Annotated in this window: 51 protein-coding genes (1 of these 51 running past the window's edge); 28 read left to right on the top strand and 23 right to left on the bottom strand. The window is 72.9% G+C overall.

Features of this window, described 5'->3' with window-relative positions; translation table 11 throughout:
* From ACWDVW_RS17745 to ACWDVW_RS17720, 6 genes are all read right to left on the bottom strand, one after another.
* Positions 1-1,494, bottom strand: partial view of an acyl-CoA carboxylase subunit beta gene (locus ACWDVW_RS17745; RefSeq protein ID WP_449949888.1) — the 5' portion only. The gene continues 108 nt to the left of window position 1, outside the view; only the first 1,494 of its 1,602 coding nucleotides appear in the window; it begins with the start codon at positions 1,492-1,494; its stop codon lies off the left edge, out of view.
* Entirely contained in the window at positions 1,491-2,693 is a 1,203-nt protein-coding gene (locus tag ACWDVW_RS17740) for an acyl-CoA dehydrogenase family protein (protein ID WP_449949886.1), read from the bottom strand. The genes ACWDVW_RS17745 and ACWDVW_RS17740 overlap by 4 nt, the downstream gene beginning before the upstream one ends.
* Positions 2,690-4,501 carry an acyclic terpene utilization AtuA family protein gene (locus tag ACWDVW_RS17735; protein ID WP_449949883.1) on the bottom strand — a complete coding sequence of 604 codons (1,812 nt, stop codon included), beginning with the start codon at positions 4,499-4,501 and terminating at the stop codon, positions 2,690-2,692. Before ACWDVW_RS17735 ends, ACWDVW_RS17740 begins: the two co-directional genes overlap by 4 nt.
* The gene (locus ACWDVW_RS17730) at positions 4,498-5,307 is read right to left on the bottom strand and encodes a TIGR03084 family metal-binding protein (RefSeq protein ID WP_449949880.1); all 810 of its coding nucleotides are present in this window, start codon (positions 5,305-5,307) and stop codon (positions 4,498-4,500) included. The genes ACWDVW_RS17735 and ACWDVW_RS17730 overlap by 4 nt, the downstream gene beginning before the upstream one ends.
* 17 nt (positions 5,308-5,324) lie before the next feature.
* Positions 5,325-5,960 (bottom strand): TetR/AcrR family transcriptional regulator, encoded by a 636-nt coding sequence (locus tag ACWDVW_RS17725; protein WP_449949877.1) that lies wholly within the window; start codon positions 5,958-5,960, stop codon positions 5,325-5,327.
* A 203-nt stretch (positions 5,961-6,163) separates the two neighbouring features.
* Entirely contained in the window at positions 6,164-6,841 is a 678-nt protein-coding gene (locus ACWDVW_RS17720; protein ID WP_013736306.1) for a Crp/Fnr family transcriptional regulator, read from the bottom strand.
* A 217-nt stretch (positions 6,842-7,058) separates the two neighbouring features.
* Between ACWDVW_RS17720 and ACWDVW_RS17715 the strand changes: the two genes are divergently transcribed.
* From ACWDVW_RS17715 to ACWDVW_RS17690, 6 genes are all read left to right on the top strand, one after another.
* A complete protein-coding gene (locus ACWDVW_RS17715) occupies positions 7,059-7,721 on the top strand; it encodes an adenosylcobinamide amidohydrolase (RefSeq protein ID WP_449949874.1) in 663 nt (220 codons plus the stop codon).
* Between the two features lie 57 nt (positions 7,722-7,778).
* Entirely contained in the window at positions 7,779-8,987 is a 1,209-nt protein-coding gene (locus ACWDVW_RS17710) for a CapA family protein (RefSeq protein WP_449949871.1), read from the top strand.
* 60 nt (positions 8,988-9,047) lie between these two features.
* A complete protein-coding gene (gene nth / locus ACWDVW_RS17705; RefSeq protein WP_449949868.1) occupies positions 9,048-9,827 on the top strand; it encodes an endonuclease III in 780 nt (259 codons plus the stop codon).
* Between the two features lie 17 nt (positions 9,828-9,844).
* Entirely contained in the window at positions 9,845-10,432 is a 588-nt protein-coding gene (locus ACWDVW_RS17700; RefSeq protein WP_449950012.1) for a TlpA family protein disulfide reductase, read from the top strand.
* A 104-nt stretch (positions 10,433-10,536) separates the two neighbouring features.
* Positions 10,537-11,169: an NUDIX hydrolase gene (locus ACWDVW_RS17695; protein ID WP_449950009.1), complete on the top strand. Its 633-nt coding sequence runs from the start codon at positions 10,537-10,539 to the stop codon at positions 11,167-11,169.
* Positions 11,170-11,232: 63 nt separating this feature from the next.
* Entirely contained in the window at positions 11,233-12,411 is a 1,179-nt protein-coding gene (locus tag ACWDVW_RS17690) for a MarP family serine protease (protein WP_449949865.1), read from the top strand.
* Between the two features lie 3 nt (positions 12,412-12,414).
* Here the strand turns inward: ACWDVW_RS17690 and ACWDVW_RS17685 are convergent, their stop codons facing one another.
* The 3 genes from ACWDVW_RS17685 to eccCa form a co-directional block, all read right to left on the bottom strand.
* Positions 12,415-13,140 (bottom strand): phosphatase PAP2 family protein, encoded by a 726-nt coding sequence (locus tag ACWDVW_RS17685; protein WP_449949862.1) that lies wholly within the window; start codon positions 13,138-13,140, stop codon positions 12,415-12,417.
* Positions 13,141-13,207: 67 nt separating this feature from the next.
* Positions 13,208-14,524, bottom strand: coding sequence for a type VII secretion-associated serine protease mycosin (gene mycP, locus ACWDVW_RS17680; protein WP_449949860.1), 1,317 nt, complete (start codon positions 14,522-14,524; stop codon positions 13,208-13,210).
* Between the two features lie 74 nt (positions 14,525-14,598).
* Positions 14,599-18,546, bottom strand: a complete 3,948-nt coding sequence (gene eccCa / locus ACWDVW_RS17675) for a type VII secretion protein EccCa (protein WP_449949857.1) — start codon at positions 18,544-18,546, stop codon at positions 14,599-14,601.
* A gap of 101 nt (positions 18,547-18,647) precedes the next feature.
* On the opposite strand from eccCa, the gene eccD reads away from it, so the two are divergent.
* Entirely contained in the window at positions 18,648-20,045 is a 1,398-nt protein-coding gene (eccD, locus tag ACWDVW_RS17670) for a type VII secretion integral membrane protein EccD (protein WP_449949854.1), read from the top strand.
* A gap of 30 nt (positions 20,046-20,075) precedes the next feature.
* On the opposite strand, the gene ACWDVW_RS17665 is transcribed toward eccD, so the two are convergent.
* Positions 20,076-20,582, bottom strand: a complete 507-nt coding sequence (locus ACWDVW_RS17665) for an inorganic diphosphatase (RefSeq protein ID WP_449949851.1) — start codon at positions 20,580-20,582, stop codon at positions 20,076-20,078.
* Between the two features lie 568 nt (positions 20,583-21,150).
* On the opposite strand from ACWDVW_RS17665, the gene dacB reads away from it, so the two are divergent.
* From dacB to ACWDVW_RS17645, 4 genes are all read left to right on the top strand, one after another.
* Positions 21,151-22,641 carry a D-alanyl-D-alanine carboxypeptidase/D-alanyl-D-alanine endopeptidase gene (gene dacB / locus ACWDVW_RS17660; RefSeq protein WP_449950006.1) on the top strand — a complete coding sequence of 497 codons (1,491 nt, stop codon included), beginning with the start codon at positions 21,151-21,153 and terminating at the stop codon, positions 22,639-22,641.
* A gap of 66 nt (positions 22,642-22,707) precedes the next feature.
* A complete protein-coding gene (locus ACWDVW_RS17655; protein WP_449949848.1) occupies positions 22,708-23,775 on the top strand; it encodes a zinc-dependent metalloprotease in 1,068 nt (355 codons plus the stop codon).
* A gap of 2 nt (positions 23,776-23,777) precedes the next feature.
* Positions 23,778-24,806 carry a tRNA lysidine(34) synthetase TilS gene (tilS, locus tag ACWDVW_RS17650; RefSeq protein ID WP_449949846.1) on the top strand — a complete coding sequence of 343 codons (1,029 nt, stop codon included), beginning with the start codon at positions 23,778-23,780 and terminating at the stop codon, positions 24,804-24,806.
* Positions 24,803-26,437, top strand: a complete 1,635-nt coding sequence (locus ACWDVW_RS17645; protein WP_449949843.1) for a gamma-glutamyltransferase family protein — start codon at positions 24,803-24,805, stop codon at positions 26,435-26,437. Before tilS ends, ACWDVW_RS17645 begins: the two co-directional genes overlap by 4 nt.
* A gap of 60 nt (positions 26,438-26,497) precedes the next feature.
* On the opposite strand, the gene ACWDVW_RS17640 is transcribed toward ACWDVW_RS17645, so the two are convergent.
* Complete coding sequence (locus ACWDVW_RS17640; protein WP_449949841.1) at positions 26,498-27,457, bottom strand: GlxA family transcriptional regulator; 960 nt, start codon at positions 27,455-27,457, stop codon at positions 26,498-26,500.
* A 148-nt stretch (positions 27,458-27,605) separates the two neighbouring features.
* Between ACWDVW_RS17640 and ACWDVW_RS17635 the strand changes: the two genes are divergently transcribed.
* The 5 genes from ACWDVW_RS17635 to ACWDVW_RS17615 all read left to right on the top strand — a co-directional run bounded on the left by ACWDVW_RS17635 (position 27,606) and on the right by ACWDVW_RS17615 (position 32,499).
* A complete protein-coding gene (locus tag ACWDVW_RS17635) occupies positions 27,606-27,743 on the top strand; it encodes a hypothetical protein (RefSeq protein ID WP_396742196.1) in 138 nt (45 codons plus the stop codon).
* A 98-nt stretch (positions 27,744-27,841) separates the two neighbouring features.
* A complete protein-coding gene (gene hpt / locus ACWDVW_RS17630; RefSeq protein ID WP_013736289.1) occupies positions 27,842-28,417 on the top strand; it encodes a hypoxanthine phosphoribosyltransferase in 576 nt (191 codons plus the stop codon).
* A 339-nt stretch (positions 28,418-28,756) separates the two neighbouring features.
* Complete coding sequence (gene ftsH / locus ACWDVW_RS17625) at positions 28,757-30,775, top strand: ATP-dependent zinc metalloprotease FtsH (protein ID WP_350698614.1); 2,019 nt, start codon at positions 28,757-28,759, stop codon at positions 30,773-30,775.
* A 92-nt stretch (positions 30,776-30,867) separates the two neighbouring features.
* On the top strand, positions 30,868-31,485 hold the full coding sequence (gene folE / locus ACWDVW_RS17620) for a GTP cyclohydrolase I FolE (protein ID WP_449950004.1): 618 nt from the start codon (positions 30,868-30,870) through the stop codon (positions 31,483-31,485).
* Between the two features lie 129 nt (positions 31,486-31,614).
* On the top strand, positions 31,615-32,499 hold the full coding sequence (locus ACWDVW_RS17615) for an IS5 family transposase (protein WP_449950001.1): 885 nt from the start codon (positions 31,615-31,617) through the stop codon (positions 32,497-32,499).
* Between the two features lie 23 nt (positions 32,500-32,522).
* Here ACWDVW_RS17615 and ACWDVW_RS17610 read toward each other — a convergent pair whose 3' ends face one another.
* Together ACWDVW_RS17610 and ACWDVW_RS17605 are read right to left on the bottom strand one after the other, a co-directional pair.
* On the bottom strand, positions 32,523-33,245 hold the full coding sequence (locus ACWDVW_RS17610) for a hypothetical protein (protein WP_449949833.1): 723 nt from the start codon (positions 33,243-33,245) through the stop codon (positions 32,523-32,525).
* Positions 33,242-35,806, bottom strand: a complete 2,565-nt coding sequence (locus ACWDVW_RS17605; RefSeq protein WP_449949829.1) for an FtsK/SpoIIIE domain-containing protein — start codon at positions 35,804-35,806, stop codon at positions 33,242-33,244. The genes ACWDVW_RS17610 and ACWDVW_RS17605 overlap by 4 nt, the downstream gene beginning before the upstream one ends.
* 197 nt (positions 35,807-36,003) lie before the next feature.
* Here ACWDVW_RS17605 and ACWDVW_RS17600 point away from each other — a divergent pair, with 197 nt between their 5' ends.
* Complete coding sequence (locus tag ACWDVW_RS17600) at positions 36,004-36,564, top strand: hypothetical protein (RefSeq protein WP_449949999.1); 561 nt, start codon at positions 36,004-36,006, stop codon at positions 36,562-36,564.
* Between the two features lie 4 nt (positions 36,565-36,568).
* Here the strand turns inward: ACWDVW_RS17600 and ACWDVW_RS17595 are convergent, their stop codons facing one another.
* From ACWDVW_RS17595 to ACWDVW_RS17565, 7 genes are all read right to left on the bottom strand, one after another.
* Positions 36,569-37,162: a hypothetical protein gene (locus ACWDVW_RS17595; protein ID WP_449949827.1), complete on the bottom strand. Its 594-nt coding sequence runs from the start codon at positions 37,160-37,162 to the stop codon at positions 36,569-36,571.
* Positions 37,163-37,175: 13 nt separating this feature from the next.
* Entirely contained in the window at positions 37,176-38,345 is a 1,170-nt protein-coding gene (locus ACWDVW_RS17590) for a M23 family metallopeptidase (RefSeq protein ID WP_449949824.1), read from the bottom strand.
* 236 nt (positions 38,346-38,581) lie between these two features.
* Positions 38,582-39,139 carry a hypothetical protein gene (locus tag ACWDVW_RS17585; RefSeq protein ID WP_449949821.1) on the bottom strand — a complete coding sequence of 186 codons (558 nt, stop codon included), beginning with the start codon at positions 39,137-39,139 and terminating at the stop codon, positions 38,582-38,584.
* On the bottom strand, positions 39,136-41,091 hold the full coding sequence (locus tag ACWDVW_RS17580) for an MFS transporter (protein ID WP_449949818.1): 1,956 nt from the start codon (positions 41,089-41,091) through the stop codon (positions 39,136-39,138). Before ACWDVW_RS17580 ends, ACWDVW_RS17585 begins: the two co-directional genes overlap by 4 nt.
* A 1-nt stretch (position 41,092) precedes the next feature.
* Positions 41,093-44,461 (bottom strand): ATP-binding protein, encoded by a 3,369-nt coding sequence (locus ACWDVW_RS17575; protein WP_449949815.1) that lies wholly within the window; start codon positions 44,459-44,461, stop codon positions 41,093-41,095.
* Positions 44,462-44,570: 109 nt separating this feature from the next.
* Positions 44,571-44,933, bottom strand: coding sequence for a hypothetical protein (locus ACWDVW_RS17570; RefSeq protein WP_093409867.1), 363 nt, complete (start codon positions 44,931-44,933; stop codon positions 44,571-44,573).
* Between the two features lie 13 nt (positions 44,934-44,946).
* The gene (locus ACWDVW_RS17565) at positions 44,947-45,264 is read right to left on the bottom strand and encodes a hypothetical protein (protein ID WP_131054228.1); all 318 of its coding nucleotides are present in this window, start codon (positions 45,262-45,264) and stop codon (positions 44,947-44,949) included.
* Between the two features lie 345 nt (positions 45,265-45,609).
* On the opposite strand from ACWDVW_RS17565, the gene folP reads away from it, so the two are divergent.
* From folP to ACWDVW_RS17530, 7 genes are all read left to right on the top strand, one after another.
* Entirely contained in the window at positions 45,610-46,503 is an 894-nt protein-coding gene (gene folP / locus ACWDVW_RS17560) for a dihydropteroate synthase (protein ID WP_449949811.1), read from the top strand.
* The gene (gene folB, locus ACWDVW_RS17555) at positions 46,500-46,865 is read left to right on the top strand and encodes a dihydroneopterin aldolase (protein WP_449949808.1); all 366 of its coding nucleotides are present in this window, start codon (positions 46,500-46,502) and stop codon (positions 46,863-46,865) included. Before folP ends, folB begins: the two co-directional genes overlap by 4 nt.
* Positions 46,862-47,389 carry a 2-amino-4-hydroxy-6-hydroxymethyldihydropteridine diphosphokinase gene (folK, locus tag ACWDVW_RS17550; RefSeq protein WP_449949805.1) on the top strand — a complete coding sequence of 176 codons (528 nt, stop codon included), beginning with the start codon at positions 46,862-46,864 and terminating at the stop codon, positions 47,387-47,389. The genes folB and folK overlap by 4 nt, the downstream gene beginning before the upstream one ends.
* Before the next feature lie 136 nt (positions 47,390-47,525).
* On the top strand, positions 47,526-48,011 hold the full coding sequence (locus ACWDVW_RS17545) for a DUF3180 domain-containing protein (RefSeq protein WP_449949996.1): 486 nt from the start codon (positions 47,526-47,528) through the stop codon (positions 48,009-48,011).
* Positions 48,012-48,122: 111 nt separating this feature from the next.
* Positions 48,123-49,334, top strand: coding sequence for an ABC transporter permease (locus ACWDVW_RS17540; protein WP_449949802.1), 1,212 nt, complete (start codon positions 48,123-48,125; stop codon positions 49,332-49,334).
* 63 nt (positions 49,335-49,397) lie between these two features.
* Entirely contained in the window at positions 49,398-49,703 is a 306-nt protein-coding gene (locus ACWDVW_RS17535; RefSeq protein ID WP_117227372.1) for a hypothetical protein, read from the top strand.
* A gap of 94 nt (positions 49,704-49,797) precedes the next feature.
* Entirely contained in the window at positions 49,798-50,289 is a 492-nt protein-coding gene (locus ACWDVW_RS17530) for a hypothetical protein (RefSeq protein WP_131054221.1), read from the top strand.
* 70 nt (positions 50,290-50,359) lie between these two features.
* On the opposite strand, the gene ACWDVW_RS17525 is transcribed toward ACWDVW_RS17530, so the two are convergent.
* Entirely contained in the window at positions 50,360-51,355 is a 996-nt protein-coding gene (locus tag ACWDVW_RS17525) for an ABC transporter ATP-binding protein (RefSeq protein WP_449949788.1), read from the bottom strand.
* A 2-nt stretch (positions 51,356-51,357) separates the two neighbouring features.
* On the opposite strand from ACWDVW_RS17525, the gene ACWDVW_RS17520 reads away from it, so the two are divergent.
* From ACWDVW_RS17520 to ACWDVW_RS17505, 4 genes are all read left to right on the top strand, one after another.
* Complete coding sequence (locus ACWDVW_RS17520; RefSeq protein ID WP_350698588.1) at positions 51,358-52,044, top strand: ABC transporter permease; 687 nt, start codon at positions 51,358-51,360, stop codon at positions 52,042-52,044.
* A gap of 43 nt (positions 52,045-52,087) precedes the next feature.
* Positions 52,088-52,810, top strand: coding sequence for an ABC transporter permease (locus ACWDVW_RS17515; protein WP_449949784.1), 723 nt, complete (start codon positions 52,088-52,090; stop codon positions 52,808-52,810).
* A gap of 201 nt (positions 52,811-53,011) precedes the next feature.
* Positions 53,012-54,010 (top strand): glycine betaine ABC transporter substrate-binding protein, encoded by a 999-nt coding sequence (locus ACWDVW_RS17510; RefSeq protein ID WP_449949781.1) that lies wholly within the window; start codon positions 53,012-53,014, stop codon positions 54,008-54,010.
* Positions 54,011-54,163: 153 nt separating this feature from the next.
* A complete protein-coding gene (locus ACWDVW_RS17505) occupies positions 54,164-55,840 on the top strand; it encodes a hypothetical protein (protein ID WP_449949778.1) in 1,677 nt (558 codons plus the stop codon).
* A 12-nt stretch (positions 55,841-55,852) separates the two neighbouring features.
* On the opposite strand, the gene ACWDVW_RS17500 is transcribed toward ACWDVW_RS17505, so the two are convergent.
* Both ACWDVW_RS17500 and ACWDVW_RS17495 read right to left on the bottom strand, forming a co-directional pair.
* A complete protein-coding gene (locus tag ACWDVW_RS17500; RefSeq protein ID WP_350698581.1) occupies positions 55,853-57,034 on the bottom strand; it encodes an NADH-quinone oxidoreductase subunit D in 1,182 nt (393 codons plus the stop codon).
* A gap of 13 nt (positions 57,035-57,047) precedes the next feature.
* On the bottom strand, positions 57,048-57,671 hold a 624-nt coding region (locus tag ACWDVW_RS17495), incomplete at its 5' end, for an SAM-dependent methyltransferase (RefSeq protein ID WP_449949775.1).

Below are 57,671 nucleotides of genomic sequence, written 5' to 3'. Positions count from 1 at the left end.
GTCGTCGTAGAGCCGTCCGGAGAGGAACAGCGCGCCGGACTGGGACTCGATCTGCTGCTCGACCATCATCCGCATGGCGGCGTCGGAGTCCTCGTCGAACTCGCGGCCCCGGGCGGCGGCGGCCTGCCGGGCCACGATGGACAGCACCCCGGCCAACTGGGCCGGACCCATCACCGCAGAGCGCGCGTTCGGCCAGGTGAACAGGAACCTCGGCTCGTACGCCCGGCCGCACATGCCGTAGTTCCCGGCCCCGTACGAGGCGCCCAGGTTGACCGTCAGGTGCGGCACCGTCGAGTTCGACACCGCGTTGATCATCAGAGCGCCGTGCTTGATGATGCCGCGCTGCTCGTACTCGGTGCCGACCATGTAGCCGGTGGTGTTCTGCAGGAAGATCAGCGGGGTGTCGGCGGCGTTGGCGAGCTGGATGAACTGCGTCGCCTTCTGCGCCTCCTCGCTGAACAGCACCCCCCGGGCGTTCGCCAGTACGCCGACCGGATAGCCGTGCAGTTCACCCCACCCGGTGACCAGGGCGGTGCCGTACGCCGGCTTGAACTCGTCGAACTCGCTGCCGTCGAGCAGTCGGGCGAGCACCTCGCGCGGATCGAACGGCACCTTGAGATCGGCGCTGACGATGCCGAGCAACTCCTCCGGGTCGTGCCGGGGCGGGCGCGGGTGCGGCGTACGCGGACCCGGCCCCTGTTTGCGCCAGTTCAACCGGCGGACGCACTGTCGGGCCAGCCGGATGCCGTCCCGCTCGTCGGCGGCGAGGAAGTCGGCCAGGCCGCTGCGGGTGGCGTGCATCGCCGCACCGCCCAGCGACTCGTCGTCGGCGTCCTCGCCGGTGGCCATCTTCACCAGCGGCGGCCCGGCCAGGTAGACCTGCGAGCGCTCCCGGATCATGATGGTGAAGTCCGACATCCCGGGCACGTACGCGCCACCGGCGGTGGCGTTGCCGAAGACCACGCTGACCGTGGGGATCTTCTCGGCCGAGAGCCGGGTCAGGTCACGGAACACCCGGCCGCCCGGAATGAAGATCTCCGCCTGGGTGGGCAGGTCCGCGCCGGCCGACTCGACCAGGTTCACCATCGGCAGCCGGTTGGCCAGCGCGATCTCCCCGGCCCGCCGGGTCTTCGCCAGCGACCACGGGTTCACCGCGCCCCCGCGTACCGTCGGGTCGTTCGCCACGATCAGGCACTCGACGCCCTCGACCACCCCGATCCCGGTCACCACGCTGGCCCCGACCGGGAAGTCCGTGCCGTACGCGGCCACCGGGGACAGTTCCAGGAACGGGCTGTCCCGGTCCAGCAGCAGCTCGATGCGCTCGCGCGGCAGCAGCTTGCCGCGCGCGTGGTGCCGGGTCACGTACTTCTCGCCACCGCCGGCCCGTGCCTGGTCGAGTGCGGCGTCCAGCTCGGCGATCCGGTCCCGCAACGCCTCCCGGTTGGCCCGGTGGGTCGGCGAGGTGAGGTCGACCGTGCTCTGCAACGTGGTCATAGGCCGATGCCCTTCGCGACGATCTCGTTCATGATCTCGGTGGTGCCGCCGCCGATGCCGAGGATCCGGGCGTCCCGGTAGTGCCGCTCCACCTCGGCGTCGCGCAGGTAGCCGAAGCCGCCGTGCAGTTGCAGGGCCTGGTCGACCACCCAGTCGCTCGCCGCCACGGCCACGTTCTTGGCCATCGCCACCTCGGTCACCACCGGCTCCCCGGCGACGACCCGAGCGGCCACCTGGTGCACGTACGCCCGGGCGGCCTCGGCGCGGGTGTGCATCTCGGCCAGCCGGTGCCGGACCACCTGCCGCCCGACCAGCGGACGACCGAACGTGGACCGGTCCCGGCACCAGCGCACGGACAGCTCGACGCAGCGCTGCGCGATCGCGTACGCCTGGGTGGCCAGGGAGAGCCGCTCGGCGGCGAAGTGCTGCATGATCGCGAGAAAGGCGGTGCCCTCCTCGCCGATCCGGTTCGCCACCGGGACACGGACGTCGACGAAGGAGAGTTCGGCGGTGTCCGAGCAGTGCCAGCCGAGCTTCTCCAGCCGTCGCCCGACGGTGAACCCGGGCGTGCCCTTCTCGATCACCAGCAGGCTCAACTCGCCGCCGCCCGGAGGGCCGGTCCGCACCGCCGTGGTCACGAAGTCCGCCCGGACGCCACTGGTGATGTACGTCTTCGCACCGTTGACCACGTAGTGCTCGCCGTCGCGACGGGCATGGGTGCGGATCCCGGCGACGTCGGAGCCGGTCTCCGGCTCGGTGACGGCGAGCGCGCCGATCGTCGTACCGGCGAGCGTCGGCCGGACGTACCGGTCGACCAGGTCGTCGTCGGTCGGCGGGCGCTGCACCGGCGGGCCGGCCGCGCCCGGGAGCGTGCCGCCCAACCGGCCACCGGCCGCGGCGACCATGTGCGGCAGCGCGATGCCGTGCGTGAACAGGGCCGCGACCAGCCCCGACGATCCGCCGGAGCGGATCATCTCCTCGGTGACGACGATCGAGTCGAGCAGGTCGCCGCCGCTGCCGCCGACCGACTCGGGGAAACCGACGCCGAGCAGCCCGGTCCGCGCGGCGGTGACGTGCAGCGCGCGGGGCACCTCACCGGCCCTCTCCCAGTCGGCCAGGTGCGGCAGCACCTCCTGGGTCACGAAGGCCCGGGTCAGCTCGCGCAACTGACGCCGCTCCGGCGTGTCCACGATGGTCACGCCTGCGGCCCCCCGGCCGCCGCCGGTCCGGCGGGCAGCTCCGCGCCGGCTGATTGCGGTTCGGCGGGCAGCTCCGCGCCGGCCGTTGACGGCCCGGTGGGCAGCTCCGCCGGCAGGTCTACCACCCGGGCGCGGAGCAGCTCGCCGAGCGCCTTGGCCTGCGGGTCGAACCGGGTCGATCCGGCCACCCCGGGCCCGAGCAGTCCCTCGATCACGAAGTTGACCGCGCGCAGGTTCGGCAGCTCGTGTCGACGCACGGTCAGCGGGGCCGTCTCCGGCAGCAGCTCGGCCAACCGGGCCACGGTCAGCCAACCGCGCAGCCACGCCCAGGTCGCGTCGGTACGCGCCCAGACGCCGAGGTTCGCGTCGCCGCCCTTGTCGCCCGAGCGCGCCCCGACCAGCTCCCCGAGCGGCCCCCGCCGCGTCCCCGCGCCGGCCGCCGGAGGTAAGGAGGGGTCCCCTGCTATCGCCTGGTGTATAGGAAGGGACCCCTCCTTACACCGCACCGGGGGTGGGGGGATGGTGCGGCGGGTGCCGTCGGGCAGTACGGCGACGTGGGTGACCGCGTCCTGCGGAACGGTGTCGGTGGTGAAGACGCCGTACGGGGTGGCGTCGCCGGGCAGCGTGGTCAGCGTGCAGCCGGGGTACGAGGCCAGCGCCAACTCCACCGCCGCCGCCGAGAAGGCCCGTCCGGCCCGCGTCCGGTCACCGTCCCGCAGGTGTACGTGCAGCAGCGCGCTCGCCACCTCGGTGTCGGTCGCGTCCGGGTGGTCGGTACGGGCCAACTGGAACTCCAGCCCGTCGGTGCCGACCGCCGCCTCCAGTTGTGCCCGGACCAGGGCCGCCTTCGCCTCGATGTCCAGCCCGCAGAGCACGAACGTCATCGAGTTGCGGAAACCGCCGAGGTTGTTGACGCCCACCTTGAGCGTCTCCGGCGGTGGCGTGCCCCGGACACCGCAGACGCGTACCCGGTCCGGCCCGTCCGGGCTCAGCTCGACCGTGTCCAGCCGGGTCACCACGTCCGGCCCGAGGTACGCGGGCGCACCGACCTCGTACAACAGTTGCGCGGTGACCGTCTCGACGGTGACCGCGCCGCCGGTGCCGGGGTGCTTGGTGAGCACCGACGAGCCGTCGCGACGCAGCTCGGCGACGGGGAAGCCGGGCCGGTGGCCGCCGTCGGGCAGCTCGGTGAAGAAGCTGTAGTTGCCGCCGGTGACCTGTGCCCCGCACTCGATCAGGTGCCCGGCCACGGTGGCGCCGGCCAGCGCGTCCAGGTCGTCGTGCGTCCAGCCGAAGTGGGCCACGGCCGGGCCGACCACCAGGGACGCGTCGGTGACGCGGCCGGTCACCACCACGTCCGCCCCGGCGTCGAGGCAGGCGGCGATACCGAACGCCCCGAGGTACGCGTTCGCGGTGAGCGCGTCCGGGCGGGCCAGGGCGTCGCCTTCGACGTACCCGACCCGCACGGGCAGTCCGAGCCGGTCGGCGAGGGTGCGGATCGCGGCGGCCAGCCCCGCCGGGTGGAGGCCGCCGGCGTTGGTGACCAGCGCGACCCGACGGTCCAAGGCGGTGCCGAGGCAGCCTTCGAGCTGTCGCAGGAACGTCCTCGCGTACCCCAGGTCGGGGTCGCGCATCCGGTCCCGGCCGAGGATCAGCATGGTCAACTCGGCCAGGTAGTCGCCGGTCAGCACGTCCAGTTCGCCGCCGTCGAGCATCTCCTGCCAGGCGGAGAAGCGGTCGCCGTAGAAGCCGGACGCGTTGCCGACCCGCAGCACGGCGGCGCGGGGCCGCTGGTCGGCCGCGCTCACGCGGCGGCTCCGGCCCGGTCGTCGCCCGGTGACCGGGGCGCGGGGGCGGGACCGGGTGGTCCGGCGAACGCCTGTGCCACGTCCAGCCACGCGTCGGCCACCGGCCCGTCGGCGACCAGGGCGGTGTCGGCGCGGTGCCGCCGCCGGGTCACCAACAGACAGAAGTCGTGCGCCGGGCCGGTGACCCGGTCGGTCGCGTCGGGCGGACCGAAGGCCCAGGTGTCCCCGGCCGGTGCCCGCAGCTCGACCCGGACCGGCACCGTCGGCACCGCCCGGCCGTGCGCGGCGAAGCTGTGCCCGACGGTACGGGAGCCCAGGTGTGCGATGTGCCGCAGCCGGGCGGTGGCGGGCCGGGACACGCCCAGCGCGTCGGCCACGTCCTCGCCGTGCGCCCAGGTCTCCATGATCCGTGCGGTGGCCATCGAGGCGGGCGACATGCGGGTGCCGTACCAGGGCAGTCTCTGTCCGGCCGGAGCGGCGGCGAGCGACGCCGCGAGCGTACTGCGGCCGACCCGCCAGCGGCTCAGCAGCACCTCCGGCGGGGCGAGGAACGCCTCCGCGCCCGCGTCGACCAGACGGGCCGGATCCGGGGCGGCGGCGACCGAGGCGTGGAACGCGTCCGGGTCGGTCGCTGCCAGGTGGGACACGTGGTCGGTCCAGGCCAGGTGGGCGATCTGGTGGGCGACCGTCCAGCCCGCCGCCGGGGTGGGCCGCTCCCACTCCGCCTCGGGCAGGGGCGCGACGAGCGCGTCGAGCTGCGCTGACTCGGCGGCCAGGTCGGTGAGCAGGACGGCCAGGTCGACCACGGTGCCTCCGGTGGGGATCAGTCCCGCTCGCCTTCCGGTCGGGCGTCGGCGGGGGTGAGCAGGGTGGTGAACTGGCGTTTCCAGGCGTGCAGCAGGGCGGCCCGGCGGGCCGAGTCGTCACTGAGCAGGTTGGCCACGCCGAGTCCTCGGAGCAGGTCGAGGGTGGCCTGCACCGCCTCGCGTACGCCCGGCCGTCGCTCGTCCACGCCGAGCAGCTCGACGGTCAGCCGGTGCATCTCCCGCCCGACCCGGGTCTCCAGCGGCAGCAACGCGGCCCGCAGTTCGGCGTCGGTGCGGGCGGCCACCCAGAGTTCGAGGGCGGCCACGAAGAGCGGCCCGGTGAAGGCGGCGGCGAGCAGGTCGACCACCCGGTCCAGTCGGCGGGGGCCGGCCGGCAGTGCCTCCGCCTCGGCCCGCAGCTCCGCCGCCCGGCGTTCGGTCAGGTGGGTCACGGCGGCGGTGACCAGGGCGGTCCGGGTCGGGTAGTGGTGTAGCTGGGCGCCTCGGGAGACTCCGGCCCGGGCCGCCACCACCGTGGTCGTGGTGCCGGACCAGCCGTGCTCGACCAGGCACTCGACGGTCGCCTCCAACAGCCGGGCCTGGGTGGCGCGGCTGCGCTGCTGTTGAGGGACGCGGGTCGATGCGGGAGGCACGGACACAGCCTGCCGCCCGAAAAACAAACAGTCAAGACTGACTTTTTTACGACCGCGCAGTGCGCCGCCCGACACGGTCACCGGCGACGGTGGCGAACCCGGACACGACACCGCCCGGCCGCGACCCAGCCTGGACACGGCTGCCCGGACACGACACCGCCCGGCCGCGAGTGGGCGACCGGGCGGTGGAGGACAGAGGGTGGTCAGACCCGCGCGCGGCGGGCCAGGCGCTCCGGGTCGAGGATGATGATGCTCTTGCCGTCCAGCCGGAGCCAGCCCCGCGAGGCGAAGTCGGCCAGCGCCTTGTTGACCGTCTCGCGGGAGGCGCCGACGAGCTGGGCGATCTCCTCCTGGGTCAGGTCGTGCGTCACGCGCAGCACGCCGCCGTCCCGGGTGCCGAAGCGGCCGGCCATCTGGAGCAGGTTCTTGGCGACCCGGCCGGGGACGTCGGTAAAGATCAGGTCGGCCAGGGCGTCGTTGGTCCGGCGCAGTCGGCGGGCGAGCACGCGCAGCAGCTGCTCGGCGATCTCCGGCCGGTTGTTCAGCCACGGCCGCAGCGCCTGCTTGCGCAGCCGGGCCAGGCGGCTGTCGGTCACCGCGGTGGCGGTCGCCGTACGCGGACCCGGGTCGAACAGCGACAGCTCGCCCACCATGTCCGACGGGCCCATCACCGCGATCAGGTTCTGCCGGCCGTCCGCGGCCCGTCGCCCGACCTTGATCTTGCCGGACAGCAGGATGTAGAGACTGTCGCCGGGCTCGCCCTCGTTGAACACGACCTCGCCCTTGCGGACCTCGATCGTCTCCATCTCCTTGGCGAGCGCCTCGGCAGCCTCCGGGTCGACTCCCTGGAAGATCCCGCTGCGGGCCAGTACCTCGTCCATCGCGCACCTCCGGTTGCGCGTGCCGTCTGTCGGCCGGGTCGCCGTCCGCTGATCCCTCGCGCGCCGCCCAGTCTAGGCGCACGTGAGCAGGAATCAGAGGTGCACCCCTGGAATCTTGATCGTTGGGCGTAACCTTCCCGTGTCGGTCGCCCGGTACCATCGCTCGCCCGCGCGGGCCGCCGACGACCGGCGAGGCCGTCGGCCGTAGGGTCACGGCGTGCTGAGTGAGCCCCAGGTGACCACCCGCCACGAGGACGGAAGGGACATTCCGCTACTCGTGTGGCGCGCCGTGCGGCCGTTGCGGGCGGTCGGCACCGGCCCGCTCGGTGGCGGGCTCGGCGTACGGCGATGGGTGCTGAACGCGACCGTGCCGATGTCGTACGACCGGGACGACCCCGCCGACCACCTGGCCGGCATGGCCCGGCGGCTCGGCCTCGACGGACCCGGGGTGGGCCTGCTGACCGGCGTCGACGTGACCGAGGTGGTCGCCCGGACCGACACCGGTGTGCAGGTCTGGGCCACTGTCGGCCTGGGTACCCCGGTGCCCGCGGCGGCACCCGACGTGGCGGCCCCGGCCCAGCGGGTCGGCACGGTCAACATCGTGGTGTACGTGCCGGCCCGGCTCGGCGACGCGGCCCTGGTCAACGCGGTGGCCACCGCGACGGAGGCGAAGGTGCAGGCGATCTCGGACCTCGGCCTGCCCGGCACCGGCACCCCGACGGACGCGGTCACGGTGCTCTGCCCGCCGGACGGGCCGGTCAGCGCCTACGGCGGCCCGCGTTCGGCCTGGGGCGCCCCGCTGGCCCGCGCGGTGCACGCGGCGGTCGCGGCGGTCGGCACCGACACCGTCGTCCCATGGTCGGATCGGCTCCGGGGCTGAATCCTCCACCCGATCGGCCCTCGTCGCGGTGTTTCCCGCCCGGTAGGGTCGCCCCCGATGTATGCTCGCGCCCCCCTCGCGTCGCGTTCGCCTCGCCGTGTCTCCACGGCGTCGCGTCCGCGCCCCCACGCCGCTCTCGCGTCGCGTTCGCGTCGCCGTTTCCCGGCCGCGCTCGGTGCGCTGCTCGCCGTGCTGCTGCTCGCCGGTTGCGCCGATCTCGGTCAGGAGCCGGTCTGGCAGCCCGGCGCGGGCGGTGGTGGGACCGCCGGGCCGGTCGAGTCGACCCCGCCCGAGGTCAAGACCATCTCCCTCTCCGCCACCGGTGACATCGTGATGGGCAACGCGCCCAACCGGCTGCCGCCCAACGGCGGCAAGGGCTTCTTCGACTCGGTCAAGAAGGCGATCGCCGCCGACGTGGCGATGGGCAACCTGGAAGAGCCGTTGACGGTGGACACCGGCACCGGCAAGTGCGGGGCGAACTCGACCCGCTGCTTCCAGTTCCGCGCGCCGCCGGAGTACGCCGCACACCTCGCCGACGCCGGGTTCGACCTGCTCAACCAGGCCAACAACCACGGCTACGACTTCGGGCCCAAGGGGTACGAGAACACCCAGAAGGCGCTGGAGGAGCACGACCTGGCGCACACCGGGGCGCCCGACCAGATCACCGTGGTCGAGGTCGACGGCGTCAAGGTCGCGGTGGCCGGCTTCTCGTCGTACCGCTGGTCGAACAGCCTGGTCGACATCCCGTCGGCGAAGAAGGTGATCGAGAAGGCCGCCACCATGGCCGACATCGTGGTGGTGCAGGTGCACATGGGGGGCGAGGGCTCGGAGATGACCCGCACCCGTCCGGGCACCGAGATGTTCCTCGGCGAGAACCGGGGCGACCCGATCAAGTTCTCCCGCGCGATGATCGACTCCGGCGCCGACCTGATCGTCGGCCACGGTCCGCACGTGCTGCGGGGCATGGAGTTCTACAAGGGCCGACTGATCGCGTACAGCCTGGGCAACTTCGCCGGTGGCGGCGGCATGCTGAGCAACAACGGCCGCCTCGGCTGGGGCGGCGTGCTCAAGGTGACCCTGGAGCCGGACGGCACCTGGTCCGGCGGGTCGTTCGTCTCGACGTACATGAACGGGATCGGCAAGCCGACCATGGACCCGGACGACCGGGGCCTCGGCCTGCTCCGCGACCTCACCAAGCTCGACTTCCCGGAGACCGGCGCGCAGTTCACCAAGGCAGGCAAGATCAGCCCGCCGGACGAGGGCTGATCGCCGGCCCGGCCGTGTGGGCCGACCGGAGCGTCGGCGCGGCGACGTAGGCTGGCCGTCGTGACCAGAAGCGCCCCCGAGACCGACCTCGGTCGTACGCGTCGGGCACGGCGGATCGGCCGCGTGCTGACCGAGACGCATCCCGACGCCCACTGTGAGCTGAACCACGGCAACGCGCTGGAGTTGGCCGTCGCCACCATCCTCTCGGCTCAGTGCACCGACAAGAAGGTCAACGAGGTCACGCCGAAGCTCTTCGCCCGCTACCCGAGCGCCGCCGACTACGCCGGGGCGAACCGGGACGAGATGGAGGAGCTGATCCGGCCGACCGGCTTCTATCGCAACAAGACCAGCTCGCTGATCCACCTCGGCCAGGCCCTCGTCGAGCGGCACGACGGTCGGGTGCCGGGCCGGCTGGCCGACCTGGTGGCCCTGCCCGGGATCGGCCGCAAGACCGCCAACGTCATCCTCGGCAACGCCTTCGACGTGCCCGGCATCACCGTCGATACGCACTTCCAGCGGCTGGTCCAGCGGTGGCGGCTCACCGCCGAGACCGACCCGGTCAAGATCGAGCACGCGATCGGGGCGATGTATCCGAAGCGCGACTGGACCATGCTGTCGCACCGGATCATCTTCCACGGCCGGCGGGTCTGCCACGCCCGCAAGCCCGCCTGCGGCGCGTGCACGCTGGCCAAGCTCTGCCCGTCGTACGGCACCGGCCCGACCGAGGCGGCCGCCGCCGCGAAGCTGCTCAAGGGCCCCCGGGCCCGTGACCTGGCCGTCGCCGCCGGAGTCGACCCCGACCTGGTGCCGGTGCAGGCGGTCCGGGCGGAGGCGCCGTGATCCGCCGACTGGCCCTGATGTCCCTGCCACTGTTGCTGCTCGGCACCGTGGCGTGCACGCCCGAGAGTGACCAGCCCTCCGCTGCCGGGCCGGACACGGGCACCAGCCGGCCGTCCCCGTTCGAGGAGTGCACCTCCCTCGTCGCCGAGCCCGGCGCTGCCGGGAACGGCACTCCGCAGGGCGATCGGCTGCCCGAGCTGACCCTCACCTGCTTCACCGGTGGCACCCCGGTCGCCGTGCGCGACATCCCCGGACCGGCCGTGATCAACATCTGGGCCTCCTGGTGCCCGCCCTGCCGCGAGGAACTGCCCGCCTTCCAGCGGCTCAGCGAGCAGACCGAGGGGAAACTGCGGGTGATCGGGGTGAACACCCAGGACAGCCGCCGCGCCGCGCAGTCCATCGGCGAGGACTTCGGCGTACGGTTCCCGATGCTGTTCGACCAGGGCAAGGCGTTCCAGCGGGCCCTGGAACGCAACGCGTTCCCGATGACGGTGTTCGTCGGCGCCGACGGCGGTGTGCGGCACATCGACACCTCGGGCGCCCTCGACGACGCCCGCCTCGCCGAACTCGTCCAGCAGCACCTCGACATTTCGGTACCGGCGTGAGCGAGGTGCCAACCGGCGTGACCCCGGGGCGGACGACGTCCGGCACGCGGCGGCCGGTGCCGGACTGGCTGGACCCGCTGCTGGTGCGGCTCGGTACCGCACGCATGGAGGACTTCACCCAGATCCGCACCCCGGAGCAGGGCGGCCGGGAGAGCGCCGTGCTGGTGCTGCTCGGTGAGGACGCCGAGACCGGCCCGGACGTGCTGGTGCTCCAGCGGGCCGCGACGCTGCGTAACCACGCCGGACAGCCGGCGTTCCCGGGCGGTGCCGCCGACCCGGGCGACGCCGACGCCGCCGCAACCGCGCTGCGTGAGGCCAACGAGGAGGTCGGCCTCGACCCGGCCAGCGTCACCGTGCTGGCCGAGTTGCCGAGACTGTGGATCCCGGTCAGCGAGTTCGTGGTGACGCCGGTGCTCGCCTGGTGGCACGCGCCGCACCGGGTGCACCCCCGGGAACCGGCCGAGGTGGCGCACGTGGCCCGGCTGCCGGTCACCGAACTGGTCGACCCCGACAACCGGGTCCGGGTACGCCACTCCAGCGGCTGGGTCGGCCCCGCCTTCTCGGTCCGCGGCATGCTGGTCTGGGGCTTCACCGCCGGGGTGCTGGCCGCGTTGCTGGAGATGGGCGGCTGGAGCCGGCCGTGGCCGCACGGACAGGTGATCGACCTGCCCCCGTCCGGCGCGTCACCCGCCCCCTCGGCCGGCACCGACGAGGTGGACGAGAGCGCGGTCCGCTGACCGCGTCGTCACCTTCCGCAAGCGATCGTCATCCCACGAGCCTGCGGCCCGTACGCTTGACCCGTGTCGGCCGTTGATCTCGTTCTGCTGTTACTCATGCTCGTGTTCGCGATCAGCGGATACCGACAGGGATTCGTCATCGGGGTGCTCTCGTTCTCCGGGTTCTTCCTCGGTGCGCTGATCGGGCTCCAGATCGGGCCGATGTTCGCCCAGCAGTTCGTGGACAGCGGCACCCGCGTGCTGATCTCGCTCGTCGCCATCTTCGGCCTGGCGGTGATCGGTCAGGCGCTCGCCGGATGGCTCGGCTCCCATCTGCGCCGCACCATCGCCAGCCACACGGGTCGACGGCTCGACGACATCGGCGGCGCCTTCGTCTCGCTCTTCGCGGTGCTCCTGGTCGCCTGGCTGGTGGCGGTGCCGCTCGGCTCCTCCTCGGTGCCCTGGCTCGCCAACTCGGTACGCAGCAGCGCGCTGCTCAACGTGGTCGACCAGGTAATGCCGGACCAGGCCCAACAGCTCTCCACCGCGCTGCGCGACACCGTCGACACCAACGGCTTCCCGGACGTCTTCGACGGCCTGCGCCGTACCCAGGCCCGGCAGGTCGAGCCGCCCGACCCGGCGCTGGCCGGGTCGCCGGTGGTGGCGAACGGCCAACAGTCGGTGGTCAAGGTGCTCGGCTCGGCCAAGAGTTGTTCGCGCCGCATCGAGGGCTCCGGCTTCGTGTACGCCGACGACCGGGTGATGACCAACGCGCACGTGGTCGCCGGCACCGACTCGGTCGCGGTGGAACTGCGCGGCGAGCGGTACGACGGCGTCGTGGTCGTCTACGACCCGGACCGCGACCTGGCCGTGCTGTACGTGCCGAACCTGCCCGGCCCGTCCATGCGGTTCGCCGCCGGCAACACCACCTCCGGCGCGGACGCCATCGTGCTCGGCTTCCCGCTGGACGGACCGTACAACGCCCAGTCGGCGCGGATCCGCGACGTCGACCGGATCAAGGGGCCGGACATCTACTCGTCCGGGGAGGTGACCCGGGAGATCTACACGATCCGGGCACTGGTGCGCAGCGGCAACTCCGGCGGGCCGCTGGTCTCCTCGAACGGCCTGGTGCTCGGGGTGATCTTCGCGGCGGCCGCGTACGACCCGAACACCGGCTTCGCGGTGACCGCCGCCGAGGCCCGGCCGGTGGCGCTGGCCGGTGCGGAGCGGACCCGGGGCGTGGGCACCGGCGAGTGCACCTGACGGTCAGTCGTCGGGCGGCGACCGCCGGGCCAGGAGCGTGAAGGCCACGGTGGTCGCGGTGACCACCGCCGTGCCGAGCAGCCATCCGGCGACCACGTCGCTGGTCCAGTGCACGCCGAGCGCGACCCGACTGAACCCGGTGACCAGGGCGATGGCGAGCGCGGCGGCCCAGACCGCCACCCGGCCCGCCGACCGCGCCCTGGTCCGGGGCAGGAACACCACGAGCAGCACACCGGCGGCCAGCGCCGCGTTCAGCGCGTGTCCCGACGGGAAGGACAGGCCGGGGGCCAGCGCCACCGGCTCGGGCAGATCCGGTCGCGGACGGCCCACCACGAGCTTGAGCAGCGGCCCGAGCAGGCCGCCGAGCACCATGGTGGTGGTGACCCAGACGGCCAGTCGCCGCGCACCCCGGTAGGCCAGCCAGACCACCAGACACAACGCCCCGGCGCGCAGCGGCATCGGTGCGAACACGTCCGTCCAGAGGCCCATCACCGACACCCAGGCCGGGTGGTCGTGGGCGAAGTCGTGCAGGTCGGCGGTGATCGCCGCGTCCAGCCGGCGCAGCGGCGGCCAGTCGCCCACCACCAGCGTGGCGAGCAGCACGAACGGCACGAGCATCGACAGGCCGGAGGCGGTGTGACCGGGACGTAGCCCCGACGGGCCGTCCGCGGGACCGAACGGGTCGCGGACCGGCGGGGGCGCCGTCGTGCGCCGGCCTGAGGCACTCACGCCGACGGTTGTACCCCGCCGAGCAGGATCGAAGACCCGGGATCGCCGGATTGCCCGGCGGGCCCGCTCAGCGTCGCCGCAGCCGGCGCACCATCAGCGCCGCGCCGGTGACCAGGGCGACGAGGATCGCCGAGCCGACCCAGAGGCGTACCGGGCCGGTGTCCTCCGCCGCCCCGGCGGCGCGCGCCCGCCACCGGGTCTCCTGCTGCGACCCGGTCAGGCCGAGTTGCTCGGCGTCGTGGTCGCCGACCGGCACCGAGCCGGGCGCCGGGCCGAAGCCGGTCACCCCGGGCGAGTCGTTGTCGTCCAGCGGGTTGTCACCGACCAGCGGTACGTCCGCGGTCAGCGCCGCGATCGGGTCGACCAACCCGTAGCCGAACCGGTCGTCGCGTCCGGTGGGCCCGATGTCCTTGGCGGTGACCAGCAGCCGGTTCACCACGTCCCCGGCGGACATCTGCGGGTAGCGGGACCGGACCAGGGCGGCGGTGGCGGCGACCAGCGGTGCCGCGAAGCTGGTGCCCTGCACCCGCCAGTACCCCTGCGGCGGCCGGGCGCCGACCAGGCCGCTGGCCGGGGCGGTGAGGACGGTGGCGCGACCGGTGATCGCGCCGCTCCACAGGTTGTCGCTGTTGCGCTCCAACCCGGAGACGGCGATGACGCCCGGCTCCCGGGCCGGGTACCACACCTTCGCCTCCGGTGACGTGGCGAGATTGCCGGTGCAGGCGACCACCACCACGTCCTTGGCGAAGGCGTAGTCGATGGCGGCGGCCAGGGCGGGGCTGTCGCCGTTGCCGCCGAGCGACAGGTTGATCACTTTGGCGCCGTTGTCGACCGCCCATCGGACACCCTTGGCGACGATCAAGGCGTCGTCGTACCGGTTCTCCTCGTCGAGCACGCGTACCGGCAGGATGCGGGAGTCGGGGGCCAGCCCCACCACGCCCCGGCGGTCGTCGTTGCGTCCGGCGATCAGGCCGGCGACCGTGGTGCCGTGCCCGACCGGATCGGGTTCGGCGGCACCGTCCGGGGCGACCAGGTCGAGACCGGGAAGCACCTGACCGGCCAGGTCCGGGTGGGAACCGTCCACGCCGGAGTCGATCACCGCGACGATCACACCGCGCCCGGTCGAGGTACGCCAGGCGATCTGCGCGCCGAGCTTGTCGAGTTGCCACTGCTCGTCACGGACCTGGTCGGCGCGCTCGGCGGTGTCCGGGGCGAAGGCCACCGGCACGCCGAACGAGGTCGGGGCGACCGGCACGGCGGCGGCCGGCACGACCGCGACCGCGACCGACAGCGCCGTGACCGCCGCCGCCAGCAGCACGCGATGCGCGAACCGTCGCGGCCCCGGCGGGCCGCTCTGCCGCACCCTGGTCACATCCTCAGCCATTCGTCGCAGGGACACATGACGATCGGAGATTACCGGTTCGCTCCGGCTTCCAGGGACGTTCCGTGGACTCGACGTCACTGTGGCGGCAGGTACGCCAGTTGAACCAGGCGGACGCCCTCCCGTCGAGTGGACAGTCGACCACGTCCGGGCGGCAGCGGACCGGGCCGGACCGCACCGACCAACGCACCCTCCTCGGGGCTGCCCGACATCACCAGGCCCGAGGTGGACAGTTCGCGTAGTCGCTGCACGACCGGCTCGTACTGGGCGCGGGCGGCACCGCCGCAGCGGCGCACCAGCACCAGGTGCAACCCGACGTCGCGGGCGTGCGGCAGGTGCTCCTCCAACGCCCGCAGCGGGTTCGCCGGCCCGCTCGCCACCAGGTCGTAGTCGTCGACCAGGACGAACAACTCCGGGCCGGTCCACCACGACCGGTCGCGCAACTGCGCCGGACCGACCTCCGGACCGGGCGTACGGTCCTGGAGGTAGCCGGCTGCGGACTCCACCAGGTCGGCGGTGTGCGCGGCGGCGGTGCCGTACCCGATCAGGTGCTCGGTCTCGATCGCGCCGAGCAGGCTGCGCCGGTAGTCCACCAGGATCACCCGCGCCTGCTCCGGCGTGAACCGGGTGACGATCGTCTGGGCCAGCGCGCGGAGGAACGACGACTTGCCGCACTCGGCGTCGCCGTAGACCACGAAGTGCGGCTCGGTGCCGAAGTCGAGCACCACCGGACGCAGGTCCGCCTCGGCGATCCCGACCGGGATCCGCAGCCCGGCGGTGGTGGTCAGGTCGACCTCGGCATAGGGCAGCACCGCCGGGAGCAGCCGTACCCGGGGCGCCGGCGGACCGGACCAGCCCTCCGCCGCTCGTCGCACCAGAGCGGCGGTGTCCGCGTCGGCGAGGTGCGGCAGAGCGGTGAGAAAATGCAGGCTCCCGGTGGTGATGCCGCGACCCGGCGTACGCTCCGGCACGTCCGCCGCCGCCCGCCGGGCGACCACCGAGTCCGACGGGTCACCGAGGCGCAGCTCCAGCCGCGAGCCGAAGAGGTCCCGGATGGCCGGTCGGAAGTCCAACCACCGCACCGCCGTGGCCACCACGTGCACGCCGTAGGAGAGTCCCCGGGTGGCGAGGTCGGTGATCAGCGGCTCCAGGTCGTCGTACTCGCCGCGCAGCGTGGTCCAGCCGTCGACGACGAGGAAGACGTCGCCGAACCGGTCGGTATCGGGCGCGCCTGCGGCGGTCTGCTCGACCCGCCGACGTCGCCAGGCCGCCATCGACTCGACACCGAGTTCGGCGAAGGCGCGTTCCCGGTCCGTCAGCAGGGTGGCCATCTCGCCCACGGTGCGGCGTACACCGGTCGGGTCGGCGCGACCGGTGATCCCGCCGACGTGCGGCAGGTCGCGCAGCGCGGCCAACCCGCCGCCGCCGAAGTCCAGACCGTAGACCTGCACCTCGGCGGGGGTGTGGGTGAGCGCCAGCGCGCAGATCAGCGTCCGCAGCGCGGTGGACTTGCCGCTCTGCGTACCGCCGACCACCGCCACGTGCCCGGCGGCGCCGTCCAACGCCAGCCAGAGCAGGTCGCGCCGCTGCTCGTACGGCTTGTCGACCACCGCCACCGGCACCTGCAACGCCCCGTGCAGCTCCGGATTGCCGGAGCTCAGCCCCCGGGACGGGTGCAGGGTCACCGGCCCGACCACCTCGTCCAGCCCCGGTGCGCCGTCCAGCGGCGGCAGCCACACCCGGTGTGCCGGCGGCCCCTGGCCGGCGAGGCGTCCGATCAGCAGGTCCAGCAGGGTCTCCCGGCCCGGCTCCTCGTCCTCCTCGACGACCGGAGCGACGGGCGGCTCCGGTTCGGGTGTGAAGTGCGTGGTGAAGGTGAGCAGACGTGGGCGCTCGGACCCGGCCGCGCCGACCGCCGCAGCACGTCGACGGACCGCCCCGGAGACGTACGCGGTCTTGAAACGCACCAGCGGCTCGGTGCCGGAGCGCAGGTAGCCGTGACCCGGCGAACGGGGCAGCTCGTACGCGTCCGGCACGCCGAGCACCGTGCGCGACTCCAGCGACGAGAAGGTCCGCAGACCGATCCGGTACGACAGGTGGGTGTCCAGCCCCCGCAGCCGCCCTTCCTCCAACCGCTGGCTGGCCAGCAGCAGGTGCACCCCGAGCGACCGCCCCAACCGGCCGATCTGCACGAACAGGTCGACGAAGTCGGGCTTGGCCGACAGCAGCTCGGAGAACTCGTCGCAGACCAGCAGCAGCGACGGCAGCGGGGCCAGTGCGCTGCCGGCCGCCCGGGCTCGCTCGTAGTCACGCAGGCCGGCGAAGTTGCCGGCGCGACGCAGCAGCTCCTGCCGGCGTACCAGCTCGCCGTTGATCGCGTCGACCATCCGGTCCACCAGTGGCAACGCGTCGGCCAGGTTGGTGATCACGGCGGCGGTGTGCGGCAGCCGGTCGAACGAGGCGAAGGTGGCCCCGCCCTTGAAGTCGACCAGCACGAAGTTGAGCTGCTCGGAGGAGTGCGTGGCGGCCAGCCCCACCACCAGGGTCCGCAGCAGCTCGGACTTGCCCGAGCCGGTGGCCCCGATCAGCAGCCCGTGCGGACCCATGCCGTCCTGCGCCGACTCCTTCAGGTCCAGCTCGACGGCGGCGCCGTCCACCCCGACGCCGATCGGCACCCGCAACCGGTCGCGGGCCGACCGGGGCGCCCAGCCCTGTTCGGTGGTGAAGCCCTCCGGGTCGCCGATGCCGAGCAACTCCGGCAGGCCCGGCTCGGCACCGGTCGCGGCGTCCGGACCACGGGCGGCGGCCGGGCGCAACGGTGCCAACCGGCGGGCCACCGCCTCCGCCTCGGCTACCCCCAGCGCGTCGGCCGTGCCGACCTCGGCCGGTCCGTCCGCCGAGTGCGAGTGCAGTCGGCCCCCGCGCAGTTCCAGCAGCAGGGCGAAACGGTCCAGCAGGCGCGGCGGCGGGGAACTCAGGTCGACCAGGGTGACCGCGTCGATGCCGCCGTCACCGGTCAGCTCGGTGGCGCCGGTCAGGTCGCCGCCGTCGAGCACCACCACCAGGTGCGGCCCGTCGGTGGCCGGACCGGCCGGGCTGAACCGGGACCGGTTGGCCAGCACCTCGTCGAGCAGCTTCTCCAGGTCCGCCGCCGCGCTGGCGATCAGCCGGACCGGGCCGAGGGCGTCACCCCGGGACGGGTGACCGGCGTGCGGCAGCCACTTGACCCACTCCCAGGCAGCCCGCCGTTCCGGCCCGGCGCAGACCGCGATCAGCAGCTCGTCCGGGGAGTGGAAGACCGCGAGCTGGGTGAGCATCGCCCGGACCAACGACTGCGCGGCCGGCGACCCGGCGGGACCGGCCGGTGCGGCCCGGACGAACACCCGGGCGAAGCTGCGCAGCGACACCGCCACCGGCAGGTCCGGCACCACCGAGTACGCATCGAGGAAGCGACGCAGCGCCCCGGCGGTCATCGGCTCCAACTCCTCCAGCGGCCGGGTGACCGGTGGGACCAGCGGAGTGGCCAGCGTCTGCGGCCCGACGGCGACCCGCACCACGGCGAAGTCCGGATCGGTGGGGCGACGTTCCCAGACCCGGTGGCTCTCGACCGTCGACCAGAGGCCCTGCGGATCCGGGTGCCGGTAGCAGAGGCCGCTGCGCTGCCGGGCCGCGGTCTGCCGGACCTGCCGTCGCAACGTCGCCAGGTGCCGCAGGTACTCGCGGCGGGCGGCCATCATCTCGGACTTCCGCGGGCTGCCCGAGGCGCTGCCCCAGGAGGTCGCCAGCATCGCCAGCGTGGAGAGGCCGAACATCGCGCCGACCACGTACGCGTACGCGCCGCCGCCCCGCCCGAACATCATCGCCATCGCGACCGTGCCGCCGAGCATCGGCAGCACCATCAGCATCTGCTGCCAGCGTCCACCGGTGCCGGCCGGGATCTCCGGCGGGGCCTGCACCGGCACCTCGCCGACGGGGATCTCCGGTGCCGGCCGTCGGGCCGGCCGTCGGACGACGACAGTGGACACTCGACCTCCCGACGACGCACGGTGACCCGAGCCTGGCTCATGGTAGGTAATCTCCTTCCGTCCGCGCAGGCCGTCACCCCGCTCGATATGGAGATCAGCCGATGACGATCGGGCTGGCCCGGATCACCGTCAGCTCCCCCCTCCGCCGGGTCGACGTGGCCCTGCCGGAGCAGGTACCGCTCGTCGAGCTGCTGCCCGAGGTGCTCCGGCACGCCGGTGTCGGGCTCGCCGACGACGGCGAACGGCACGGCGGCTGGCTGCTGCGTCGGGCCGACGGCAGCACGCTCGCCACCGGACAGGCGCTGCTCGCCCAGGGAGTCCGCGACGGCGAGGTGCTGCATCTGGTGCCGGGTCGCGCCGAGTGGCCCGAGCCCGAGTACGACGACGTGGTGGAGGCCATCGCCGACGGCGCGCGACAACGCGGTGCCGCCTGGTCACCGGAGGCCACCCGGGTCGCCGCGCTGGCCGGTGCCGGAGTGCCGCTCGGCGTCGGCCTGGTCGCCCTGATCGCCTCCGGCCCCGACGTTCAGGCTGCCTGGCCGGTGACGACGCTGGTCACGGTCCTGCTGGTGCTCGCCGGCACGGTGTTCTCCCGGGCCCGGGGCGACGGCCCGGCCGGTGCCGTCCTCGGCGGGTACGCGCTGCCGTACGCCGCCGTGGCCGGTGCCCTCGCGGTCAGCTCGGGCGACCCGGTCGGTCCGCTCGGTCCGCTGCGCTGGGTCGGTGCGGAGGAGGCGCTGGCCGCAGCGGTGACACTGCTGTTGGTGTCGGTGCTCGGGCTGCTCGGGGTGGCCACCCGACAGCGGGTCTTCGTGGCCGGGGTGGTGGTGGGTGCGGTCGGCGTCCCGACCGCCCTCGGTGGGGTGCTGCTCGGACCGGCCGGCGCGACGGCCGGCCTGCTCTGCGTGCTCGCCTTCGCGATCGGCGCGGTCCCGCTGCTGGCGATCCGGCTGGGCCGGGTGCCGCTGCCGCCGACCACTCTGCCGACCGGCGCCGCCCACGACCTGGACCAGGCCCGTGACCTGCCCGATCGCGGCCGGGTGTACGCGGCGGTGGCCCGCACCGAGGAGATGCTGACCGGGATGCTGATCGGCCACGCGGTGCTGGCCGGCGTGGCCGGTCTGGTGCTCGCTGTCACCGGTGGCGTCGCCGGCCGGCTGCTGGTCGGGGTGACCTCGACGGTGTTCCTGCTGCGCGCCCGGATCTTCGCGGCGGCACGGCACCGGGTGCCGCCGCTGCTCGCCGGGCTGGCCGGGTACGCGGCCCTCGGCACGGTGCTCGCCGTCGACAGCGCGACCGGACCGCTGCTCCTGCCGGTCGGCGGCCTGCTGGTCGGTCTCACGGTCGCGGCTTCCGGCACCGGCTACGCCCACCGGCCGGTCTCGCCCTACGTCGGCCGGATCGCCGACCTCACCGACACCGCTTTGGTGATCTCCGTGGTGCCGGTCGCCTGCGCGGTGCTCGGACTCTACGAACGGGCCCGGGGACTGCTCGGCTGAGCAGTCCGGCGGGCCCGTCGCGAGGTCGGGTCAGTGCGTGGTCTCGCCACGCTCCTCGGCGTCCTTGGCCCGCTGGTAGGAGATCAGGATCTCGGCCTCGGCCTCGGTGCGTCCCACCCAGGTCGCGCCCTCGACCGACTTGCCCGGCTCCAGGTCCTTGTAGACCTCGAAGAAGTGCTGGATCTCCAGCCGGTCGAACTCGCCGAGGTGGTGGATGTCGCGCAGGTGCTCCTGCCGGGGGTCCTCGTACGGCACGCAGAGGACCTTGTCGTCGCCGCCCTTCTCGTCCGTCATCCGGAACATGCCGATGGTGCGGCACCGGATCAGGCAGCCGGGAAAGGTGGGCTCGGGGACCAGCACGAGGGCGTCCAGGGGGTCGCCGTCCGCGCCGAGGGTGCCCTCGATGAAGCCGTAGTCGGCCGGGTACTGGGTGGAGGTGAAGAGCGTGCGGTCCAGCCGGATCCGGCCGGTCACGTGGTCCACCTCGTACTTGTTGCGGTGACCCTTGGGGATCTCAACCGTGACGTCGAAATCCATTCGCACGCTCCCTCGTTCGCCGACGCTGGCTTGACGGAACCGGCGACCAGCCCGGACAGGCGAATGCTCGCCCACCGAGTCCGGCCGCCGCATAGTCTTCGGACCGAAGTAGTGTCACCCAGGCCGGTTTCCGGTGGGGGAGGAGGGGGTCGTGGGGAGGGAAGATTCACACTACCGTCCGGAGGGTGCCGCCGAAGGTGGTACGGCGACACCGCCGGTCACACCGGCGACCGGGCGGGTAGTGGTGCCTGGCGCGCACCTGCTCCGGACACCGTCGCCGACACCTGCGGACCCCGCTCCGACGAGCCCGGCACCCGATGCCACCCCACCCGCCTCCGGCACCGCGTCCGTGCCATCCGGCACCACGTCTGCTTCCGTGCCGCCGGGTACCGCGTCCGTGCCGCCGGGTACCGCGTCCGTGCCGCCGGGTACCGCGTCCGTGCCGTCCGGCACCGGGTCCGGTTCGGTCGGTCGGGTGAGCGTTCCGGCCGGGTCCGTGGCGGTCCCGGCCGCAGCGGCGTCCGGGGCGGCCGACACGCCGTCCGGCCCGCAGGCGGACGCCGGCGCGGTGCCGCCGGCCCCACCCGGGGACACCGCCGCCCCGGCCGAGAAGGGGACACCGCCCGCGCCGCCGTCCGCCCCGCGCCGACGGCTGCCGCTGGTGCTCGCCGCCGTGCTGGCGCTCGTGCTGGTCGGGGTGGGAGTGGTCGTGGTACGCCCCGGCCCGGTCGGTCAGTGGCTGGGCGACGACCCCGACACGTCGACGGTCGCGGAGTCGCCGGAGCCCGATCCGGTCGCGGTGCTGGCCGCGGCCGACGTCGGCGCGCCCGTGCCCAGCGCCGACGGGATGCGCGCGGTGCTCGACCCGCTGATCGGTGACGCCGCGCTCGGCGACCGGGTCAACCTCGCCGTGGCCGACGCCCTGACCGGGCAGTTGCTCTTCGACCGGGGCGGCGCCGAGGCCACCGTGCCGGCCTCGGTGACGAAGTTGCTGACGGCGGTCACCGTGCTGACCGCCCACGGCCCCGGTCACCGGATCCCGACCCGGGTGGTGGCGGGCGCCCAGCCCGGTGAGGTGGTCATCGTCGGTGGCGGGGACCCGTCCCTGTCCGCCGGTGGCAAGGGCTTCTACACCGGCGCCGCGAGCCTGGAGAGCCTCGCCGAGCAGGTGCGTACGGCCCTGGGCGGCACCCCGCCGACCAGCGTCGTGGTCGACTCGTCGCTCTATCCCGGGCCGGTGTTCGGGCCGGGCTGGGACGACGACATCCCCACCGGCGGCTACGGCGGCGCGATCACCGCGCTGATGCTCGACGGTGCCCGCAAGGACCCCAAGGCGGGGCGGGGCTGGGCCGAGCGGGTGCCCGAGCCGGACCTGACCGCCGGGCGCGCCTTCGCCAAGCTGCTCGGCGTACCGGCCGGTGCGGTACGCAAGGGCACCGCCCCGGTGGCCCCGGTCGACGCGACCGGCGGCACCGAACCCGGCGCCGAGTTGGGCGTGGTGCACTCGCCACCGTTGATCCGTCTGGTCGATGTCATGATCAGCGAGAGCGACAACATCGTCGCCGAGGCGTTGGCCCGCCAGGTCGCGCTGGCCCGCGGCCAGCCCGCGTCGTTCGCCGGTGCCGCCACGGCGATGGCCGAGATGGTGCCCGAACTGGGTCTGCCGGTGGACGGGCTGACGCTCGCCGACGGCAGTGGCCTGTCCCGGAAGAACCTGATCAGCCCCGCGCTGCTGACCGAACTGCTGGCCCTCGCGGCCGGTCCGGACCGGCCCGAACTCGGCGGCATCTTCGGTGGACTGCCGGTCGGTGGCTGGTCCGGCACGCTGCGCGACCGCTACGGTTCGGCACCCGGCACGGACGCCGGTGTCGGGGTGGTCCGCGCCAAGACGGGCACCCTGACCCGGGTGCACGCCATCGCCGGTGTGGTGACCACCGCCGAGGGACGGCTACTCACCTTCGCGGTGCTCACCGACCAGGTGCCGCCGGACGGCATGGAACCCGCCCGGGTGGCGCTGGACCGGATCGCCGCGGCGCTCGCCACCTGCGGCTGCCCCTGACCGGGAAGGCCGGTGCACCCGGCGCGATCCGGGGACGGGTGTCGTGGCGCGGGTACGGTGGGTGGCATGGCGCAGTTCGTGGACTGGGATCTGGCCGCCGCTACTGCGGGGGCGCTGGGTAAGTCGGGCCCCCGGGTGTCGTACGCCGAGGCCACCGAGGTGGTCACCGAGCTGCGCCGGTTGACCGACGAGGCGGCCGGGCACGTCGCCGACTACACCGGGTTGACGTCGCAGGTGGCCCATCCGCCGGTGCGGGTGGTCGACCGGCGCGACTGGGCGGCGACCAACATCGCCGGCCTGCGCGAGGTGATCACCCCGCTGGTCGGCCGGCTCGCCGAGGACAAGCAGCCGGGCGCGTTCACCGAGGCGATCGGGTCGCGGGTCACCGGAGTCCAGGCGGGAACGGTGCTGGCGTACCTGTCCGGCCGGGTGCTCGGTCAGTACGAGGTCTTCTCCGCCGACCCGGGTCAGCTTCTGCTCGTCGCGCCGAACATCGTCGAGGTGGAGCGGAAGCTGGGCGCCGAGCCACGGGACTTCCGGCTCTGGGTGTGCCTGCACGAGGTGACCCACCGGACGCAGTTCACCGCGGTGCCGTGGATGCGGGCGTACTTCCTGGGTGAGGTGCAGGCGTTCGTGGACGCCTCGCAGGGGGGCGAGCACCTGGTCGAGCGGCTGCGCCGGGGCGTGGGCACCCTCGCCGACGTGGTCCGTAACCCGGAGAGCCGGGCCAGCGTGCTGGACATCGTGCAGACCCCGGGGCAGCGCGCCGTGCTGGACCGGCTGACCGCGCTGATGACGCTGTTGGAAGGGCACGCCGAGTTCGTGATGGACGGCGTCGGGCCGCAGGTCATCCCGAGTGTCGAGCGGATCCGGGCCGGATTCGACCGGCGCCGGGAGGCCGGCAACCCGGTGGAGAAGGCGGTCCGCCGCCTGATCGGCATCGACGTCAAGCTCCGGCAGTACGCGGAGGGCCGCAAGTTCGTCCACGCGGTGGTGGACCGGGTCGGGATGGCCGGCTTCAACCGGATCTTCGAGTCCCCGCTGACGCTGCCCCGCCTCTCCGAGCTGAGCGAACCGGACGCCTGGGTGGCCCGGGTGCACGGTCCCGTCGGGCCGAAGCCCCCCGCCGACTGAGCATGGCCCGACTCGCCCCGCCGGTCGCCGCGATCCGGGTCGCGGTCCGTCGCGCGCTGGCCGACCTGACGGCGTCCGGACCGGTGCTGGTGGCCTGCTCCGGCGGAGCCGACTCGCTCGCCCTGGCCGCCGCCGCCGCGTTCGTGGCACCCCGGTCGGGACGGGCCGCCGGGCTGGTCACCGTCGACCACGGGTTGCAGCCCGGCTCCGCCGAGCGGGCCGAGGCGGTCGCGGACTGGGCGCGGCAGAGCGGGCTGGCGCCGGTGGAGGTGGTCCGGGTGGAGGTCGCCGGTCGACCCGGTGGCCCCGAGGCCGCCGCCCGCCAGGCCCGCTACCAGGCGTTGGTCGAGGTCGCCGGTCGGTACGGGGCGGCGGCGGTGCTCACCGGGCACACCCGGGACGACCAGGCGGAGACGGTCCTGCTCGCGCTGGCCCGAGGTGCCGGCCCCCGTGGGCTGGCCGGGATGCCGGCGTACCGGGAACTGGCCGGTGTGCCACTGCTCCGGCCGCTGTTGGAGACCGGTCGGGAGCAGACCCGGGCGGCGTGCACGGCGCTGGGCCTGACCCCGTGGGAGGACCCGCACAACACCGACCCGGCGTACGCCCGGTCGCGGGTACGGGCCGACGTACTGCCCGCGCTGGTCGCGGCGCTCGGCCCGGCGGTGGTGGACAACCTGGCCCGTACCGCCCGGCTGGTCGCGGCGGACAACGCGGTGCTGGACGGGCTGGCCGTCGAGGCGCTGACCGCCGCCCGGCACCCCGACGGTGGACTGGCCGTCAAGGCGCTGGCCGACCTCGCTCCCGCGCTGCGGGGTCGGGTGCTGCGTGCCTGGGCGCACGAACTGGGCGCCGCACCGGCCGCCCTGTCGCACCGGCACGTCGCCGCCCTGGACACGCTGGTCACCGGCTGGCGGGGCCAGGGCGCGGCGTACCTGCCGGGTGGGTTGCGGGTCCGCCGGCACCGCGACCGCCTGCTGCCGGCGGACCGGCCCGCCACGCCCCCGACGGACGACGACGAGGTCGACACGTGACGTACCCCCGCAGGCCGCTGTTCGCCCCGCACGGCGCGGTCGCCACCAGTCATCCGCTGGCCACGGCGGCCGGGCTGGCCGTGCTGCGCCGGGGCGGCAACGCGGTCGACGCCGCCCTGGCCACCGCGACCACGCTGACCGTGGTGCAGCCGCCGTCGAACGACATCGGCGGTGACCTGTTCGCCATCGTCTGGGACGGCAACCGGCTGCACGGGCTGAACGCCTCCGGCCGCTCACCGGCCGCGCTGACCCGGGACCTGGTCCTGGCCGCCACCGACGGCCGGGGTGCCGAACCCGCCGACGCGCTGGGCGGGGCGCAGGCCCGGGGACCGGCGATGCCGGCCCGTGGCTGGCTGCCGGTGACCGTGCCGGGCGTACCGGCGGGCTGGCGCGACCTGCACGACCGGTTCGGCTCGCTGCCCTTCGCCGACCTGTTCACCGACGCGATCGGGTACGCCGAGCACGGCCACCCGGTCTCCACCGGTACCGCCGAGACCTGGGCCCGAGCGGTCGCCGGACACGCCGGCCGCACCGGCGGGGAGTACGCCGAGTTCGCCCGGGTCTTCGCCCCGCAGGGACGGGCACCCCGCCCCGGCGAACGCTGGCGCAACCCGGACGCCGCGCGGACCCTGCGACTGATCGCGCACAGCGGGGCCGAGGAGTTCTACCGGGGCCGGATCGCGGCGGCCCTGGCCGACCACGCGGCCCGGACCGGTGGGCTGCTCACCGGTGACGACCTGGCGGCGCACGCCTCCACCTGGGTCGACCCGGTGCCGGTCGGCTACCGGGACCACGAGGTGTGGGAGCTGCCGCCGAACGGGCAGGGTGTGGCCGCCCTGATCGCCCTGGGCATCCTCGACGGGCTCGATCCGGCCGACGCGTCGTGGCGGCACCGGCAGATCGAGGCGGTCAAGCTCGGCTTCGCCGACGCGCACGCCCACGTCACCGACGCCGACCGGATGCGGCTGCCGGTCCAGGCGCTGCTCACTCCCGAGCACCTGGCGTCGCGCCGGTCCTCGATCACCGAGGACGCGGCCGATCCGGTCGCCGGGGTCCCGGAGCGCGGCGGCACGGTGTATCTCTGCGCGGCGGACGCCGACGGGATGATGGTGAGCCTGATCCAGTCCACCTACCTGGCCTTCGGCTCGCACGTGGTGCTGCCCGGCCACGGCTTCGCCCTGCAGAACCGGGGTCTCGGCTTCCGCCTCGACGCCGACCACCCGAACGTGGTGGGCCCGGCGAAGCGGCCGTACCACACCATCATCCCCGGGTTCCTGACCCGCGAGGGCGCGCCGATCGGGCCGTTCGGGGTGATGGGCGGACACATGCAGCCCCAGGGACACGTGCAACTGATCTCGTCGACCGTGGACGCCGGTCTCGACCCGCAGGCGGCGCTGGACGCCCCGCGCTGGTACTGGCACGCCGGCCGGGCGGTGCTGGTGGAGGGTCACCTGGCAGCCGGGCCGGGCGGCGCCGAACTCGTCGCCGACCTGCGCGCCCGGGGTCACTGGGTCACCGTCGCGGACGAGCCAGCCGTCTTCGGGTACGGCCAGGCGATCTGGCGGCGTCCCGACGGCGGCTACGTCGTCGGCTCGGAGTCCCGGGTCGACGGTGCGGCCGGCGGCTTCTAGGTCCCGTGTCGACGTCCTCGGCTCGACCGAGGACGTCGACACAGGCCCCAGGCGTAGGGGTCAGCCCGCCGGAGCGCGGTCGCGGAACGTGGTGCGGTACGCGTGCGGGGTGGCGCCGACCCGGCGGGTGAAATGGTGCCGTAGCGCGGCGGCGTCCCCGAAGCCGGCCCGCTCGGCGACCACCTCCACCGACAGTCCGGTGTCCTCCAGCAGCCGCCGGGCCAGCAGCACCCGCTGGCCGGTCAGCCAGTCGTGCGGGGTGGTGCCGGTCTCCGCCCGGAACCGGCGGGCGAACGTCCGGGGCGCCATGCCCGCGCGGGCGGCCACATCGTCGACGGTGAGCTGCTGGTCGAGCCGCTCCATCAGCCACTCCAGCACCGGCTCCAGGGTGGGTGCCTCCGGTGCCTTCGGAATCGGCGCCTCGACGTACTGCGACTGGCCGCCGTCGCGGTGCGGCGGCACCACCATCCGTCGGGCCAGCCGGGTGGCGACGGCCGAGCCGTGCTCCTGGCGTACCAGGTGCAGGCAGGCGTCGATGCCGGCGGCGGTGCCGGCGCTGGTGAGCAGCCGGCCGTCCTGCACGTAGAGCGAGTTGCAGCGGACCTGGGCACTCGGGTGGCGGCGCTGCAACTCGTCAACGTGCCGCCAGTGCGTGGTGCATTCCCGGCCGTCGAGCAGCCCGGCCTCGCCCAGCAGGTACGCCCCGGTGCAGACGCTGAACAGGTGTGCCCCCCGGTCGGCGGCCCGCCGCAGCGCCGCGCGCACCTCGGCGGGCGCTTCGGCGCCGTGGTGCGCCGGCACGGCCACCAGGTCGGCCTGCTCGATCGGACCTAGGTCGGCGGTGGGCACCAGGCCGAAACCCGCGGTGGTACGCACCGGGGCGCCCTGCGGGCTGCACAGGTCGAACCGGTAGCCGGGCAGGCCGTCGGCGGTGCGGTCGGTGCCGAAGACCTCGGCGAGCACGCCGACTTCGAACGGGGCGACGCCGTCCAGGGTGAGTACTGCGACCGAGCGAAGCATGTGACGAGGGTAACCCGAGAGGTGGCGGAAAATCGAGGGTGAATGGCATTCCTGCCACTGTCCGGCGGTTGGCGAGGCGCGGAGACTGGTGTCAGCCCGGTGCACCGGCGGCGAGATCACCAGAAATCACATGAAAGCGAGCGTCGCCATGGGACTCCTGTTCTTCCTCGTGTTCTTCCTGCTCCTCGCCCTGCTCTCGGCCGCCGGGTTGACTGCGGACAGCCGGGACTCGGCCGACTGGAAGCCCTCCGACGGCGGTCATCGCTGGCGGTCCCACCCGTCCTGAACCGATTAGTGCTCTTCGTCCCAAAAATCCGGGCTGGGGTCGCCCGAAAGAGGCGGCCCCGCCGACGACGAACCCGGGGCGTACGGCAGGCTAGGGCCATGGCTGACGGCTCCTGGTACGACGCCGACATCGACCACGTGATCATTTCGGAGGCGCAGATCCGCGAGAAGACCGCGGAACTGGCCAAGCAGGTCTCCGCGGACTACGCCCACGTCACCGACGGGCTGCTGCTCGTCTGCGTACTCAAGGGCGCGGTCATGTTCATGGCCGACTTCGCCCGGGCGCTGGGCCGCCAGGGACCCCCCGCCGAGCTGGACTTCATGGCCATCTCCTCCTACGGCCAGGGCACCACCTCCTCCGGAGTGGTCCGGATCCTCAAGGACCTCGACCGGGACATCGCCGGCCGGCACGTCGTCGTCGTGGAGGACATCGTCGACTCCGGGCTGACCCTCTCCTGGCTGCTGCGCTACCTGGAGTCCCGGTCCGCGGCGAGCGTCGAGGTGGTCGCGCTGTTCCGCAAGCCCGACGCGGTCAAGGTGACGGTGCCGGTGAAGTACGTCGGCTTCGACATCCCGACCGAGTTCGTCGTCGGGTACGGCCTGGACTTCGGCGAGCGCTACCGCGAGCTGCCGTACGTCGGCGTACTCAAGCCGGAGGTGTACGCCCGGTCCTGACCCCGGCCCGACCGGCGTGGCGGCCGAGTCCGGTGCCGCCGGTCCGGCCGACGTTCAGCCGACTTTCAGCTGGTAGGGCTACCGTGGACTCCGGTGACGGTGGAATCCGCTCTCCGTCACGCCGGTCGACATCCGGTTCGCCGTACGCGTAAGTGCTGGGCTCGCCAGCTCAGATCCGTCTCGTACGGTGTACCGTCGAATGACCGTGGCGCGACAATTCGTGCCCCGGGGTCGAGGCCGGCCCGCACGGCGGCTCCGGCAGCCGCCCAGGCGGCGACACCCACAGTCGGTCAGGACGTCGATCAGGAGGATGCGGGCGTCTCGGCGCTCGACAACAGCATGGAACGTACGCGTTTCTTCCGCCGACCGGTGTTCTGGGTCATCCTGGTCATCCTCGGCGCCGTCGTGCTCAGTCAGTTGTTCACCGGTGGGCCCAGCTACCACCGCGTGGACACCTCAGTCGCGCTCGATCAGCTCAACAAGGGCGGCATCGAGAAGGTCGTCTTCCAGGACAAGGAACAGACGATCCAGCTGAACCTGGCCGAAGAGGCCGAGTTCGGCGAGACGAAGACCAAGCTGATCGAGGCCCAGTTCCCGTACGAGGTGGGCAACGAGGTCTGGAACCAGGTCCTCGACGCCAAGGCGAACAACCGGGTCACCGGGCCGGCCGACACCGAGGTGTCGTCGGACAGCATCTGGGTCAGCCTGCTGGTCAACCTGCTCCCCATCGTGCTGCTCGTGCTGCTGCTGCTGTTCTTCATGTCGCAGATGCAGGGCGGCGGCTCCCGGGTGCTCAACTTCGGCAAGTCCAAGGCGAAGATGATCACCAAGGACACCCCGAAGACCACCTTCGCGGATGTCGCGGGCTCCGAGGAGGCCGTCGAGGAGCTGCACGAGATCAAGGACTTCCTGCAGAACCCGGCGAAGTACCAGGCGCTCGGCGCGAAGATCCCGAAGGGCGTACTCCTCTTCGGGCCGCCCGGAACCGGTAAGACGCTGCTCGCCCGGGCGGTCGCCGGTGAGGCGGGGGTGCCGTTCTACTCGATCTCCGGTTCCGACTTCGTCGAGATGTTCGTCGGTGTCGGCGCCAGCCGGGTCCGCGACCTGTTCGAGCAGGCCAAGGCCAACGCTCCCGCGATCGTCTTCGTCGACGAGATCGACGCCGTCGGTCGCCACCGTGGCGCCGGCATGGGCGGCGGGCACGACGAGCGTGAGCAGACCCTCAACCAGCTCCTCGTCGAGATGGACGGCTTCGACGTCAAGGGCGGCGTCATCCTGATCGCCGCCACCAACCGGCCGGACATCCTCGACCCCGCGCTGCTGCGCCCGGGCCGGTTCGACCGGCAGATCCCGGTCGACGCCCCCGACATGGAGGGCCGCAAGGCCATCCTGCGGGTGCACGCCAAGGGCAAGCCGTTCACGCCCGACGTCGACCTCGACTCGGTGGCCAAGCGGACGCCGGGCTTCAGCGGCGCCGACCTGGCCAACGTGATCAACGAGGCGGCCCTGCTGACCGCCCGCAAGGACCAGCGGGCGATCAGCAACGAGTCGCTGGAGGAGTCGATCGACCGGGTGATCGCCGGCCCGCAGCGCCGGACCCGGGTGATGGGCGACCAGGAGAAGAAGATCACCGCCTACCACGAGGGTGGTCACGCGCTGGTCGCCTGGGCACTGCCGCACGCCGCGCCGGTGCACAAGGTGACGATCCTGTCGCGCGGTCGCTCGCTGGGGCACACCCTGGTGCTGCCCACCGAGGACAAGTACACCCAGACCCGTGCCGAGATGATCGACACCCTGGCGTACGCGCTGGGCGGCCGTGCCGCCGAGGAACTCGTCTTCCACGAGCCCACCACCGGTGCCGGCAACGACATCGAGAAGGCCACCGCACTGGCCCGCGCGATGATCACGCAGTACGGCATGAGCTCCAAGCTCGGTGCGATCAAGTACGGCACCAGCGGGGACGAGCCGTTCCTCGGCCGCAACATGGGCCACGAGCGGGACTACTCCGACTCCGTCGCCGCCGAGATCGACGGCGAGATGCGGGCGCTGATCGAACTGGCCCACGACGAGGCCTGGGAGATCCTGGTCGAGTACCGGGACGTCCTGGACAACATCGTGCTCGAGCTGATGGAGAAGGAGACCCTCTCCACCGCCGACATGGCCCGGATCTGTGCCCGGGTGGTGAAGCGTCCGCCGATGGCGCCGTACAACGGCTTCGGCAAGCGGCAGCCCTCCACCGAGCCGCCCGTGCTCACCCCGGCCGAGAAGGACGCGCTCAAGGTGCAGGCCGAGGCCGACGGCGCCCAGGCCACCACGGTCGGTGGCGTCAGCTCGAACAACTCGGACGGCCCGCACTGAGCACCGACGACACGGCGGCCGGTCCCCAGCCACGGGGATCGGCCGCCTCGGCAACCGAGCCCGACATCGATGACCTCGACGATCTCGACTACATCGCCGCCCGGCTGGTCAACGGCCGGCTCACCGGCCGCCCGGTCGAGGAGACCATGGACCTCGGCCGGATCGAGAAGGCGGTCCGCGAGATCCTGATCGCGGTCGGCGAGAACCCGGACCGCGACGGCCTCCAGCAGACCCCGGCCCGGGTGGCCCGCGCGTACGCCGAGCTCTTCGCCGGCCTGCGGGTCGACCCGGCCACGGTGCTCACCACCACCTTCGAGGCCAACCACGAGGAACTCGTCCTGGTCCGGGACATCGACGTGATGAGCCTCTGCGAGCACCACCTGCTGCCGTTCCGCGGCAGCGCGCACATCGGCTACATCCCCGGGCCCGACGGTCGGATCACCGGCCTGTCCAAACTGGCCCGGCTGGTCGAGGTCTTCGCGCGGCGTCCGCAGGTGCAGGAGCGGCTCACCTCCCAGATCGCCGACCTGCTGATGGAGCGGTTGGCACCACGGGGTGTGGTGGTCGTGCTGGAGTGCGAGCACATGTGCATGGCCATGCGCGGCATCCAGAAGTCCGGCGCCAAGACGATCACCTCGGCGGTCCGCGGCACCCTGCAACGGGACGCCAAGTCCCGCGCCGAGGCGATGGCCCTGATCATCCCGCGCTGAGCGGCTCGGGACCTCCCCGGCACGGGGACCGGCCGGGCACCGGTGCCGCCGGAGCCCGGCCCGGGCCGCTCAGAGAGTGTTGTGATACCTGGAGGTGATCTTCGCTGACTGTGTCAGCGAAGATCACGTCTGTGTCGCTGTGTCTGTAAACCGGCGTACGTGTCGTCGTTGACTGATGGGCAGTGGGCGGTGATCGAGCCGTTGCTGCCGGTGCGGGACCGGCGTAGGGGTGGTCGGCCGTTGCGGTATCCACGTCGGCTGGTCATTGACACGATCCTGTACGTGCTGCGGACCGGGGCGGCGTGGCGGCACGTCCCGCACGACCTCGTGCCGTGGGACGTGGCCTACCGGTGGTTTCGCTGCTGGAGCGCCGACGGGACCTGGGACCGGGTTCATGACCGGCTGCGAGACGCGGTGCGGGTGGCCGAGGGACGTGACCCGCAGCCGTCGGCGGCGGTGTTGGATTCGCAGACCGCGCACAGCCACCAGGGCGGTGAGGCAATCGGCTACGACGCCGGCAAACGCACTCGGGGCCGTAAGCGGCATGTCCTGGTCGACACCTGCGGACTGCTGCTCAAGGCCGTGGTGCATTCCGCGTCGATCCAGGAACGTGCCGGCGCCAAGCTGGTCCTCGCGGGGATCACCGAAACGTTCCCGCTGCTGGGCCTGGTCTGGGCCGACGGCGGCTACGTCAACCGCGTCGACGCCGGGCTGCTGGACTGGGCCCGCAGCCACGCCGGGGTCGAGTTGCAGATCGTGGCCCGCAACGCCGACGTGAAAGGCTTCCAGGTGCTGCCCCGCAGGTGGGTGGTGGAACGAACCTTCGCCTGGTTGGGACGGTGCAGACGGTTGGCCCGCGACTACGAGCGCAAGCCCGCGCACGCCGAAGCGATGATCAAGGTGGCGATGATCCGGTTGATGGCCGCGCGCCTGGCCGGCGAGGACGTCGAGCCGCAAGGTCCGATCGAGACCGAGGCAGCTCGACGCCTCAACGACGAGCTCAACCAGAAGTAGCTACCTGGTTACCCAACACTTTCTCAGGCGGCCAGCATCGCCAGGACGATCCCGGCGGTGGTCACCACCGCCGGGACCAGGCAGGCCAGCGCACCGAACCGGGGCGTCCGGTCCACCCGCTCGCCGGGCCGGGGCGGAAAGAGCCGTCCCACCGCGAGCCACCCCGCGCCGAACGCCACCGCCGGTGCCGGCAGGCCGACCAGCAGCGCCAGCACCGCCACCGCGTCGCTGTCGGCGACCAGGTAGGCCACGATCTGGAACAGCGGCACCAGCAGCCCCAACGGCCCGTACAGCAGCAGGTTGCGCGGTCGGGCCGACCAGTGGGCCGCCCCGGGCAGCCCCCGGGCCGCCAGGACGTCGTCCGCACCGTGCGCCCAGCGGTTCGCCTCCCGCAACGCGGCCAGCACCGTCCCCGACCCACCGGTCATCGCGCGGGTCGCCTCGGTCAGCTCCGGCGGCGCGGGCACCAGCGACATCGGCGGTACGCCCAACTCCCGCAGCCGGGCCTCCTGCGGCGCCAACCGGGTACGCACCGCCGTCAACTCCTCGCGGGCGGCCTGGACCGTCCGCGCCTGCTCGCTCGCGGCGGTCGCCGCGTCCCGGCGTACCCCGTCGAGCTGACGGGTCGCGGCCAGATAGTCGGTCCACGCCGCCGGCACCGGATCGGTGGAACCGGACGGTGACGTCCCACCGGTCCGCTGTCGGACCGGCCCGGCGGTCGTGGTCGACGATCCGCTTCCCGTCACGCCGCCTCCCCGTCCACGTCATCCGGCACGTCGTACGGCACCAGCACCAGCCCACGCTCGGCCGGGCCGTCCCAGAGGACCACCCGCCCGGGCCGGGGCCGCCACTCCACCGGCCGACCGAACACCGGCGTGAGCTGCGCCCCCGGCACACCCGCGACCGCCACCGCGGTCAGCTTGTCGACCGTCTCCTCCGGCCCCAGCAGCGCCGCGAACGACGGCACCGTACGCCACCAACCGAGCAGGTGCTGCCCCGCCGGTGGGCCCTCCCGCAGCAGCATCCGCAGCCGATCCGGTGGCAACTGCTCCGGCGGCGCCACGTCCAGCCCGAACACCACCAGGTAGGCGGGCTGCCCGGCGTCGACGACCGCGAGCAACCCGGCCAGGTCCACCGTCTCCACCGGATGCCGGTTCGCCAACTCCCGCGCCAGGTCGTCGGCCGACGACCGCGACTCGGAATCCGGTACGGCGATCACGAAGCGTGCCGTTCCCGGCGGGTGGTGCGCCGCAGTGCTCCGGGCGGCCGTGGCCAGCAGCCGGGTCGCCTCCGGTCGCGGCCCGAGTACGGCCAGGTTGCGCCCGGCGGCCGGGCCGAGCGGCACCATCACGGTGCTCCGTGCCACGTCCACCGCCCGCCCGAGCAGCGCCGCCGGTGCCAACGTCTGCCCGGACTCGGCCGAGCGGTGGCGCGGATCGTTGCGCAACGAGGGGTACGCGTACCCGGCGAAGACCACCGGCGGGACACTGCCCTCCGGACGCGCCTGCCAGAGACGGTGCCGCAGGCCCTCCACGACGTCCGGCTCGTCCTGCGGATCGGGGAACCGGACCATCCGCTCGTGTCCCCGGATCGCGCCACGCGGACCACCGAGCCCCCCGGCCGTGTTCACCACCGCGCTGCCCACCGGCAGCCCGGCCGCCGAATCGTTGGTCGGCTCCAGCACCGGCCCGCCGCCCGGCAACGCCACCCGCACCGGGAACTGGCCGAGCAGCGAGTCCCGCTGCCCACCGTCGCGTACGCCCAGCCCCAGATCGCCCTCACCGGCCAGCACCAGGTGCACCCCGTACGCCCGGCCCGTCCTGGTCAGCGCGTCCAGCCGGGCCACCACGTCGGCGGCCAACCGGTCCCGCTCGGCGAAGAGCAGCGGCAGGTTCTCCACCACGCAGACCACCCGGGGCAGCCGTCGGTGTCGCCGCAGCTCGGCGAAACGTTGCCCACCCGCGCGGGTCGCCGCGTCGGACCGCCGTTGCACCTCCGCCGTCAACTGCTCCAGCAGGTCCAGCACGTACTCGCGGTCGGCGGCCATCGCTGCGGCCCGTACCTGCGGCACCCAGGACCGGTCCCGCTCGGTCTGGAGGAACTCCGCGAAGGACTCGCCCGCACCGAGGTCGACCAGGTACAGCTCCAGCTCCTCCGGGCCGTACCGGGCGGCGAGACCGAGCAGCGCCGTGGTCAGGAACGTGGCGCGACAACCCCGGGAGCGGCCGCTGACCAGCCAGTGTGGCGTCAACTCGGTGAAGCCGAGAGGCACCGGACGCCCACCCGCGTCGCCGACCGTGGTGCTCAGCCCGTCGGTCGCCTCCGCCTGCCACAACTCGTCGCTCTCCGGCGGGAGCAGGCCCGACAGCGACAGCCGGGTGCCGGCCTCGATCTGGGCGGCGAGTCGGCGGCAGACGGTGTCGACCAGCTCGGCCGGTGGATCCGGCTCGACGAACACCGGCGAGTTCAACCCACCCGGCGAGCCGGTGCCCGCGCTCGCGAACGGTGCCCCGGGCGGGTCGCCCAACAGTGCGTACGCGGTCCGGACGGAGAGCGCGGTGGCCCGGGGCAGCGGATCCCGTCCGCCCGCCGGCCACCCGGCGACCACCAGATGCAGCCCGGCGGTGGGGCCCTGCTCGGCGAGCGCCTCGATCCGCGCCAGGTCGGTCGCCTCGGTGCCGTCCGGCAGGGCGGCGACCACCAGCAACATCGACCGGTCGTGCCGGCGGGTACCCGAGGCCCCCGGCGTCACCCACCGTTCCGCCTCGGTCAACACCGCCCGCAGTCCGTCGACGTCCGTGGCCGGCGGCGGGAGCACCCCCGCGTCGCCGAGTGCCCCGAACGGCCCGAGCACCCCACCCGTCGCGTCCACCGCCCGCACCAGCAGCGCCCCCGCCGGTGTCGCCGCCACCAGTCGCAGCAGTACGGCCCGCAGCAGCCCGGCCACCCGAGGATCGTGCGCGTCGACGTCGACGGCCAGATGCCCGGTGCCGACCAGCGGAACCAGCGCGGGGAAGCGGGCGTCGTCCAGCGGCGCGGCGGTGCCCACCCGGACGAAGGGCGGTGGACCCTCCCCGGCGGGACAGGTCGGCGCGACCGCGTCCAGCTCGGTACCGGCCCAGCCGGGCGCGAGGATCAGTGCGGCACTGCGCAGCCGTTCGGCGAGTGCGTACTGGCGACGCTGGTCGGCGGGAGCGGGACGGGTCTCGTCGAGGACGGCTGCCGCCGCTGTGACCGTCGCGGCAGCTCGGCGGTGCAGCGCGGCGGCACGGAGCGTCCGTGCCTTCGGACCGCCCACCGCGTCCACCTCCTCCGCCCGAGGTCGGCACCAGGTCCCGGGCAGAGACGACGGTATCCCAGTCGCGGCCCCTCCTCGGGGATGCGCGGCGCCACAGCGCCGGTGTTGTCGTGGATCTCACCGGTCGGGAGTGGTCCGTCACGATCTGCTGAATCTGAGGCATTGGGTCCACAGCGTCCAGCCGATAGCCTCAGGGGGTGGAATCAGTGCCGCCCCCCGCCGGTTCCCAGGTCTCCCGCGTACCGGCGCAACGCACCCCGCCGGAGGAGGATCTGGCGCCGCCCTCGACCGCGCCGGCGCCACCCCAGCCTCGGCGGCGACTGCGGAAGGTACTGATGGTGATCACCGGGGCGGTGGCGACGCTCTGCCTGGCGGGCGGTATCACCGGCTTCGTCATGTACGACCGCGCCACCACCCCCGACCGAGGTACGCCAACGGTGGTAGTGGACAGTTATTTGCGCGCGTTCCTGATAGACGAGAACCAAACGCGGGCAGATCTCTTTACCTGTGAGGGCAACACGGACCTGGATCAGCTCAGCCAGCTGAAGAGCGATCTAGAAGCCCGGGAACAGCGCTTCGACGTCAGCATTATGGTCAGTTGGGGAAACCCACGGGCACAAGAGGACGGCGACACCGCCAAGGTTCGAGTTGATCTTCTGTTCTCGGCCCGTGTTGATGGTGTCCGGCAGAATGACCGTCAGACCTGGGTGTTCACAACGAGACTCGGCGATGAGTGGCGTGTGTGCTCTGCAGTTGTCGAGGGCTGAACTACTACTCGACCCATAGCAGGTGTACGGGTACCTCCAGTGTGGTCGGGGACTGGCCGCGCCAGGCCCAGCGGTACCACTCCAACTCGGGCGCGACGCGTACGCAGATGTCGCCTTCGGCACCGGAGTAGGTCTCGGTGACCGCGCGCAGGTCGCGGTGCTCGACGGCGTCGACCATGTGTACGACGCGTCGGCCGGTGACCGCGTCGGCCTCGAAGACCGGGGTGGGGGACCGGTGCGCGGGAGCGTCAAGCGACACGAGCCGCAGGCCGTTGTCCTCGGCGGGGGCGGTAGGCGAGCCCACCGTCTCGACCCAGACCCGCTCGACCGGTACCAGTGGTGCGAAGACCTCCACCTGGTCGGACTCGGCGCGATACCACTCGTGCTCCGGGATGACCGGCACGTAGGTGCGACTGTTCTGCACCACCCGCTCGTCGGCCCGCAGGTCGGTGCGCCATCCGAGACCGGGCAGCCCGACCAGGACGCGTTGCCCGCGCAGATCGACGCGGCCGGTGGCGGGCACGATCTCGATCGGACGGGGTGGTCGTGGCGCCCAGTCCGGCTGGTCGGCGAAGGGGTCGGGAAGGGGTCCGGTCATGACGACGGGTGTCTCACCCCGCGCCCTTGAGCGGTGCGCCCTTGGCGCGCATGAAGGGCACCGGGTCGATGGCGCCCCGGCTGCTGCGGTCTCCGTCGACGTGCACCTCGAAGTGCAGGTGCGGCCCGGAGGAGTTGCCGCTGCTGCCCACCTCGCCGATCACCTCACCGGCCTGCACGGTGTCACCCACCTGGACGCGGGGACGACTGACCAGGTGACAGTATCGGGTGATGACATCCTGGGCGTGCAGCACGTCCACGAACCAGCCGCAGCCGCCCTTGTTCGGCCAACCGTCCACGTTGCAGCTCAGTCGTCCGCGCCGGTCCGGGTCGCACCGCGAGACGATGACCCGGCCGGTGGCCGCGACTCTGATCAGGGTGCCCTTCGGCGCGGCGATGTCCACCCCGTTGTGCCCGGGGCGGCTGGCCGTCTGGAAGCCGGAGCCCACGCCGCCGGGGATGGGCGCGGTCCAGCCGGAGGCGGCAATGTCACCCGACGCGGCCGCGTCGCACACCTGCTGGCCGGCGATCAGCGCCGTCCGGGCGGCACCACCGGCGAGCGCGTCGACGATGCGTGAGGCGAGTTCCTCGTGCTTGGCGTACGCGTCGGGAAAGGCGCTGATCTGGACCCGCTGGGCGGCCACGGTGAGCGGCAGCTTCTCCCAGTCGGATACGTCCACGAGCTTCTCGTAGAACTTGCGGGACGCGTACGCCGGATTCATCCGCTGCCGGACCGAGCCCCACGAGGCACGCTGCTGGAACAGGCCGACCGAGTCGTGGTCGGCGCCGACGCCCTCGTTGGGGATGTCATGCGACTCGGCTACGGTGCGGTTGGCGAGGTTGAGTAGCCGGGACTCCTGCATCGCGGTCGCGACGGCGACCACCCAGCCTCGGGCCGGCACCTCCATCTCCTGGCCGACCTTGATGATCACTGCGGCGTTACGCATCTGCCGTTCGCCGTAGTCGGAGAACCGGGGCATCTTGCCGGTGACGTCGACCTCGAAGTCCCCGGTGCACTCCATGCTGACCGGGTCGATCTGCTCGGCGGACTCGCCGCCCAGCTCGGTGAGGAAGAAGGCACCGGCACCGCCCGTGCAGCACAGCAACGCGAGCGTGGCGGTGAGCGCCGCAGCGAGTGCGCCCACCCGCACCGGCGGCCGACGCGGACTACCTTCGTCGCTCATGACGGCACTCCGCTTCGCTTCGTGCCGCCATGAGGCACCACTGCACCGTGACGATGATTCACTCGCTGACGCTCGCTCATGACGGCACTCCGCTTCGCTCTGTGCCGCCATGAGGCACCACTGCACCGTGACGATGATTCACTCGCTGACGCTCGCTCATGACGGCACTCCGCTTCGCTCTGTGCCGCCATGAGGCACCACCGCACCGCAATGATGATTCACTCGCTGACGCTCGCTCATGCCCGCTCCCAGTCCACGGCGTCGACCAACCATCGCCCGTCCGGCGCCACCAGTTCGAGCCGGAGCCGCCCGGTGTCGAGCGTGACCAGCGCCTCCACGAATGTCTCGCTCCGAGGACGCACGGTCACCTCCTCGGTCAGTTCCCCGGCGGGCACGCCTGCGGGGTCCGCGCCGGCGAGCTTGTCGAGGAGAGCCGGGGTGGCGAACGGGCGTAGCTCCTGATGCCACTGCTCCGCGGACTGGCCGGGCTGTCCGAGCCAGGCAGTCGTGAAGCGTTCCGCGACCCGCTCCGGTGTGGGCTCGCCGGGGCGGGTGACCGGTGACGGCGTCGTGGTCGTCGAGATCGCGCCGTCGTCGCCGGTGGTCGGGTGCACCGTGGTGATCGGCGCCGGCGGGCGGTTGCTCAGTCCGGCGGAGGAGTCGTCCGGTCCGGACACCACCCGGGCCGCCCCGACCACGCCGATCACCAGGACCGCGATGCCGAGCGCGACGCCCAGCGGGGACCGCAACAGCCGGGTGAAGACGAACTCGATCGCACGCCGCACGATGCTCACCGGGCCTCGGAGCGAATCCGCGGCGTCACCTTCTCGGGTGCCCGCTCAGCCGAGCCCGGCCGGTAGATGGCGAACGACGGGTTCTCCTCGGGAACGTCCGGCGCCGTCCAGGAGGCGGGCTGGCGGCGGCGCGGTCGGGGCGCGGAGGGCCGGCCCTCAGGGCGTTGCTCCTCCGCCGGGGAAGGTGTGCCGTTGGGCTCCCGGCCGTCCGGGCGCTGCGGAGCGTCCGGACGCTGTGGAGTGCCCGGGCCGCCGACGGGGACCGGGTCCGGCCGGGCCTCCGGGCGCACCTTCGGCTGCTCCGGCGCCAGGGCTCGGCGCCGCCCCATGCCCGGCTCGGTGGTCCCGCCCGGCTCGGCCACGTCGAGCCGGGCGGCGGTACGCATGTCCCGGAAGAACCTCCGGTGCCAGGACCCGGCTGAACTGACCGCCTCGCTGCTGTCCTTCCCGCCCAACTGGGTGATCCGGCGGTAGGGGCGCAGCAGCAGCCAACCGACCACTCCGCACAGCCAGACCAGGACCACCTGCAGCCAGCCCGGCAGCGTGGCGGTGCTCATGATGAGGTCGACGGCGAAGAGGTAGATGGCGGCACCGGTGCCGAAGATCGCGATGTTGAAGAGAGCCGCCACCACCGCATTGCCGAGACGACGCAGCCCGGCGCTGGCCGGACGGAGCAGACCGATCGTGCCCAGGATCGGCGCGGCGATCACCGCCCACCGGAAGATCAGGAAGCCGAGCAGGACGAGCAGCGACGCGGTCAGGTCGAACATCGCGAAGAGCAGGGCGGCTAGTACGGCGATGAAGCCCGCGCCGACCCGATCCATGTCCCGGACGCCCTGCAGGTACTCGAACGCCTCCGGATCCTCCCGCTCAATCTGCGCCGCGACGGTCATCCACTGCTGCTTCTTGGCACTGATGGTGGCCTCGCGAAGTTGAGGGCTGGCCCTCAACTTCTCTGCCTCTTCCCACGATAACGACTTAGCATCATACAAGGCCTCGCCATATTTGCGAGCAGTCTCACTGTCTGCCGAGCCCAATACGCCGCGAAGCCAGTTTCGGTAAAGAAGTGCTTCGGTTGCGGTATCACTCGCCCGGACTGCAGGTGGCCGTTTGTCCACGCAGGCATCCGGATTTGGCATTACGCATCTTTCGGGCGGAATTGTCTCCGCAGCGGGCCCTACGGCATCATGCACGACGCCTAGAGTGGAAACTAATGCTCCGTCGGCGAGGTTAGCCGACTTGACCGGCCAAGCGGCTAGCGCGGTCACCGCTATCATTACCACCAGCGCCCATCCCGCAGTGGTCATGGCGGTGCTCATATCGGATTGACGCGACCGCCAGAGCAGGTAGAGCCCGACGACGCAGAGCGTGACGATGCCGAAGACGCTGAACACTTTCTGGTATATCGCCTTGGTTGCTTGCTCCACGAGTGGATCTGCCCAGCCCCACATGGTTCCGGGCTCCCACGCGCGCTCGCGAAGCGCGTTTGAGGCGCCGATGATCGCTGTGGCCATCATGAACTCGCCGTTCGCGACGGTGTTGGTGAACTTGTAGTCCGGGTGCAGCAATGTGGTGGCGCAACCGGACTCGACCTTGTAGGTGCTGTAGCTGTATCCGGCGTAGCCGTAGTTGCTGTAGTAATCGCCAGACCCACGCATTGTGTTCGTTGGGGGTCTCGAAGCGAACCAGCCAGCGATGCCGGAGTCCGGTGCGGTCGGTGTCGGGGGGTTCAGGCAGGTGGCCTCCGACTCTGCGACCTGCTGGAGCTTCGCGACGCAGGCCCGGAAGTCGACCTGCCACTCCTGCACGGTGCACAGGTCTGCGGAAGCCTGGTACGCGACCGGGGCGGCGTACGCGGGTGTGGCGGTGAGCCCGGGCCAACTGATCGTGGCTCCGGCGAGGACGCCGAGTGCCAGGAGGAACGCCGTGATCCTTGCCCGGGCCCTCGCCATGTCACGCCTCCATGTCAGGCAGCACGGTCGGTAACACCCCTGCGGCGGCGGCGATGGCGGCGGGGGTGGTATCGAGGTGACTCAGCAGTCCGTCCACGTAGGAGACGTCGACTCGGATCTTCTGCACCCGGCCGTCCACGTCGCGCATGACGAACTCACGGAAGCCGAGTCGGTGGGCGGAGGTCGCGTCGGCGGTGGAGAGCGAGGCGAGGGTGGCCTCGTACCCGTCGTCCACCGGCACGCGCAGCAGCCGCAGCGCCTCGGAGGCGATCTCGGCGTCCTCGGCGATCCGGCCGACGAAGACGGTGGAGACGAGGTTCTGCACGTCGAGGCCGAGGATGTCCCGTGGGTTCTGCGAGGCGACCAGCGCGGCGAGGTTCCACTTCCGGGAGTCACGGGCGAGCCGGACCAGGAAGGATCGACCGGAGCGCCACCCCTCCATGAAGTGCGCCTCGTCCAGGCCCACCAGTTTGCGGGACGACATCGAGCCGCCGTAGCAGCGGCGTACCGCCAGGCGATGCGCGGTGTGCAGCATCGGCAGCGCCAACGCCTCCTCGGCCGACCAGTACTCGCGTTCGATCTTGAGGTCGGGCAGTCGCAGGCCGGCCATGGTGATCACGGTGAGTGCCGCGTCCGCCCCGAGCAGCCCCTCCGGCGGCCGGCCGAAGAAGAGCATGGCCAGCGGCATCTCGGCGGTGTCCAGCAGCAGGTTGGCCAGTTCCCGGCCGGCGTCGTCGTCGAGCTGCGCGAGGCAGGTGACCACGTCGTCCAGCGTGGACGTCTCCTCGGCGGGCACCTGGCGTACGGCATGCCGGAACAGGGTGGCGGTGGACGCCTCGCGGGCCACCTGCGGCGGCACCAGCATCATGCAGATGTCCTGCACCAGCATCCGCCGCTCGGCGCGGGCGTTGGAGACCGCGATCTCGAACTCGCGGTCACCGGCCGCGCCGCTGCTGAACTCGCTGCGCAGCGGCGTCGGGATCAGTGAGTACGGTGCGAGGGTGCCGTGCTCGGAGCCGGTCAGGTTGAGCACCCGAGAGTACGGGCGCAGCTCCGGCATCGCGCAGAGCCGGGCCAGTGGGCCGGACGGGTCGAGCAGCGTCACCTGCACACCGCGTCGCGCGGCGAGGTAGCCCAGGGCGCCGAGCAGGGTCGACTTGCCACCGCCCGGCTCGGCCACGAAGACCGCCAAGCCGGAGCGTTCGCGGACCTCCATCGGGAAGTGCAGGTCGAGGAAGACCGGTCGGCGACAGGTGCCGGCGGTTCGCCCGATCAGGTCGCCCCGGCGGTCGCCGACCGTCGATGCGGCCTGGGGCAGCGCCGCCGCCAGCAGGGGGACCGGCATCCGCCGGACGTATCCGGTGTTGGCGATCGGCTCCCCGGGGATGAACTCGCGGGCCAGCCAGTCCTGGCTCTTCGGGTGCTGGAGGGAGACGCGCAGCTCGCGCGAGTAGAGCTGGATCAGCCGCCGGGCCCGCTCCAGGCACTCCTCACGGGTACGCCCACCCACCGCGATGCGGTGCCAGCCGTGTGCCCGGGCGGAGTCGACCGGCAGCCCGGTGGTCATCTCGTCGCCGATGACCAGGGCACGCTTGGCCAGGCGTTCCAGCTCGGGCGGTGCGTCGATGCCGTGCTCGGCGTAGTCGAGCTGCTGTGACCGGATCATCCGGAGCCGGTGCTCCAGGTTCCGGAAGGAGTCGCCGGAACCGAGGATGTCGACCCGGGTGGAGAGCTCCATCGGCCACGGCAGCCGCTCGTGGAAGTGCAGCCAGGGCTCGTGCCGCTCGGGGATCTCCAGCGGCTCCATCCGGCCGACGGCGAGCACCGCCACGTGCCGTTCCTCGCCGGTCATCCGGTTGACCAGCTTGACCGTCGAACCGTACGGGGTGCGGTAGCGCTCGACCTGCTCGGTGAGGGCCAGCAGGTCACCGCGTTCCCAGCGCCCGTCCGTGATGGGCGAGAGCGCGCCGGGCGGTGCCATGCAGAGCGCCACCGAGCGGTACAGCAGCCATTCCAGCTCCTGCGAGGTGACCCGGCGGCCCCGCATGCCGAACGCGCCCAGGACCTCGTCGAACTGTTCGACGGTGCGTCCGAGCTTGCGGCGTTCGCCTTCGGCCACGCCTCGGCCGAAGGTGCGCAGCACCCGTTCGGTGAGCGAGTCGCCGAGCGAGCGTCGCGCGAAGGTGACGCCGAGGTAGGTCTGCCCCTCGGCGTGGTTGACCGAGAGCAGGTGCCGTTGCGCCGCGACCAGGTGGTCGGCCCAGCTGGGGGTGTCGGGGACGTCCGGAAGCGGGGCTGCGGTGTTGGCATCGATCGTGCGGGCCCACTCGTCGGCCGGGAAGGGCCGGGTGGTGCGTCGCAGGTGCAACCGGAATCCGGCCAGGCCGGCGTACTGCTCGGAGATGGCCGAGAGCAGCGCCTCCCGCTCCGCGTCGGGCCGGAACGCCCAGCGCACCTCCGGCAGCCAGTACCAGGCGGTGACGGTGTTGGGGGTGAAGGTCAGGTGTCCGGCGATCTCGGTGATGGCCAGTTCGACCGACGGATCCCGGTCGCCGAACTTGATCTTCGGTGGGCGGACGCGGGCCGGCTTCACCGGACGGTCGCGCCGCTCCACCGAGCGTTGCCGGGGCGCGGCGGTCGTCCGGGCGGCGGGTGCGGGCGTCCGCCGCGACGGCGGAGCGGTCTCGGCCGGTCGGGCCTCGTCGGCTGGCGGGCGTTCGTCACGGGTCGGCCGTGGCTCGCGCTGCGGACGGTCGTCGCGGGCCGGGCGCTCGTCGACGCCGGGGCGCGCGGATCGTTCGGCCCGGGTCGGCTGGTCGTCGACGGGCGGGCGGGCGTTCGGAAGCCGGTCGGGAGCCGGTGCCGGCGTCCGGGCGGGCGGCGGCGGCACGGCGGGCGCGGCGACCACGGGAGGCTCGACGGCGGGTCGGGTGACGGTGGGGGCCGGACCGGTGGCCTGTGCGGGCAGGTGTGGCGCTGCCGGCCGTCGGGTCACCGGCGCCGGGGGGACGACCGGCGGTGGCGGGGGCGGTGCCTGCTGCGGCACGCTCCGCCCGGGCAGGGCACGCTGGGCGGAACCCGGTCGGGCGTACGTGCCGCCGAACAGGTCCAGGAAGGGCGAGTCGATGTCGGCCCCGTCGCGGGGGGCCGGGGGCGGTGGTGCGGGTTCGGCCGACACCGACAGGCGCTGCGGCGGGCGGGGTGCCTGGAAGACACCGACGCCACCGTGGCCGGGGGTGGTGGCGAGCGCCGGATCCAGCTCGACGTCGTCGAGTTCACCGGCCTGCGGGTAGTCGAATGATCGCGCACGGTTACCGTGCGGTGCGGCCGGACGCCCGGCCGGGGATCCCGGCGTGGAGGAGGGGCTCATGCGACCGCCCTGCCCGCGTCCGTGGTGGCCGTGGGGAAGCCGGGTGTCGCCTCGGCGGCACCGGGACGGCCCGGCAACCTGTGGGACGGCCGGTACGGCGTGCAGCCGGTCATGCGAGTTCCTCCCGGATCCTGATCCTGCTGCCGACCAGGCGCGGATCGCGCTGTTCGGCGGCCGGCTCCCGGGTGCGTCGCCAGTCGGTCAGCGCGGTACGGATCACCATGCGCGCCGGCCGGTCCGGGTCGACGTACCGGAAGACGAACGAGGTGGTCACGATGGCGAGGGCGATCTCCCAGGCGGGGAAGAGCTCGACCTGCAACGTGAACAACCAGTGGATGAACATGTAGAGGGGAACGAGCAGCATGAACAGCCCGTACTGGGCGTACGGCAGGTGGACCGGAAGGGTGTAGCCGGGCGGCCCGAGATAGACCAGGCGGGCCCGGTAGATGTCGTCGTCGGTGCGCAGCCGCATGTCGAGCCCGCGCCTATTCGAAGATCAGGTTGATCAGGAAGTCGCCGATGAAGAAGAGGGTGGCGGCTCCGGCGATGAAGGCCAACCCGACGATCGCGATGGCGGAGCTTGTCAACACCTTGGAGATCTCGCCCCGGCTGGCACGCCCGATGAAGATGACACCCAGGACGGCGAGCAGGATCGGCGCGATCTTGCTGGCGAAGAAGGTGACGACGCCTTCGGTGTTGATCCCGGTCGGCTCGTCGGCGGCGAGCGGGATCGACGACGCCACAGTGGAGAGCAGGTGGGCGGCGTTGCTCGACGCCGCTTCCATCAGCTCGATGGCGATCACTGGAACCTCCCCAAGTCGCGGCCGGCGGTGCCGCGGTGGTGCAGTAGGCAAGCCTTGCGGGATCGGTGCTCGGTCGGTACAGCGACTGAGACCCTGCGTGTGTTACTCGCCACGGAAAGTGGCGATTTTTGGGCGAATTACCCCGCTTCGGCCCTCCCCTCCACGCCTCGCCATCTCGATGCTGGGCAATTCCACAGCGTACGGGCCGCCCCCCTTTGCGACAAGCCGCGAAGAGTCTGCCCGAAGCTGCCCGGACGACCGATAGTACACACGTTCTAATCACCATGTCAGCGCCCGGATCGCGGGCCTGCTCAGGGCGGTGGGACGGACCGGTACCGTCTAGTCGTGACCGATCTGGTACGGGCCCCGGCCCCGGTGGTGATGGGCGTTCTGAACGTCACGCCCGACTCGTTCTCCGACGGCGGACGCTACGCCGACGTCGCCGCGGCCGTCGCACACGGCGTCCGGCTGCGCGCCGAGGGAGCGGCGTTGGTGGATGTCGGTGGAGAGTCGACGCGGCCCGGCGCCGACCGGGTGGACGCCGAGACCGAGAGCGCCCGGGTGCTGCCGGTGGTCCGGGAGCTGACGGCGGCGGGCGTACCGGTCAGCATCGACACCACCCGGGCCCGGGTCGCCGAGGCCGCGCTGGCGGCCGGGGCGGTGGTGGTCAACGACGTATCCGGCGGCCTGGCCGATCCGGACATGGCCCGCGTCGTCCGGGACGCCGACTGCCCCTGGGTGCTGATGCACTGGCGTGGCCACTCCCGGCGGATGAGCGAGCTGGCCAGCTACCGCGACGTGGTCGCCGACGTCCGCGCCGAACTCGGCGAGCGGGTGGCGGCGGCGCTCGCCGCCGGGGTGTCCGAGAACCGACTGATCATCGACCCGGGCCTGGGCTTCGCCAAGACGGCGGCGCACAACTGGCAGCTCAGCGCCCGGCTGCCGGAACTGCTCGACCTCGGCTACCCGTTGCTGTTCGCCGCGAGCCGCAAGTCCTACCTCGGCCTGCTGTTGGCCGGCCCGGACGGCGCCCCACGACCCACCGACGGACGGGCGGCGGCCACCGTCGCCACCAGCCTGCTCGCGGTCGCCGCCGGTGCCTGGGGGGTACGCGTGCACGACGTGCGCGCCACCGTGGACGCGCTCGCGGTCTGGCAGGCCACCGGCGCTCCCCGGCTCGGCGGCGTGCCGGAGAGCCGACCGCCTGTCGGCGCGGCCGACCGGGAGGTGCGGCGATGACCGACCGGATCCAGCTGACCGGCCTGCGGGCCCACGGCCGGCACGGCGTGTACGACTTCGAACGGGCCCGGGGGCAGGAGTTCGTCGTCGACGTCGTCCTGGAGCTGGACCTCGGCCCCGCCGCGCGCTCCGACGACGTGGCCGACACGGTGCACTACGGCGAACTGGCCGACGGGCTGGTCGCGGTGCTCACCGGCGAGCCGGTCAACCTGATCGAGACGCTGGCCGACCGCCTGATCGGGGTCTGCCTGACCGATCCACGGGTGTCTGCCGCGACGGTGACCGTGCACAAGCCCGAGGCGCCGGTGTCGCACCCGTTCGGCGACGTGGCCGTGACGATGCGCCGGACGCGTACCCGATGACGCGGGCGGTGCTCTCCCTGGGCAGCAACCTGGGTGACCGCCTCGACCACCTGGGTACCGCCGTGGCCACGCTCGGCGAGAGCGTGCTGATGGTCTCCGGGGTGTACGAGACGCCGCCCTGGGGCGACATCGCGCAGCCGGCGTACCTGAACGCGGTGGTGTTGGTCGGCGACCCGGCCGCCGGCCCGTACGACTGGTTGGCGCGGGCCCGGGCCGCCGAGCAGGCCGCCGGGCGGGTCCGCGACCCACAGCGGCGGTTCGGTCCGCGCACGCTCGACGTCGACGTGATCGCGGTCTGGGGCGACGACGGTGAGCCGGTGCTCAGCGACGATCCCGAGCTGACCCTGCCGCATCCCCGGGCGCACCTGCGCGCCTTCGTGCTACGGCCGTGGATCGACATCCAGCCCTACGGCCGGTTGCCCGGACACGGCTGGCTGACCGATCTGCTCACCGCCGGGCCGCTCGCCGCCGAGGTCGCGGAACTGAGCCCACGACCGGATCTGACGTTAGAGTCGACGCCATGAGCGAGCGCAGCGGAGTCGACACGGGCGAGCACGGCGGGTCGGCCGTGTGGCGCGGCGCCGCGGTGGCCCTGACCGGCACGCGGCGTGACGGAGGACCGGCATGACGCGGTCCACGCCCCCCGACGACGAGTCGCGGATGGGTCCCACGCGCATCTCGACCCTGGTGGTCGCCGCCCTGGCCGCCGCCGCCGTGATCTGGCTGCTGATCAGCAGCTTCTACTACAGCGGGCTGCCGCCACTGCCCTGGCTGCCGGTGGTGACCCTGGCCGGGCTCGCCGTGCTGGAGGCGTACGCGGCGGTCAACACCCGTGGTCGCATCGACCGTCGGCCCGGCCGCGACCCGGTCAACCCGTTGATGGTCGCCCGCTTCGTCGTGCTGGCCAAGGCGTCCGCGCTGGTCGGGGCCATCTTCGCCGGGGCGTACGCCGGGTTGGTCGGTTGGTTGTTGGTGCAGAGCACCCGGGCGGCCGGCGCGGATCGGCCGGCGGCGATCGCCGGACTGGCGGCCTCGGTCGCGCTGGTGGCGGCCGCGCTCTGGCTGGAGCGCTCCTGCCGGGTCCCGGAGCGGCCGGAGGACGAGCAGGAGCCGGACGACTGGGAGAGTCGCCCGCCTCGACGCTGAACGCGGGGTTACGCCCGGCTCCGCCGCGCGGGTACGGTGCCTGCGACCAGAAGGTGACGGTCACCGCCGGTGCGTCGATGGGTTCCCGGCGGCTGCTGGGAGGCAACGATCATGGCGTACGACGACTCGGGCCGGAGTCAACTCCCGGAACCGACCTCCGCCGCCCCCGTCGCGGTGGCGGAGCCCGGTCCCGACGACCCGCAGTGCGAGACCGGCCCGGACCGCTTCGGTGTGCACATCGTCTGGGAGACGCTCCTGCTGTTCGGTTTCGCCGCGCTGGTCTATCTGGTCTGGCGGGAGGACCCGGCGGTGCTGCGGGGCAGTGGGCTGCGCGTACTCATCGTCGAGGTGGTCGCCCTCGGCCTGCTGGCGCTGGCCGCCGGGCTGAGCCTGCGGACGGCTGCGGTGAACCTGGCGATCGGTCCGGTGGCGGTCGCGGCCGGGCTGCACTTCGCCGAACAGTCGGACCGGGGCCTGGTCGAGGCCGTCGGGCTGGCCGGTGGCGTGGCCGCCCTCGGTGGACTGCTGCTGGGGCTGCTCGTCGTGGTGCTGCAGGTGCCCGGCTGGGCGGCCAGCCTGGCGGGTGCGGCCGGCGTGATCGTCTACATCGAGCAGCGCTCCGCGCCGGTGCTGGTGCAGGGGGACTTCGACCCGCGCGGCGTCGCCGGCCAACTCTTCGTCGGCTTCGCCGCGATTGCCGTGTTCGGCGCGCTGTTCGGGGCGCTGGGACCGATCCGTCGGCTGGTCGGCCGGTTCCGTCCGGTCGCCGACCCGGCCCGGCGGCGGGGGACGGCCGCGGCGGTCGTCACCACCCTGGGGTACGTCGTCTCCACCGTCCTGGCGATGCTCGCCGGTGCACTCGTCGCCTCCGCCGAGGGCGCGGTGACCCCGGCGACCGGGCTGGACTGGACGGTGCTGGCGGTGGGTGCGGCCGTGCTCGCCGGCACCAGCGCCTTCGGGCTGCGCGGCGGGGTGTTCGGCACGCTGCTGACGGCCGGCGCGATCGGCCTGTTCCTCGCGTACGCGCAGACCCGTGGCTGGACGGTCAGCCGGTGGGCGGTCGGTGGGGTGGTGCTGGCCACCGGTCTGGTGGTCACCCGGCTGGTCGAGGCGTACGGGCGTCCGGCGCCGCTGTTCCGGGCCCCGCCGCCGCCCCCGCCGCCGGACGCCACCAACGGCGGCGGGTGGACATTGCCACGGCCGGAGCCGGTCGGTGACTGGCCGCCGATGCCTCCGGCAGAGCCGCCGATGAGCACCACCGACCCGTGGGGGCCCCGCCGGTGGGAGACCGGCCCGCGCCCGTGGGACGCCGAGGACCGCTGACGGGCGGTGGTTCCCGCGTGCCGTCGACGCGCCGAATGTGATCTCGGCGGTTAGGCTCGGTTCATGACCGACACATCATCGATCTCCGGCGGCCGGTCGTTCGAGGAGCTGGACGCCCTCTCCACGGAGGAGCTGCGCGAGCAGGCGTTCGCGCTCGCCCGGGAGAACCGGGACGTCAAGTTCTTCTGGTCGGTGCTGCGGCGTCTGCCGAACGCGGACGAGGCCGCCGCCCTGGACGGCGCGCCGAACTCGGTGGGGCCGACGATCGACGAGGCCGTCGCGTTGTGGCGGGAGATGACCGGCCACGGTTACGAGGAGTCCGCTCCGCTGCTGCGCGCGGCCTTCATCGACTACCTGATGAAGCACTGACCGACCGGGTCGGAGCCCACCGCCGAACAGGGCGTACCACCATAAAGCGCGCCTCGCGTTTGCCCGTGTCGATGTGCTGGGAACTAGCGGGGCCATGGCTCTCACCAATCGATACAAGTCCGCACCGGGCGCCGGCACGCTCGCCGCGCTCATCATGGTCCTGGTCTTCGGCAGCCCCTGGTACGCCGACTGGGCACGGGACAACACCGACCCGGACAGCGCCGGTGGCTGGTTCCTGAGACTTCTCGCCTGGCCGGCCTGGCGGTTCGACTCCTCCGACTCGATCCAGGAGATCTTCGCCGCTGATCTCAAGGCGATCCTCGTGGTCGTGATGACCTTCGTCTTCCTCTACCTCCTGCCGGGTTCGCAGTTGGCCCGGGCCCGGGGCACGCTCAGCCAGTTCTTCGCCGGCTGGGCGGCGTTCGTCTTCGCGGGGGCCTTCGCAGCCCTGCTCACCGCGCTGATCCGCACCAACCCGTCGCTGCTCGGCGCCTTCCAGGCCGCCGGCGACGGTGCCGAGTACGGCCTCTTCACCGGCTGGATCATCGGCATCGCCACCCTCGGTGGCTACCGGGGACGCCGCTGACCTCGTCCGTCGACCGGGACCGGGCCTGCCGCACCGGCGGGCCCGGCTCGGTGCGGACCCGAGGCGCGGCTCAGCCGGTCGGTTCGGCGAGTGTGAGGACGCGTTCCCGGCTGAGCACCCCGACCGGGCGCCCCTCCTCGGTGACGACGGCCCGGCCCTGCGCCGAGGTGAGCAGCACCGCCAACGCGTCGTACGCCGAACGGCCCAGCGGCACCGAGGGCAGTTCCGCCGTGCCGTCGGCGGGCAGCGGTTCGAGCACCTCGCGGGTCAGCGGGGTGACCGCCAGCCGCCGGATGCCCCGGTCGGCGCCGACGAACTCGCGGACGAACGGGGTGGCGGGGCTACCCAGCAGGGCCGCCGGGGTGTCGTACTGCTCCAGGTGGCCGCCCTCGGAGAGCACCGCGATGCGGTCGCCGAGGCGTACCGCCTCGTCCAGGTCGTGGGTGACCAGGACGATGGTCTTGCGGACCTCGGCCTGGAGCCGCAGGAACTCCTCCTGCAACCGGGTCCGCACGATCGGGTCCACGGCGGAGAACGGCTCGTCCATCAGCAGCACGACCGGGTCGGCCGCCAGCGCCCGGGCCACACCGACCCGCTGCCGCTGACCGCCGGAGAGTTCGTGCGGGTAGCGCCGGCCGAACTGTGCCGGATCGAGGCCGACCAGCTCCAGCAGTTCGTCGACGCGCCGCCGGGCCCGGTCCCGGGGCCAGCCGAGCAGGCGGGGCACGGTGGCCACGTTGGCGGCCACCGTCTGGTGCGGGAACAGACCGACGTTCTGGATGACGTACCCGATCTGCCGCCGCAGCTTCACCGGGTCGACCCGGGTCACGTCGGAGTCGCCGAGCACGATCCGGCCGGCGGTCGGCTCGATCAGGCGGTTGATCATCCGCAACACGGTCGACTTGCCGCAACCGGAGGGCCCGATCAGCACGACCAGCTCGCCCGCGTCGATCTGCAGGCTGAGGTCGCGGACGGCCTCGGTGCCGTCCGGATACCGCTTGCCGATACCGTCGAGAGTGATCGACGCCGCGCGCTGACCGTCGTCGACGACCGGGGTAACGTCCACGTATGTCCTTCCGCCTGAGCTACCGGGCCGACCCGGGTAACCCGTGGTTCTCCTGGCAGTACGTGCGGGACAACTCTGACACGGTGCTGGCCGCCCTGCGGGACCACACCACGCTGACCCTACGGGCGGTGCTGATCGCGGCGCTGATCGCCATCCCGCTGGCCGTCGTGGCGTACTGGTTCCGGCCGTTGACCGGCCCGATTCTCGCACTCACCGGGGTGCTCTACACCGTCCCGTCCCTGGCGCTGTTCGCGTTCATCGCGCCGTACCTGGGCATCGGGGTGGCGACGGTGCTCAGCGTGGTGGTGCTCTACGCGCTGCTGGTGATCGTCCGGAACGCCGTGGCCGGGCTCAACCAGGTGCCGGACGAGGTGCGCGAGGCGGCCGAGGGCATGGGCTACGGCCGCTGGGGCCGGCTGCTGCGGGTGGAACTGCCGCTCGCCCTGCCCGGCATCCTCACCGGCCTGCGGCTGGCCACGGTCTCCACCGTCGCGCTGGTCACCGTCGGCGTGGTGATCGGGCGCGGCGGCCTCGGGCAGATCATCTTCGCGGGTTTCCAGAACAACTTCTACAAGGCCCAGATCATGACCGGGACGCTGCTCTGCGTACTGCTGGCGCTGGTGCTCGACCTGTTCCTGGTCGGCGTCGGCCGGCTGCTCACCCCGTGGCTGCGCGGGCGGGTCGGATGAGCGCGGGCGCGATGGCCGGCCGGCGGGTCGGCGGGAGGACGCCATGAATCCCGTGGAGCAGGCGGTGCTCTGGCTCAACGACCCGTTGAACTGGACCAACCCGGGCGGGGTGCTGGACCGGCTCGGCGAGCACGTGAGCATGTCGGCTGCGGCCGTCCTGCTGGGCTGCCTGGTGGCCTGGCCGCTCGGCCTGTGGCTGGGACACACCGGCCGGGGCGGCGGGTTGGTGGTGCTGGTCTCCAACGTCACCCTGGCGGTGCCCACGCTGGCGCTGTTGACCATCCTGCCGTTGACCTTCCTCGGCTTCGGTCGCCCGGCCGTGGTGGTCGCCCTGGCGGTGTTCGCGGTGCCGCCGCTGCTGGCCAACGCGTACACCGGGGTGCGGCAGGTGGACGCGCAGATCCGCGAGGCGGCCCGGGGGATGGGGATGACCGGCGGGCAGGTGCTGCGCCGGGTCGAGTTGCCGCTCGCGGTGCCCTACCTGGCCGCCGGGTTCCGGACCGCCGCCGTGCAGGTGGTCGCCACGGCGGCCCTGGCGACCTTCGTCAACGGCGGTGGCCTCGGGGAGATCATCCGATTCGGCTTCGGGCTGAGCATCGCGGTCGGCGGTGGCCAGATCCTCGCCGGTGGCCTGTTGGTGGCCGTGCTCGCGGTCAGCGTCGAACTCGTCTTCGCGTGGGTCGAGCGGATGGTCACCCCGCGCCCGCTGCGTCGCGTCCGGCGCCGGGCCGCACGACGCGCGGCGGACGCGGTCACCGGCACCTGAACCGCCCGGTTCCCGCCGGTCCGTGCGGCTGCTCGCGCGGCCTGTCGTGGACGGATGGTGACGTTCCGGTGACGAAGTTCTCTCCAGGTTGTCGGTGCCTGCCGCGACGATGTTGGGTGGGACTGCGGGCGGCTGATGCGATCGCCCGTCGGACACGCGGCCGGCCCGAGGGGGTCGCGCCGGGACACGGAAGGCGGGCACATGCGCGCAGGTAGAAGACTGTCCATCGCGTTCGTCGGCGCGATCGCCGCCGCCGGCGTGCTGGTCGGGTGCGGCGAGGCCGGCTCCTCCGGCACCGAGGCGCCGCAGCAGGGGGCCTCGGGGGAGGGCTGCGCGCCGGTGGCCGGCGAGCAGCTCATCGCGCTCGACGACGACAAGTCCCTGCAGAACGCGGACAACATCATTCCGGCGATCAACAGCGAGGTGTCCAACCCGCAGCTCGTCGCGGCGCTGGACAAGGTCTCGTCCGTGCTCGACACCCCCAAGCTGGTGCAGCTCAACAAGGCGGTCGACGTGGACCGCAAGAGCGCCCAGGTGGCCGCGCAGGAGTTCGCTACGGCCAACTCGTTGGCCGACGGGGTCGAGCGGGGACCGGGCGGACGCATCACGGTGGGCGCCGGCAACTTCACCGAGAGCGAGATCATCGCCGAGCTCTACAAGATCCAGCTCACCGCGGCCGGCTACCAGGTCACCGTCCAGCAGATCGGCAACCGGGAGCTGTACGAGCCGGCGCTGGAGAAGGGCGAGATCCAGGTCGTCCCGGAGTACGCGGCCACCATGGCCGAGTTCCTCAACGGCAAGGCGGGCGGCGGTCAGCCGGTCTCCTCGCCGGACGTGGAGGCCACCGTCACCGCCCTGCGTGGCCTCGGCGAGAAGGCTGGCCTCACCTTCGGTGCCCCGGCCGCCGCGCAGAGCCAGAACGCGTTCGCGGTGACCCAGGAGTTCGCCGACAAGTACGGCGTGCGGACCCTCTCCGAGCTGGCCGAGAAGTGCTCGGGCACGGCCACCGTGCTGGGCGGCCCGCCGGAGTGCCAGGAGCGCCCGTTCTGCAAGCCCGGCCTGGAGGAGAAGTACGGCCTGACGGTGGGTTCCTTCTCGTCGCTGGACGGTGGCGGCCCGCTGACCAAGACCGGTCTGCGTAACGGCACGATCAGCGTCGGCCTGGTCTTCTCGACCGACGCGGCGTACGCGCAGAGCTGATCCGTCGACACCCGGCGCCCTCGGTCGATCCGGCCGGGGGCGCCGCGTCGTCGCTGGTCGCCGCCAAGTACGGCGATATCGGCGCAACGCCGACCGAAAGGTCTTCGGCCGAGCCGTTCCCACCCACCGCAACTCTCGGTAGGGTGGGGACCCATGCCTGCCCCGCTACCCGTCGACGCGCGCAACAAGAGAATGCTCAAAGCGCTCTTCTGGGGCGGTGTGGCCCTGGCCCCCGTCGCGGCGCTGATCCTGCTGGTTGCCGACGGCAACGGCCCGCTCCGCTTCGCCGCGGTGCTGGCCATCATGGCCGTGGTGCTCATCGGCCTCTCCATCGCGCTACGGACCGAGGGGGACGGTTCGGCGCGGAGCGAGGAGTTGCGCGCGGACCTCGACGAGCTCCGGCGTGAGCTACGAGGCGAGATCGTGGCCGCCGCCCAGCGCGGCAACCAGGCGCTCGACGAGGCGCAGCGAGCCCAGGAGGCACTGGCCGGGCTGCGGCGTCGGCTGGAGGCCAGTGCCGCTCAGTTGGCCGGTACCGACGAGGCGCCCGGCCCCGGCCGGGCTCGCGTGCCGGCGCCCGCCGCGGAGGCACCGCCCCGGTACGCCGAGCGACCCGCCGGCCCGGCTGGCACGTACGGCGCGGCCCAGGTCGCGGAGCCCGCCGCTGCGGGGGTGTACGGCGCGGCGGCGACCGCCGAACCAGACGCCGCAGCGACCGGCGGATACCACGACGAACGCCCGGCGTCGCGGGGCGGCGACGAGCGGCCGTCCGGGTACGGCGCCGAACGCCCGGCCGGTACCGCCGGGGTCTACGGTGCGGCGAACCGTCAGGAGGCGGAGAACCGCTCGGGTGACCAGGCGCACCGCCCGCACGGGGTGGTCCGGCACACCGAGACCGTGCACGTCACCACCCGGCACACCGTCGTCGACGGCGGCGTCGGTGAGTCCGGCGGCCGGTACGGCGGCTACGGGACGTCCTGGCCGGAGGAGCGGTCCCGGGGCGGTCACGCCGCCGAGCGGGACGAGCGGTCCTGGTCCGACGCGGACGAGCGTGGCCGCCGGGGCGAGAACCGCTCCTGGTCGCCCCCGCCCGGCCGCGAGGAGGAACGGTCCTGGTCGGGTGCGGGCCGGGCCGACGACCGTCCCCGCTCCGGCGGGGCCCGCGAGGAGGACGCGTCCTGGGCGGAACCGCACCAGGAACGTTCCTGGACCGGTTCGCACGACGACCGCGCCGGACATCGCGACGACCGCGCCGGACACCGCGACGACCGCGCCGCCTACCGGGACGAGCACGCCGGGTACCGGGACGCCCGGGAGGCGGGCCGGGACGACCGGGGGTGGGACGGCGGCGCCGCGCGGTGGGAGGCGGCTCCCGAGGCCCCGGCCGCGAGCCGGACGGCCCGACCGGACGACACCGGGGAGTACTGGGCGCAGATGCGCGCCGCTGACCGCTGGGCCGCCGTACGCGACGACGATCAGGGCCGGGAACTGCGGGTCGGTGAACGGCGTGCCGAGGTGCACGCCGACCAGAGCGGCACCGAGTACCGGATGCAGGATCGCTGGGCCAGCGTGCGGCAGGACGAGCCTCGGCGTGGCGGTGCCCGCGAGGAGGCGTGGCGGGAAGGCTGGGGCGAGCCGGAGGGTCAGCCGGCGCTACCGCCCGGCGGGGTTCCGGTGCCGCAGGAGTGGCGGCCACCCCGCCAGCGTGGTCAACAGCCCGAACCGGTCCGTGGACGGCCGGAACCGGAGCCGTACGGGCGGCGGCACCAGGCCGAGGAGCCCGGCTACGACCGTCAGGGCTACGAGCCCGACCGGGGCCGTTGGCGCTGACCGGTCACCGGCCTACTTGTCGATGTCGCCGACCACGAAGAACATCGAGCCGAGGATGGCGATCAGGTCCGGCACCAGGCAGCCCGGCAGCAGCGTGGCGAGCGCCTGCACGTTCGCGTACGACGCGGTGCGCAACTTGAGCCGCCACGGCGTCTTCTCACCCCGCGACACCAGGTAGTAGCCGTTGATGCCGAGCGGGTTCTCCGTCCAGGCGTAGGTGTGGCCCTCGGGCGCCTTGAGCACCTTCGGCAGTCGGGTGTTGATCGGCCCGGTGAGCCGGTCCACCCGGTCCAGGCACTGCTCGGCCAGGTCCAACGAGGCGTACACCTGGTCGAGCAGCACCTCGAAGCGGGCGTGGCAGTCGCCGGTGGTGCGGGTGACCACCGGCACGTCGAGCTGGTCGTAGGCGAGGTACGGCTCGTCGCGGCGCAGGTCCAGGTCCAGCCCGGAGGCCCGGGCGACCGGCCCGGAGGCACCGAACGCGGCGGCGTCGGCGGCGGAGAGCACCCCCACCCCGACGGTCCGGGCCAGGAAGATGTCGTTGCGCCGGATCAGGTTGTCCAGGTCGGGCATCCGGCGACGTACCTCGCCGATGGCGGCGCGGGCCCGCCCGGTCCAGCCCGACGGCACCTCCTCCTTGAGGCCGCCGACCCGGTTGAACATGTAGTGGATACGCCCCCCGGAGACCTCCTCCATCACCGTCTGGAGCGTCTCCCGTTCCCGGAAGGCGTAGAACATCGGTGTGATCGCGCCGATCTCCAGCGGGTACGAGCCGAGGAACATCAGGTGGTTGAGCACCCGGTTCAGCTCGGCCAGGGCCATCCGCAGCCAGGTCGCCCGCTCCGGCACCTCCATGCCCATCAGCCGTTCCACCGCGAGCACCACGCCCAGCTCGTTGGCGAAGGCGGAGAGCCAGTCGTGCCGGTTGGCCAGCACGATGATCTGCCGGTAGTCGCGTACCTCGAACAGCTTCTCCGCGCCCCGGTGCATGTAGCCCACGATGGGCTCGGCGGCGATCACCCGCTCGCCGTCGAGGACGAGCTTGAGTCGCAGCACACCGTGGGTGGAGGGGTGCTGCGGCCCGATGTTGAGCACCATGTCCGTGCCGAGCTGCTCCCCGCCGGTGCCCGCCACCAGCCCGGCACCGGTGCCGACGGTCAGCTCGCGCAGGTCGCCCGTGGTCATGCCCGCCATCGTGCCATGAACGTCAGGACCACAGTGGCAGCCGGTCCACGGCCAGCCCGACCGGCTGCCAGAGCCACAGATGCCCGCCGAGCCCGGCCGGATCGGTCAGTTCGGCCGCCGCCGTCGCCTCGGCCAGCGCCCGCACGTACCCGGCCGGGTCCTGATAGGCCAGGCTCAACGGCGGTCGCCCACCGTCCGCCCCGAGCGCTCGCAGCCCCTCCCGCTGAGTTCCCAGGGAGTACGCACACCGCGCGACCCGCTCACCGGCAGAGGCGACCGAGTCCATGGCGACGTGCGCGGTCACGTCACACGACCCGTCCGGCACCGGCGGCATCTGTCGCCCACCCCGGTACCCGGTCAACGAACCCGCAGCGGGCCGGCTCGCACGCAAGTGCCCGTAGTCCACCGCGACGGCCAGCCCCCGCTCGACGTGGCCCACCGCAGCGGCCCACGCCTCGTCCCGGGTCCGCCCGATCTCGGCGCGTTCGACGGCCTGGCTGCGGTCCGTGGGGGTGCGGTCCGTGGGGGTGCGGTCCGTGGGGGTGCGGTCCGTGGGGGTGCGGTCCGTGGGGGTGCGGTCCGTGGGGGTTTCCGGGCAGCCCGACCGGCTCCGGGCGGTCAGGCTTGATCCCTGCGCCGGTCGGGC

The organism is Micromonospora sp. NPDC003241 (assembly GCF_053589795.1).
This window is presented reverse-complemented; position numbering and strand designations above follow the sequence as displayed.

Bases quoted from the DNA above. Each gene is read 5' to 3' on its own strand.
- ACWDVW_RS17700 (WP_449950012.1), top strand. From the start codon at position 9,845: ATGTCCCTGCCACTGTTGCTGCTCGGCACCGTGGCGTGCACGCCCGAG.
- ACWDVW_RS17570 (WP_093409867.1), bottom strand. From the start codon at position 44,933: ATGCGGCTGCGCACCGACGACGACATCTACCGGGCCCGCCTGGTCTAT.
- ftsH (WP_350698614.1), top strand. From the start codon at position 28,757: ATGGAACGTACGCGTTTCTTCCGCCGACCGGTGTTCTGGGTCATCCTG.
- ACWDVW_RS17520 (WP_350698588.1), top strand. From the start codon at position 51,358: ATGTCCTTCCGCCTGAGCTACCGGGCCGACCCGGGTAACCCGTGGTTC.
- folB (WP_449949808.1), top strand. From the start codon at position 46,500: ATGACCGACCGGATCCAGCTGACCGGCCTGCGGGCCCACGGCCGGCAC.
- ACWDVW_RS17580 (WP_449949818.1), bottom strand. From the start codon at position 41,091: ATGGCGAGGGCCCGGGCAAGGATCACGGCGTTCCTCCTGGCACTCGGC.
- ACWDVW_RS17515 (WP_449949784.1), top strand. From the start codon at position 52,088: ATGAATCCCGTGGAGCAGGCGGTGCTCTGGCTCAACGACCCGTTGAAC.
- ACWDVW_RS17535 (WP_117227372.1), top strand. From the start codon at position 49,398: ATGACCGACACATCATCGATCTCCGGCGGCCGGTCGTTCGAGGAGCTG.
- tilS (WP_449949846.1), top strand. From the start codon at position 23,778: ATGGCCCGACTCGCCCCGCCGGTCGCCGCGATCCGGGTCGCGGTCCGT.
- ACWDVW_RS17595 (WP_449949827.1), bottom strand. From the start codon at position 37,162: ATGACCGGACCCCTTCCCGACCCCTTCGCCGACCAGCCGGACTGGGCG.
- ACWDVW_RS17720 (WP_013736306.1), bottom strand. From the start codon at position 6,841: ATGGACGAGGTACTGGCCCGCAGCGGGATCTTCCAGGGAGTCGACCCG.
- ACWDVW_RS17710 (WP_449949871.1), top strand. From the start codon at position 7,779: ATGTATGCTCGCGCCCCCCTCGCGTCGCGTTCGCCTCGCCGTGTCTCC.
- ACWDVW_RS17635 (WP_396742196.1), top strand. From the start codon at position 27,606: ATGGGACTCCTGTTCTTCCTCGTGTTCTTCCTGCTCCTCGCCCTGCTC.
- ACWDVW_RS17505 (WP_449949778.1), top strand. From the start codon at position 54,164: ATGCCTGCCCCGCTACCCGTCGACGCGCGCAACAAGAGAATGCTCAAA.
- ACWDVW_RS17640 (WP_449949841.1), bottom strand. From the start codon at position 27,457: ATGCTTCGCTCGGTCGCAGTACTCACCCTGGACGGCGTCGCCCCGTTC.
- ACWDVW_RS17665 (WP_449949851.1), bottom strand. From the start codon at position 20,582: ATGGATTTCGACGTCACGGTTGAGATCCCCAAGGGTCACCGCAACAAG.
- ACWDVW_RS17575 (WP_449949815.1), bottom strand. From the start codon at position 44,461: ATGAGCCCCTCCTCCACGCCGGGATCCCCGGCCGGGCGTCCGGCCGCA.
- eccD (WP_449949854.1), top strand. From the start codon at position 18,648: ATGACGATCGGGCTGGCCCGGATCACCGTCAGCTCCCCCCTCCGCCGG.
- hpt (WP_013736289.1), top strand. From the start codon at position 27,842: ATGGCTGACGGCTCCTGGTACGACGCCGACATCGACCACGTGATCATT.
- ACWDVW_RS17540 (WP_449949802.1), top strand. From the start codon at position 48,123: ATGGCGTACGACGACTCGGGCCGGAGTCAACTCCCGGAACCGACCTCC.
- ACWDVW_RS17590 (WP_449949824.1), bottom strand. From the start codon at position 38,345: ATGAGCGACGAAGGTAGTCCGCGTCGGCCGCCGGTGCGGGTGGGCGCA.
- ACWDVW_RS17500 (WP_350698581.1), bottom strand. From the start codon at position 57,034: ATGGCGGGCATGACCACGGGCGACCTGCGCGAGCTGACCGTCGGCACC.
- mycP (WP_449949860.1), bottom strand. From the start codon at position 14,524: ATGGCTGAGGATGTGACCAGGGTGCGGCAGAGCGGCCCGCCGGGGCCG.
- ACWDVW_RS17655 (WP_449949848.1), top strand. From the start codon at position 22,708: ATGGCGCAGTTCGTGGACTGGGATCTGGCCGCCGCTACTGCGGGGGCG.
- ACWDVW_RS17545 (WP_449949996.1), top strand. From the start codon at position 47,526: ATGGGTCCCACGCGCATCTCGACCCTGGTGGTCGCCGCCCTGGCCGCC.
- ACWDVW_RS17510 (WP_449949781.1), top strand. From the start codon at position 53,012: ATGCGCGCAGGTAGAAGACTGTCCATCGCGTTCGTCGGCGCGATCGCC.
- folK (WP_449949805.1), top strand. From the start codon at position 46,862: ATGACGCGGGCGGTGCTCTCCCTGGGCAGCAACCTGGGTGACCGCCTC.
- ACWDVW_RS17695 (WP_449950009.1), top strand. From the start codon at position 10,537: ATGGAGGACTTCACCCAGATCCGCACCCCGGAGCAGGGCGGCCGGGAG.
- ACWDVW_RS17530 (WP_131054221.1), top strand. From the start codon at position 49,798: ATGGCTCTCACCAATCGATACAAGTCCGCACCGGGCGCCGGCACGCTC.